The organism is Limnohabitans sp., assembly GCF_017848645.1.
GTDB lineage: Bacteria > Pseudomonadota > Gammaproteobacteria > Burkholderiales > Burkholderiaceae_C > Limnohabitans_A.
The window spans coordinates 1-44466 of the sequence record NZ_JAFEIF010000020.1; the positions used below are offsets into that span (position 1 = coordinate 1).

The 44466-nt window shown below is 62.3% G+C and carries 43 protein-coding genes; 29 read left to right on the plus strand and 14 right to left on the minus strand.

Annotation, left to right across the window (positions count from 1 at the left end):
* Nucleotides 1-366 precede the first annotated feature (366 nt).
* Nucleotides 367-1674 (plus strand): Y-family DNA polymerase, encoded by a 1308-nt coding sequence (locus tag QZ190_RS05120; RefSeq protein WP_291914294.1) that lies wholly within the window; start codon nucleotides 367-369, stop codon nucleotides 1672-1674.
* 36 nt (nucleotides 1675-1710) lie between these two features.
* Here QZ190_RS05120 and QZ190_RS05125 read toward each other — a convergent pair whose 3' ends face one another.
* A complete protein-coding gene (locus QZ190_RS05125; protein WP_291914296.1) occupies nucleotides 1711-2622 on the minus strand; it encodes a LysR substrate-binding domain-containing protein in 912 nt (303 codons plus the stop codon).
* 162 nt (nucleotides 2623-2784) lie between these two features.
* Between QZ190_RS05125 and QZ190_RS05130 the strand changes: the two genes are divergently transcribed.
* From QZ190_RS05130 to QZ190_RS05170, 9 genes are all read left to right on the plus strand, one after another.
* Nucleotides 2785-3813, plus strand: coding sequence for an amidohydrolase family protein (locus tag QZ190_RS05130; protein WP_291914396.1), 1029 nt, complete (start codon nucleotides 2785-2787; stop codon nucleotides 3811-3813).
* 29 nt (nucleotides 3814-3842) lie between these two features.
* Nucleotides 3843-4526 carry a 4-carboxy-4-hydroxy-2-oxoadipate aldolase/oxaloacetate decarboxylase gene (ligK, locus tag QZ190_RS05135; RefSeq protein ID WP_291914297.1) on the plus strand — a complete coding sequence of 228 codons (684 nt, stop codon included), beginning with the start codon at nucleotides 3843-3845 and terminating at the stop codon, nucleotides 4524-4526.
* A gap of 140 nt (nucleotides 4527-4666) precedes the next feature.
* A complete protein-coding gene (locus QZ190_RS05140; protein ID WP_291914300.1) occupies nucleotides 4667-5605 on the plus strand; it encodes an amidohydrolase family protein in 939 nt (312 codons plus the stop codon).
* Between the two features lie 2 nt (nucleotides 5606-5607).
* Entirely contained in the window at nucleotides 5608-6087 is a 480-nt protein-coding gene (gene ligA, locus QZ190_RS05145) for a protocatechuate 4,5-dioxygenase subunit alpha (protein ID WP_291914302.1), read from the plus strand.
* Between the two features lie 51 nt (nucleotides 6088-6138).
* Nucleotides 6139-7017 carry a class III extradiol dioxygenase subunit beta gene (locus QZ190_RS05150; protein WP_291914305.1) on the plus strand — a complete coding sequence of 293 codons (879 nt, stop codon included), beginning with the start codon at nucleotides 6139-6141 and terminating at the stop codon, nucleotides 7015-7017.
* 68 nt (nucleotides 7018-7085) lie between these two features.
* Entirely contained in the window at nucleotides 7086-8288 is a 1203-nt protein-coding gene (locus tag QZ190_RS05155; protein WP_291914308.1) for an ATP-binding protein, read from the plus strand.
* Nucleotides 8285-9541 (plus strand): pentapeptide repeat-containing protein, encoded by a 1257-nt coding sequence (locus tag QZ190_RS05160; RefSeq protein WP_291914311.1) that lies wholly within the window; start codon nucleotides 8285-8287, stop codon nucleotides 9539-9541. Before QZ190_RS05155 ends, QZ190_RS05160 begins: the two co-directional genes overlap by 4 nt.
* A 37-nt stretch (nucleotides 9542-9578) precedes the next feature.
* A complete protein-coding gene (locus tag QZ190_RS05165; protein ID WP_291914314.1) occupies nucleotides 9579-10532 on the plus strand; it encodes a Gfo/Idh/MocA family oxidoreductase in 954 nt (317 codons plus the stop codon).
* A 2-nt stretch (nucleotides 10533-10534) separates the two neighbouring features.
* A complete protein-coding gene (locus tag QZ190_RS05170) occupies nucleotides 10535-11725 on the plus strand; it encodes an MFS transporter (protein WP_291914317.1) in 1191 nt (396 codons plus the stop codon).
* Nucleotides 11726-11750: 25 nt separating this feature from the next.
* Here QZ190_RS05170 and QZ190_RS05175 read toward each other — a convergent pair whose 3' ends face one another.
* The 4 genes from QZ190_RS05175 to QZ190_RS05190 form a co-directional block, all read right to left on the minus strand.
* A complete protein-coding gene (locus QZ190_RS05175) occupies nucleotides 11751-12935 on the minus strand; it encodes a M20 family metallopeptidase (protein ID WP_291914319.1) in 1185 nt (394 codons plus the stop codon).
* Nucleotides 12932-14185 (minus strand): MFS transporter, encoded by a 1254-nt coding sequence (locus QZ190_RS05180; RefSeq protein ID WP_291914322.1) that lies wholly within the window; start codon nucleotides 14183-14185, stop codon nucleotides 12932-12934. The genes QZ190_RS05175 and QZ190_RS05180 overlap by 4 nt, the downstream gene beginning before the upstream one ends.
* Nucleotides 14166-15314, minus strand: a complete 1149-nt coding sequence (locus QZ190_RS05185) for an aminotransferase class V-fold PLP-dependent enzyme (protein WP_291914326.1) — start codon at nucleotides 15312-15314, stop codon at nucleotides 14166-14168. Before QZ190_RS05185 ends, QZ190_RS05180 begins: the two co-directional genes overlap by 20 nt.
* A gap of 63 nt (nucleotides 15315-15377) precedes the next feature.
* Nucleotides 15378-15668 (minus strand): helix-turn-helix domain-containing protein, encoded by a 291-nt coding sequence (locus QZ190_RS05190; RefSeq protein WP_291914328.1) that lies wholly within the window; start codon nucleotides 15666-15668, stop codon nucleotides 15378-15380.
* 186 nt (nucleotides 15669-15854) lie between these two features.
* Here QZ190_RS05190 and arsC point away from each other — a divergent pair, with 186 nt between their 5' ends.
* From arsC to QZ190_RS05210, 4 genes are all read left to right on the plus strand, one after another.
* Nucleotides 15855-16220, plus strand: coding sequence for an arsenate reductase (glutaredoxin) (gene arsC, locus QZ190_RS05195; RefSeq protein ID WP_291914331.1), 366 nt, complete (start codon nucleotides 15855-15857; stop codon nucleotides 16218-16220).
* A gap of 32 nt (nucleotides 16221-16252) precedes the next feature.
* Nucleotides 16253-17086, plus strand: a complete 834-nt coding sequence (gene aroE, locus QZ190_RS05200) for a shikimate dehydrogenase (protein WP_291914333.1) — start codon at nucleotides 16253-16255, stop codon at nucleotides 17084-17086.
* 190 nt (nucleotides 17087-17276) lie between these two features.
* Nucleotides 17277-18503: a DUF4382 domain-containing protein gene (locus QZ190_RS05205; RefSeq protein ID WP_291914336.1), complete on the plus strand. Its 1227-nt coding sequence runs from the start codon at nucleotides 17277-17279 to the stop codon at nucleotides 18501-18503.
* A 143-nt stretch (nucleotides 18504-18646) separates the two neighbouring features.
* Nucleotides 18647-18868 (plus strand): ATP-binding protein, encoded by a 222-nt coding sequence (locus QZ190_RS05210; RefSeq protein ID WP_291914338.1) that lies wholly within the window; start codon nucleotides 18647-18649, stop codon nucleotides 18866-18868.
* Between the two features lie 4 nt (nucleotides 18869-18872).
* Here QZ190_RS05210 and QZ190_RS05215 read toward each other — a convergent pair whose 3' ends face one another.
* Nucleotides 18873-19808, minus strand: a complete 936-nt coding sequence (locus tag QZ190_RS05215) for an NAD(P)-dependent oxidoreductase (RefSeq protein ID WP_367114226.1) — start codon at nucleotides 19806-19808, stop codon at nucleotides 18873-18875.
* Nucleotides 19809-19853: 45 nt separating this feature from the next.
* Here QZ190_RS05215 and QZ190_RS05220 point away from each other — a divergent pair, with 45 nt between their 5' ends.
* The 7 genes from QZ190_RS05220 to QZ190_RS05250 all read left to right on the plus strand — a co-directional run bounded on the left by QZ190_RS05220 (nucleotide 19854) and on the right by QZ190_RS05250 (nucleotide 26331).
* Nucleotides 19854-20537, plus strand: a complete 684-nt coding sequence (locus QZ190_RS05220; RefSeq protein ID WP_291914343.1) for a TetR/AcrR family transcriptional regulator — start codon at nucleotides 19854-19856, stop codon at nucleotides 20535-20537.
* Between the two features lie 100 nt (nucleotides 20538-20637).
* Complete coding sequence (locus QZ190_RS05225; protein WP_291914346.1) at nucleotides 20638-21171, plus strand: TRAP transporter small permease; 534 nt, start codon at nucleotides 20638-20640, stop codon at nucleotides 21169-21171.
* 19 nt (nucleotides 21172-21190) lie between these two features.
* Nucleotides 21191-22468, plus strand: a complete 1278-nt coding sequence (locus QZ190_RS05230) for a TRAP transporter large permease subunit (RefSeq protein WP_291914350.1) — start codon at nucleotides 21191-21193, stop codon at nucleotides 22466-22468.
* Between the two features lie 88 nt (nucleotides 22469-22556).
* Complete coding sequence (locus tag QZ190_RS05235) at nucleotides 22557-23552, plus strand: TRAP transporter substrate-binding protein (protein WP_090045707.1); 996 nt, start codon at nucleotides 22557-22559, stop codon at nucleotides 23550-23552.
* Nucleotides 23553-23703: 151 nt separating this feature from the next.
* A complete protein-coding gene (locus tag QZ190_RS05240; protein ID WP_291914355.1) occupies nucleotides 23704-24537 on the plus strand; it encodes a shikimate dehydrogenase in 834 nt (277 codons plus the stop codon).
* A 31-nt stretch (nucleotides 24538-24568) separates the two neighbouring features.
* The gene (locus QZ190_RS05245) at nucleotides 24569-25444 is read left to right on the plus strand and encodes a 4-hydroxyphenylpyruvate dioxygenase (RefSeq protein ID WP_291914357.1); all 876 of its coding nucleotides are present in this window, start codon (nucleotides 24569-24571) and stop codon (nucleotides 25442-25444) included.
* A gap of 8 nt (nucleotides 25445-25452) precedes the next feature.
* Entirely contained in the window at nucleotides 25453-26331 is an 879-nt protein-coding gene (locus tag QZ190_RS05250) for a TIM barrel protein (RefSeq protein ID WP_291914359.1), read from the plus strand.
* Between the two features lie 78 nt (nucleotides 26332-26409).
* On the opposite strand, the gene QZ190_RS05255 is transcribed toward QZ190_RS05250, so the two are convergent.
* A complete protein-coding gene (locus QZ190_RS05255; RefSeq protein WP_291914361.1) occupies nucleotides 26410-27057 on the minus strand; it encodes a phosphatase PAP2 family protein in 648 nt (215 codons plus the stop codon).
* A gap of 237 nt (nucleotides 27058-27294) precedes the next feature.
* Here QZ190_RS05255 and QZ190_RS05260 point away from each other — a divergent pair, with 237 nt between their 5' ends.
* From QZ190_RS05260 to QZ190_RS05270, 3 genes are all read left to right on the plus strand, one after another.
* Nucleotides 27295-27972, plus strand: a complete 678-nt coding sequence (locus tag QZ190_RS05260) for a response regulator (RefSeq protein ID WP_291914364.1) — start codon at nucleotides 27295-27297, stop codon at nucleotides 27970-27972.
* On the plus strand, nucleotides 27972-29447 hold the full coding sequence (locus tag QZ190_RS05265) for a histidine kinase dimerization/phospho-acceptor domain-containing protein (protein ID WP_291914367.1): 1476 nt from the start codon (nucleotides 27972-27974) through the stop codon (nucleotides 29445-29447). Before QZ190_RS05260 ends, QZ190_RS05265 begins: the two co-directional genes overlap by 1 nt.
* A 67-nt stretch (nucleotides 29448-29514) precedes the next feature.
* The gene (locus QZ190_RS05270) at nucleotides 29515-31221 is read left to right on the plus strand and encodes a phosphoethanolamine transferase (RefSeq protein ID WP_291914370.1); all 1707 of its coding nucleotides are present in this window, start codon (nucleotides 29515-29517) and stop codon (nucleotides 31219-31221) included.
* A gap of 3 nt (nucleotides 31222-31224) precedes the next feature.
* Here QZ190_RS05270 and QZ190_RS05275 read toward each other — a convergent pair whose 3' ends face one another.
* Entirely contained in the window at nucleotides 31225-31611 is a 387-nt protein-coding gene (locus QZ190_RS05275) for a diacylglycerol kinase (protein WP_291914372.1), read from the minus strand.
* A gap of 316 nt (nucleotides 31612-31927) precedes the next feature.
* On the opposite strand from QZ190_RS05275, the gene QZ190_RS05280 reads away from it, so the two are divergent.
* The 5 genes from QZ190_RS05280 to QZ190_RS05300 are packed head-to-tail and all read left to right on the plus strand — an operon-like array spanning nucleotide 31928 to nucleotide 37698.
* Nucleotides 31928-33208 (plus strand): extracellular solute-binding protein, encoded by a 1281-nt coding sequence (locus QZ190_RS05280; protein WP_291914398.1) that lies wholly within the window; start codon nucleotides 31928-31930, stop codon nucleotides 33206-33208.
* Nucleotides 33209-33229: 21 nt separating this feature from the next.
* Nucleotides 33230-34981: an iron ABC transporter permease gene (locus QZ190_RS05285; protein ID WP_291914375.1), complete on the plus strand. Its 1752-nt coding sequence runs from the start codon at nucleotides 33230-33232 to the stop codon at nucleotides 34979-34981.
* Nucleotides 34978-36075 carry an ABC transporter ATP-binding protein gene (locus QZ190_RS05290; protein ID WP_291914378.1) on the plus strand — a complete coding sequence of 366 codons (1098 nt, stop codon included), beginning with the start codon at nucleotides 34978-34980 and terminating at the stop codon, nucleotides 36073-36075. Before QZ190_RS05285 ends, QZ190_RS05290 begins: the two co-directional genes overlap by 4 nt.
* Nucleotides 36076-36096: 21 nt before the next feature.
* Nucleotides 36097-36975, plus strand: coding sequence for a LysR family transcriptional regulator (locus QZ190_RS05295; protein WP_291914381.1), 879 nt, complete (start codon nucleotides 36097-36099; stop codon nucleotides 36973-36975).
* Between the two features lie 27 nt (nucleotides 36976-37002).
* Nucleotides 37003-37698, plus strand: coding sequence for a phosphoglycolate phosphatase (locus QZ190_RS05300; protein ID WP_291914384.1), 696 nt, complete (start codon nucleotides 37003-37005; stop codon nucleotides 37696-37698).
* A gap of 17 nt (nucleotides 37699-37715) precedes the next feature.
* Here QZ190_RS05300 and QZ190_RS05305 read toward each other — a convergent pair whose 3' ends face one another.
* The 6 genes from QZ190_RS05305 to QZ190_RS05330 form a co-directional block, all read right to left on the minus strand.
* Nucleotides 37716-38684 (minus strand): type II secretion system F family protein, encoded by a 969-nt coding sequence (locus QZ190_RS05305; RefSeq protein ID WP_291914387.1) that lies wholly within the window; start codon nucleotides 38682-38684, stop codon nucleotides 37716-37718.
* Nucleotides 38685-38716: 32 nt separating this feature from the next.
* A complete protein-coding gene (locus QZ190_RS05310; protein ID WP_291914389.1) occupies nucleotides 38717-39700 on the minus strand; it encodes a type II secretion system F family protein in 984 nt (327 codons plus the stop codon).
* 3 nt (nucleotides 39701-39703) lie between these two features.
* Nucleotides 39704-41134, minus strand: a complete 1431-nt coding sequence (locus tag QZ190_RS05315) for a CpaF family protein (RefSeq protein ID WP_291914392.1) — start codon at nucleotides 41132-41134, stop codon at nucleotides 39704-39706.
* A 63-nt stretch (nucleotides 41135-41197) separates the two neighbouring features.
* Nucleotides 41198-42451 carry an AAA family ATPase gene (locus QZ190_RS05320; protein ID WP_291914393.1) on the minus strand — a complete coding sequence of 418 codons (1254 nt, stop codon included), beginning with the start codon at nucleotides 42449-42451 and terminating at the stop codon, nucleotides 41198-41200.
* A gap of 10 nt (nucleotides 42452-42461) precedes the next feature.
* Entirely contained in the window at nucleotides 42462-42926 is a 465-nt protein-coding gene (locus tag QZ190_RS05325) for a hypothetical protein (RefSeq protein ID WP_291914394.1), read from the minus strand.
* Nucleotides 42927-42943: 17 nt separating this feature from the next.
* Nucleotides 42944-44466: type II and III secretion system protein family protein (locus QZ190_RS05330; protein WP_367114227.1), on the minus strand; the 1523-nt coding region annotated here is incomplete at its 5' end.

The following is a 44466-nucleotide window of genomic DNA, read 5'->3' on the forward strand; positions in this document are numbered from 1 at the left end:
AGCGCCGCGCATGTCTGTTTGCTTTTTGTGATGCCTGAATTGTCGACTGCACAGCTGAATTGGCGCTTTCAGTGCGTCAGTATTTCAGCAGCCTGTTAATGCAACGTAGAACGCCAACCCAGTCCCAAAACCTGGTCCGCGTCCACACAGCTTTTTTGAAATTGTCGCAACAGCTTTGCGCCATAGGTTTTAGAACAACCCTGGTACCCGGCTCCTGCAACTCCCCACCCGCACCATCAGGCGCAGCAGGCTTGAAGCGTTCAACTATAACGGCGCAAATACCCCAAATTAGCTAAAAACCAGCTTCGCCCGTCCTCTCTTGATCGGCTGTTATACTGTTCATCCATACAGTATCCAGCGCCCCCCATGCTCGCCCTCATCGACGGCAACAACTTCTACGTCTCCTGCGAACGCGTCTTCCAGCCCTGGCTGCAAGGCCGGCCGGTGGTTGTGCTGTCCAACAACGACGGCTGCGCCATTGCCCGCAGTGACGAAGCCAAAGCCCTGGGCATCAAGATGGGCGCGCCTTACTTCCAGCTGCGCGAGCTCGAGCGCGACGCCGGCCTGATCGCCCTGTCGGCCAACTTCGCCCTCTATGGCGACATGAGCGACCGCATGATGAGCCTGGCCGCAGGCCTGGGCCACAACCAAGAGGTCTATTCCATCGACGAAAGCTTTGTCGACCTCAGCGGCATCCGTGGCGACCTGGTGCGCCGCGCCCGCACCATCCGCAAACGCATCCACCAATGGATCGGCATCCCGACCTGCATCGGCATCGGCCCCACCAAAACCCTCGCAAAATTAGCCAACGCCATCGCCAAAAGCGCCGAACGCAAACCCGGCAGCTACCCGGCCCAACACGCCCAAATCTGCCACCTGGGCGCATGCACCCCCGAAGAACTGCAGGCCCTGCTGCAGGCCACCGAAGTGGGCGACGTGTGGGGCGTGGGCCGCAAGATCGGGGCGCAACTGCGCGAAAACGGCATCCACACCGCGCTGGATCTGCAGCGCATGAGCCCGGCCGCCGCCAAAGCGGGCTGGTCGGTGGTGCTGGAAAAAACCGTGCGCGAACTGAACGGCACGCCCTGCATCGAGTTCGAAGACGAACCCCCGCCCAAACAACAAATCGCCTGCACCCGCAGCTTTGGCCACCCGGTGACCGAGCTGATCGAGCTGCAAGAAGCCATCACCGAATTTGCCTGCCGCGCCGCAGAAAAACTGCGCAAACAAGGCAGCCACACGGGCCAAATCATGGCTTTCATCCGCACCAGCCCCTTCCGGCAACAAGACCCGCAATACAGCCGCAGTGCCAGCATCCCCCTGCCCAGCCCCACCAGCGACAGCGCCCACATCACCCAGGCGGCCAACGCCATCGTCAAACGCCTGTACAAACCCGGCTTCAAATACGCGAAAGCAGGCGTGATGCTGATGGACCTGCAACCGGCCACCCGCGAACAGCTGACACTGGACTTTGACGACACCATGCCCGAAAACCGCGTGCGCCTGATGCTGGCCATGGACCAGCTGAACCAGCGGTATGGGCGAGGGACGTTGAAGCTGGCCAGTGCGGGCGCTCCGAAGGCGATGAAGTTGTGGGCGATGAAACAAGAGCGGATGACGCCTGCTTACACCACCGATTGGGCCAAGCTGCTGATGGTGGGCACGGACGCATGACCGTGCACAGGCTGGCCCTGTTGCTTTGCCCCTGCCTCAAGGCGGGCTGAGCCACTGCACGGCCATCTCGGTCAACAGGGCCAAGGTGGCTTGCTGGGTGAGGGTGCTGGGGCGTTGTGCGCTGATGGCGGTGGTCAGCTGGATGTGCAGGGCCGGTTGCTGTAGGGGCCGCACCGAAAACGCCGAAGGCCGCACCGAGCGCATGACGGCGTTGCGCGGCAAGATGGCGTAGCCCGCGCCGTCGGCCACCAAGTCGAGGATGGCGCTCACGCCGTCGATCTCCAGCGCAATGAGGGGGCGGCAGCCGATGGCGGCCATTTCAGACTCCACATGCATGCGGATCGCGTTGGGGCGCGTGGGGATGACCAAGGGCAGGGCAGCGACTTCTTGCAGGCGGATGGCGGGCGGGGGCGGGTCTTCTTGCAAGCCAGGCGGGCGCGGTTGCACCAGCAGCAATTCCTCTTGCACCAGCGGGGTGTGCTCGATGCCTGGCATGGGGCTGGGGTTGTAGAGCACGGCGATGTCCAGGCGGCCGTTTTGCAGGTTTTCCTGCATCGCGCTCGACAGGCCTTCGCTGATGGACAGTTGGGCCTCGGGCATCTTGGCGCGAAAGGCCCGGGTGAGTGGCACCGTCAACACCCGCGCCACGCTGGGCGGCAGGCCCAAAGCGACGCGGCCTGTGAGGCCCGTGCGCACCCGGCCCAGTTCTTCCCGCGCCCGCTCCACCTGGTGCAAGATGCCCCGGCCGTGCTCCAGCAGCAGCAGCCCGGCCTGGGTGGGGGTGGCGCCGCGCCCGTTGCGCACCAGCAGGTTTTGCCGCAGCTCGACTTCGAGCAGGCGCACCTGTCGGCTGAGCGCGGGTTGGGCCACGTTCAGGGCTTGGGCGGCCCGGGTGAAGCTGCCCAGTTCGGCCACGCGCACAAAGTATTCGAGCTGTTTGAGGTCCATGGTGGGGTATTGGTTAGGCTGATTTTGTCATACCCAGGGCTTGGTTATGCGAATTTGTTCTAACTGGTAGATGTGCCGAGGGCTGGCGTTGGCGGGGTGAACCTGCACAATCTGCGCAAACCCCTTGCCCCATCAGGACTGCCCATGAGCCAAACGAACCCCTTGATCATCGACGTGCACGGCCACTACACCACCGCCCCCAAGGCGCTGGAAGACTGGCGCAACAAGCAAATTGCAGGGATCAAAGACCCGGCGTCCATGCCCAAAGTCTCTGAGCTGAAGATCAGCGACGACGAACTGCGCGAGACGATTGAGACCAACCAGCTGGCCAAGATGAAAGAGCGCGGCTCGGACATCACCATCTTCAGCCCCCGCGCCAGCTTCATGGCGCACCACATTGGCGACTTCAACGTGTCGTCTACTTGGGCCGCGATTTGCAACGAGCTGTGCTACCGCGTGAGTCAACTCTTCCCCGACCACTTTGTGCCTGCGGCCATGCTGCCCCAGTCGCCCGGCGTGGACCCGGCCACTTGCATCCCTGAGTTGGTCAAGTGCGTCGAGCAATACGGCAACGTCGGCATCAACCTGAACCCCGATCCGTCGGGCGGCCACTGGACATCGCCACCCTTGAGCGACAAGGCCTGGTACCCCATTTACGAAAAGATGGTCGAGTACGACATCCCCGCGATGATCCATGTGAGCACCAGCTGCAATTCATGCTTCCACACCACCGGCGCGCACTATCTGAACGCGGACACCACCGCGTTCATGCAGTGCCTGACCAGCGATTTGTTCAAGGATTTCCCGACGCTGAAGTTCTTGATCCCGCACGGCGGCGGCGCGGTGCCTTACCACTGGGGCCGTTTCCGTGGCTTGGCGCAAGAGCTCAAAAAGCCTTTGCTGACAGAGCACCTGCTCAACAACATCTTCTTTGACACCTGCGTGTACCACCAGCCCGGCATCGATCTGCTCACCAAAGTCATTCCGGTCAAGAACATCTTGTTTGCGTCCGAAATGATTGGCGCGGTGCGCGGCATCGACCCCGAAACGGGCCACTACTTTGACGACACCAAGCGCTACGTGCAAGCCACGGCCAACCTGAACGACGAAGAGCGCTACATGGTCTATGAGGGCAATGCGCGCCGCGTGTTCAAGCGCTTGGACGATCAGTTGACCGCCAAAGGTCTGTGAGCCATTGATTCCAAATTCAGGAGAAAACCATGTACGAACTCGGCGTTGTTTACCGCAACATCACCCGCGCGGACCGCGCAGCCGCTGACGGCCTGGGCGCATTGGGCTCGGCCACGGTGCATGAGGCCATGGGCCGCGTGGGCCTCATGAAGCCTTACATGCGCCCCATCTACCCCGGCGCGCAGGTGTCGGGCACGGCCGTCACGGTGCTGCTGCACCCGGGCGACAACTGGATGATGCATGTGGTGGCCGAGCAGATTCAGCCCGGCGACATCGTGGTCGCGGCCATCACGGCCGATTGCACCGACGGTTATTTCGGTGACCTGCTGGCCACATCGTTTCAGGCCCGAGGTGCACGCGCTTTGATCATCGACGCCGGCGTGCGCGATGTGAAAGAGCTGCACAAGATGAACTTCCCGGTGTGGGGCAAAGCCATCAGCAGCAAGGGTTGCATCAAGGCCACCATCGGATCGGTGAACATCCCTGTGGTGTGCGCCGGCATGATCGTCCACCCCGGTGACGTGATCGTGGCCGACGACGACGGCGTGGTGTGTGTGCCCCAGGCGCTGGCCGCCAAAACGTTGGCTGCCGCGCAAGCGCGTGAAGCCAACGAAGGCGAAAAACGCGCCAAGCTCGCGTCGGGCGTGCTGGGCCTGGACATGTACAAGATGCGCGAGCCCTTGGCAGCGGCGGGCCTGAAGTACATCGATTGATTCCATCATTCGTGGGGGGGCGATACGCGGCTGCGGCCGTGCCGGGGCTCATCAGTCCTTCGGCCAGCAAATCGCCCCAACACGGCCACAGCCGCGCATCGCAGGAAGCGATGGCGTTTCGCATGAACAGGAGAAGACAAGTGAGCAAACCCACTACAGGTGATTTCACCAAAACCGCTGGCTGGCTGGACTGGTACACCGGGCCATCCAAGCCGCGTTTTCCATTGCCCGCAGGCGCGGTCGATGCGCATTGCCACGTGTTTGGCCCGGGCGCAGAGTTTCCTTACGCGCCCGAGCGCAAATACACGCCGTGTGATGCCAGCAAGCACCAGCTGTATGCGCTGCGTGACCACTTGGGCTTTGCGCGCAATGTGGTGGTGCAGGCCACCTGCCACGGCGCAGACAACCGCGCCCTGGTGGATGCACTGGTCCATTCAAACGGAATGGCGCGTGGTGTGGCCACGGTCAAACGCAGTGTGACCGACGAAAAAATTCAGGCCATGCACGACGCGGGTGTGCGCGGCGTGCGTTTCAACTTCGTCAAGCGTTTGGTGGACTTCACGCCCAAGGACGAGTTGATGGAGATCGCGGGCCGCATCCAGAAGTGGGGCTGGCATGTGGTCATCTACTTTGAGGCGGTGGACTTGCCCGAGCTGTGGGACTTTTTTACCGCGCTGCCGACCACCGTGGTGGTGGACCACATGGGCCGCCCCGATGTGTCCTTGCCCGTAGACGGCCCGCAGTTTGCGCTGTTCCAGAAGTTCATGCGCGAGCACAGCAATGTGTGGAGCAAAGTGTCTTGCCCTGAGCGTTTGTCGGTGACTGGCCCCAAGGCTTTGAACGGCGAGCAAAACGCGTACCAAGACGTGATCCCGTTTGCCCAACGCATCGTGCAGGAGTTCCCCGACCGCGTGCTCTGGGGCACCGATTGGCCACACCCCAACCTGAAAGACCACATGCCCGACGATGGCCTGCTGGTCGACTTCATCCCGCACATCGCGCCCACGGCCGAGTTGCAGCGCAAGCTGCTGGTGGACAACCCGATGCGGTTGTACTGGCCAGAAGAACTGAAAGGCTGAACATGGCACTCGATAAACCCTACAAAGACGTACCCGGCACCATCATTTTTGACGCCGAGCAATCGCGCAAAGGCTATTGGCTCAACCAGTTTTGCATGTCGCTCATGAAGGCCGAAAACCGCGAACGCTTCAAGGCCGACGAGCGTGCTTATCTGGATGAGTGGAAGATGACCGAAGAGCAAAAGCAGGCCGTGCTGGCGCGTGATCTGAACTGGTGCATGCGCACCGGCGGCAACATTTATTTCCTGGCCAAAATCGGCGCGACCGATGGCAAGAGCTTCCAGCAGATGGCGGGCTCCATGACCGGCATGACCGAAGAGGAATACCGCAACATGATGATCGCAGGCGGGCGCAGCATCGATGGCAACCGTTACGTCGGCGAAAACGGCAGCGCCCAAGCCCACAACCAGCCGCAAGGCGCAGCCGGGCAACAGTCCAGCGCAGCCGGGCAACAGTCCAGCGCAGCCGGGAAGAAAGTTTAATTGGGGTCCACCTTCAATTGGATCACCCCAATTCTTTTTAGAGAACAAGACATGGCCAAAATCACCGCATCCGTCTACACCTCGCATGTGCCCGCCATTGGCGCAGCCATGGACCTTGGCAAAACGCAGGAAGACTATTGGAAGCCCGTGTTCGCGGGTTACGACTTCTCCAAGCAATGGATGAAGGACAACAAACCGGACGTGATTTTTCTGGTGTTCAACGACCACGCCACGGCCTTCAGCTCCGACCTGATTCCCACGTTTGCCATTGGCACCGCAGCCGAGTACCAGCCCGCCGACGAAGGCTGGGGGCCACGCCCGGTGCCCGTGGTCAAAGGTCATCCCGAGTTGGCCTCACACATCGCGCAGTCTGTCATTCAGCAAGACTTTGACCTGACCATCGTCAACAAGATGGACGTGGACCACGGCCTCACGGTGCCTCTGTCGTTGATGTGCGGCCCGCTGGACCCGGTCAAAGACGCCTGGCCCTGCCCGGTGATCCCGTTCGCTGTGAACGTGGTGCAGTACCCCGTGCCCAGCGGTCAGCGCTGCTTCAACCTGGGACAAGCGATTCGCAAAGCGGTGGAGAGTTACGACGAAGACCTCAACGTGCACATCTGGGGCACAGGCGGCATGAGCCACCAACTCCAAGGCGCGCGTGCGGGCCTGATCAACCGCGAGTGGGACAACGCATGGCTGGACCAACTCATCAACGACCCGGCGGCTGCCGCTGCCACACCGCACATCCACTACGTGCGCGAAGCGGGCAGCGAAGGCATCGAGCTGGTCATGTGGCTGATCGCCCGTGGCGCGATGAGTGACATCGAGGACGGCCAGGCCACTGGCCCCGCGCCCAAGTTGCGTCACCGCTTCTACCATGTGCCTGCCAGCAACACGGCGGTCGGGCATGTGATTTTGGAAAATTCTTGAAGCACTTGAGGTTCAAGTGAGTGATTTTTATCCTTGCATTTTGATATTTGATGTAACAAAATACAATGATGATTGATCGCCTATTTAACCGTGAGTTGCAAGATCGCTTGGACTATTCGCCCGGTGTGGTCTTGCTGGGTGCGCGACAGGTGGGCAAATCCACTCTGGCGCGAGCGTGGGCTGCACAATCATCAAATGCGGTTTTTTTGGATTTGGAATTGCCTGAAGACCGGGCCAAGCTGGACCAGGCGAGTGCATTTTTTGCAGCGAATCGAAGCCGCTTGGTCGTGCTTGACGAAGTGCAAACCATGCCTGAGTTGTTTGTACAGCTTCGCCCCGAAATCGATGCTGACCGCAGGCCGGGACGCTTTTTGCTCTTGGGCTCAGCCAGCGGCGCGTTGTTGCGGCAATCGGCAGAATCATTGGCTGGGCGTGTGAGCTATTTCGAATTGCCGCCATTGTTATGGAACGAAGTACACACCGCCTCTGTCAGTCAAGACTCCACACAGCAGTTGTTGGCCCTGCAAGCGCATTGGCAGCGTGGCGGTATGCCCTTGAGCACAATGGCCAAAACCGATGCGCAATCACTGCGCTGGCGTAACGACTACTTGCAGTCCATCGTGCGGCGCGATTTACCCGCTTTGGGCATCACCATTCCGGGAGAAACGCTGTGGCGCTTCTTGCGCATGCTGGCGCACCAACATGGGCAATTGTTCAATGCGTCGAGCTTGGCCGTGGCCATGGGCGGTATCTCCCCCATCACAGTGGGTCGCTACCTCGATATTTTTTGCGATGCACTGATCGTGCGAAAAGTGGAGCCGTATTTCGTCAACTTGGGCAAACGCTTGGTCAAGTCGCCCAAAATTTATTTTCGCGACACGGGTTTGTTGCACGCCTTGCTGGGCATTGGCAATGCCGATGACTTGCAGGGGCACCCGATGTCGGGCTATTCGTGGGAAGGGCTGGTGGTGAATCACATCGCAGCCTTGTTGCCCTTGATGGCGGGCGGCAACGCCACGCTCAATTTCTACCGCACAGCAGCAGGCGCAGAAATGGACGCGGTGGTGGACACCGGCTCTGAACGCATCGGATTTGAAATCAAACTCTCTAACGCGCCGCGCGTGACCAAAGGTTTTTGGAACGCCTGCACCGATTTGCAACTGAGCCGCGCTTATGTGGTCGCCCCCGTCAGCTCATCCTGGCCCTTGGCCGACAACGCGCAAGTGATCCCGCTGTTGGATGTGGCACGGGTGTTGGGGGTGCAGACATGAGTGACCATCCTGACCTCGAAAAGCTCCCGCTGGAGATTGATGGCATTCCTGTGCGCGAAACCATCCGAGAGATTTTTCGCAACCCTGAGAATGGCACCCCGGACAACATCAGCAAGGCGGGGTGTTTGGCGTTGGCGTTGAAGAGCAATGAAGTGGGACGGTATGAGTTGAGGTACATGCATGTGGTTTGGAACGCTTGGCGTGAGCATTTTCCGACATCAAAGAGTGAGGATGTTTTAAAAGATTTTAATAATAAAGTGAATTTCGAATTTCATGATTTCAATCATGATTATTCTGTATTGGCTCCTACTTTATTCGATTGCTATTTATTCGGTGATATGCCATCTTTTTGGGGGGTAAATTTTGGTTTTGTGAATTTTAGAAAATCAAGTTTTGGTTTTAAATCTAGTTTTAATTTTTCAAAATTTCAAAAATCTGCATGCTTTGATGAGTCGAATTTTGGTGCTTTAACTTCATTTAATAATGCTGATTTTAATTCAAAATTATCATTTAAAAGATGTAAATTTTTTGGTGCAGTAGATTTTTCAATTAACGATAAAAATCATGAAAAATTCGGCGGTGCTATATCTTTTGATAATTCGGTTTTCAGTGGACCGGTTTCGTTCAATGGTAGAAAATTTGCAGATACAACCAGTTTTTTTAAATGCAATTTTGCAGAAGTGCCAACTTTTCACAGTTGCGAGTTAAATCAGGATACAAGCTTTGAAGGCTCAGTTTTTCCACCAGCCACAGGAAGCGAAGAAGCAGCCCGTGCTTATCGCACGCTCAAATTGGCTTTCAGCAAACAGCAAGCCATTCGAGAAGAGCAGCGGTTTTTTCGTTTGGAGATGGAAGAAGAAACGCTGCGTGAAACAGGCCTCAAGCGCTTGCTTTTTCAGGCGTACAAGACATTCAGCGATTACGGGTTCAGCATCACCCGCCCGCTGAAATACGGTGGCTTGGCCGTGTTGGTTCTCACAGCTCTTTATGGCCTGTTGTCTTGGCTGGGGCAGTGTGGCCTGAGCGTGCAGGCTTGCCACTTTGCTCCGCAATGGCTGGAATTTTCACTGTTGCAGACCTTGCCATTGCCTGGCTTGGACAAATTGAGTGAAGCCGCCAGCAAAGCGTTTTGGCCTCAAGGTGCCTGGTGGAGTTTCGGCTTGTCGGCGCTGGTCATCCTCCACAAAACCCTCAGCCTCGCAGTCCTGTTCCTCATCGGCCTGGCCCTGCGCAACCTCTTCAAACTCAAATGATTTTTCAACACTTTCGCATGTTCAAAAGGAAACACACATGAGCAAACCCATCAAAGTCGCTCTCGCAGGCGCAGGTGCCTTCGGCATCAAACACCTGGACGGCATCCAAAACATCGACGGCGTGGAAGTCGTCTCGCTGATCGGCCGCGAGTTCGCCAAAACCAAAGAGGTGGCGGACAAATACGGCATTGCCCATGTCACCACCGACCTGAGTGAATCGTTGGCGTTGAAAGAAGTCGATGCCGTCATCTTGTGCACGCCCACACAAATGCACGCCAGCCAGACGCTGGCTTGCCTGAAGGCGGGCAAGCATGTGCAGGTGGAAATTCCGCTGTGTGATGTGTACAAGGACGGCCAGGAAGTGCTGCGTGTGCAAAAGGAAACGGGCCTGGTGGCCATGGTGGGCCACACCCGGCGCTTTAACCCCAGCCACCAGTGGGTCAACCACAAGATCAAGGCGGGCGAGTTCAACATCCAGCAGATGGACGTGCAGACCTATTTCTTTCGCCGCACCAACATGAACGCGCTGGGCCAGGCCCGCAGCTGGACCGACCACCTGCTGTGGCACCACGCCGCGCACACGGTGGACCTGTTCGCCTACCAGTGCGGCAGCCCGATTGTCAAAGCCAACGCGGTGCAAGGCCCGATCCACCCGACGCTGGGCATCGCCATGGACATGAGCATCCAGCTCAAAGCCGCCAACGGTGCGATCTGCACTTTGTCACTCAGCTTCAACAACGACGGGCCTTTGGGCACTTACTTCCGCTACATCGGCGACACGGGCACCTACCTGGCGCGTTACGACGACCTGTTCACCGGCAAGGAGGAAAAGATCGATGTGTCGCAAGTGGCAGTGTCCATGAACGGCATCGAACTGCAAGACCGTGAATTCTTCGCCGCGATCCGCGAAGGCCGCGAGCCCAACAGTTCCATCGCGCAAGTGTTGCCTTGCTACCAGGTCCTGCACGACCTGGAGCAACAACTGGCCTGAACATGAGTACTTTGACACCCGCAGACGAACGCCAGCACCTGACGCTCTTGGGCCTGGCCGGTTTTGCCAGCATGGCCTCGATGCGCATTTGCGACCCGATGCTGGTGGTGCTGGGCCAGGAGTTCCAGGTCAGCACGGGCGATGCGTCGGCGGTGGTGTCGGTATTTGCCGTGGTGTACGGCGTTTTGCAGTTGTTTTACGGCCCCCTGGGTGAGCGCTTTGGCAAGCTGCGGGTGGTGTCGCTGGCGGTGTCGGCTTGTGCGGTGTTCAGCGCCATCACGGCGCTGTCTGTCAACCTGCCCATGCTGGTCATCATGCGCGGCTTCATGGGCGCGGCGGCGGCGGGCATCATCCCGCTGTCGATGGCTTGGGTGGGTGACCAAGTGCCTTATGAGCGCCGTCAGGAAACCCTGGCCAAGCTCATGAGCGCCACCGTGCTGGGCATGATGAGCGGGCTGTGGTTTGGTGGCTTTGCGGCTGACACGGTGGGCTGGCGCAGCGCTTTTGTGTTGCTGGCGGCCATGTTTGGTGTGGCCGCTGTGCTGCTGCTGCGCCGTTTGCGCCAGCAAGCCAAGCGACAGGCTCAGTCGGTGCCGGTGGCGACCCCGGGCTTGTGGGCGGCGTTTCGCCTGACGGGCCAGCTCTTGGGCACACCGCGCGTGCGCTGGATCTTGACCGTCACGGCGGCCGAGGGCGCATTGGTGTTCGGGGCCATGGCTTTCATGCCCACGCATTTGCACCAGCAGTTTGGTTTGAGCGTGGTGGCTGCCGGCTCGGTCATGATGCTGTATGGCGTGGGCGGTTTGCTCTACAGCCAGATGGCGCGCCGCTGGCTGGCCTGGCTGGGCGAGCGCGGTCTGGTGCGCACGGGGGCCGCTTTGGTGGTGGTGGGTTTGCTGGTGCTGGCCTGGGGCAGTGGGGTGTGGCTGGGCATGCTGGCTTGCCTGATGACGGGGCTGGGCTTTTACATGCTGCACAACACGCTGCAGGTGCAGGCCACCCAAATGGCCCCGGCCGCACGCGGCTCGGCCGTGACCTTGTTCGCTTGCTCGCTGTTTTTTGGCCAGTCCACCGGGGTGCTGCTCATGGCGCAAAGTGTGGACCTGGGTTGGCTGGCCTACGCCTTCACGGCAGCGGCCGTGGGCGTGTCGGGCCTGGGGGTGCTGGTCTACCGCCTGGTGGGGCGGCACTGAGCTTTTTCCCCTTGAGGGGAGCTTTTCAAGCCAGCTGCGCCAGACTGCGCAGAGAAAATTCGGCGTGCAAGGCCACGCCTCTGTGCAGGGCGCTTTCGTCGATGTTGAACTGCGGGTGGTGGTGCGCATGGCACGCGCCCAGGGCTTCGTTGCGCACGCCGACCAAGGCCATCAGGCCGGGGTACTTTTCCAGAAAGTCGCCAAAGTTTTCCGACACCATGAGCGACGGAAAGTCGATCACCGCCTCGGCCCCAAACAGGTCGCTGGCGCAATGCGCGGCCAAGGCGCTGCTGCGTGCTTCGTTGATCAGCATCGAGCCGCCCTTGCGGATGTTCAGCTGGGCCTGAGCTCTGAAGCTGGCGGCGGTGCTCTCCACCACGCGCCGTATGGCTTGGTGCAGGTGCTGCTGGTCGGCCAAGTGGGTGGTGCGCAAGGTACCGGCGAGCAAGGCTTGCGCAGGGATGACGTTGCCCGCAAAACCGCTTTGGAATTTGCCAAAGGTCAGGCTGGCCGCGTGCGCCGGGTTGATTTCGCGGGTCATCATCATGGCCAGGTTGTTCACCAAAGCCGCGCCTGCCGCAATCGGGTCCACGCCTTTGTGGGGTGAAGCGCCGTGGCAGCCCACGCCACTCAGCTCAATCTCCACCAGATCACAGGCGGCCATGCGTGGCCCGGCCTGCACGCTGATCTGGCCCGCCTCGATCTCGGACCACAGGTGAATGGCAAAGGCCCGCTGCACCGGAAACGCGGCCAGGTGGGCCAACAATTCGGCCGTGCCGCCGCCTTGCTCTTCGGCTTGCTGAAAGCACAGCTTCACGCTGCCTTGCAGTGAGCCCGAGAACTGCTGCAGCACCCGCGCTGCGCCCAGCAGCATGGCCACATGGCCGTCGTGGCCACAGGCGTGCATCACGCCGGGCACTTGCGAGCGGTAGGGCAAATGCTCGTTTTGCTCCTGGATGGGCAGGGCGTCCATGTCGGCCCGCAGCGCCACCATGGAGCGGCTGTGTTGGCCTGTGACCGTGGCCACCACGCCGTGTTCGCCCACGGCTTCCCAGGGCACGCCCATGGCGCTCAGTTCGGTCTTCACGCGCTCGGCCGTGGCCTGCTCGCGGTAAGACAACTCGGGCAATTGGTGCAGCTGTTGGCGCAGGCCCACCAGCCAGTCCTGGCAAGAACGGGCAGCTTCAAGGACGGGGTGGCTGGGGGTCATGGTGAGTGCTCCAAGTCAGGTTTCAACAAAGGCCGCATGGCCCACAGGCCCAGCACCGGGCCGGGGGCCAGCAGCCAAAGGGCCATGCTGCCCCACTGTTGCACGGCCCAGCCCAGCAGCAAGATGCTGAGCACGGTGATCAAAAAGCCCACGCCGTTTTGCAGCACCAAGGCGCTGCCCAGCCACTGCGGCGGCGCGTATTGCGACGACATGGCCGAAAACTGCGGCGAGTCGGCCACCACACAAATGCCCCAAAACAGCAAGGCCCCCAGCTGCACCAGCGGCCAGGTGTCGGGAATCAAGGGGTAGCCCAGGCACATCAGGCCCGATGCGGCCAAGGCCGTGGCCGCCACCCGCGCACTGCCCACGCGGCGGCTCCACATGCCGCCCAACACGCACCCGAAAAACCCTATGCCGATGGCCGCGAAACTCATCAGCGCCACCGACGGTGCCCAGCCGTAGCCACCGGCCACCAGCGAGCGGTGGATGGGCAGGCTGAGCCAAGGCAGCACGCTCCAGAACGCATACAGCTCCCACATGTGGCCAAAGTAGCCCAGCGCCGACGCGCGAAAGCCGCGCACCGCAATGACCTCGCGCAAGGCCTGGGTGTTCAGGCGAACAGGGGCAGGGGCTGGGGGTTGACTCGCAGATGCGGCCTGCTTGGGCGGCTGGCCCATCCAGCTCACCAGCGCCGCGCCCACCAAGGCCAGCACCGACGAGCCCAGCAGCACCTCGGGCCAGGGCCAGCTCTGGCCAAGAGCCCGCAAGCCGTGCGGCATGGCCGTGCCCAAGGTCAGCATGCCCACCAGCCAACCCAGCGCAGCGGCCGGTTTGCTGCCCACGCGCTGCACCAGCATCTTCATGCCCAGTGGGTAGATGCCCGCCAAGCACATACCCACGACAAAGCGCAGGCTCCAGAAAATACCGTAATCGGTGACGCCCCAGGTGACGGCGGCGTTGGCCAGCGCCCCGATTGCGCTGCACACCACAAAAATGCGCGTGGGGGCAAAGCGGTCGGCCGCGCCGCTGAAGGCAAAGGTCAGCGTGCCCGCAATGAAACCCAACTGGGTGGCGGCCAGCAGCCAGCCAAAAGAAGTTGCGCTCAGTTGCCAGGCCTGCATCAGGCTGTCGGCCACCCCGCTGGGGCTGAACCACAACGAGGTGCTCAGGCACTGGGCCAGAACAATGACGGCCACCGCCAGCGAGGGGCGGGGGCCAACTTGGGTGCGCTCAGGCGTTGGCGCGCTCAAGGGCTTGCGCCAGGTCGTCGATCAGGTCATCGGCATGCTCCAGGCCCACCGAGACACGCAGCAAGCCCTGCGGGGTCTTGCTCTCTGGCCCCTCGATCGAGGCGCGGTGCTCGATCAGGCTTTCCACGCCGCCCAGGCTGGTGGCGCGGGTGAAGATCTCCACATGCGCAGCCAGGGCCATGGCCGCGTCTTTGCCGCCTTTGACCTCGAACGACAGCATGCCGCCAAAGCCCGACATCTGCTTTTTGGCGATGGCGTGGAAGGCGTTGTTCTCCAGGCCCGGGTAGTGCACGGCGCTGACCTGCGGGTGCTCGCTCAGGAAACGGGCCACCTTGCCTGCGTTGGCGCAGTGCGCCTGCATGCGGTAGGGCAGGGTGGGCAAGCTGCGCATGACGAGCCAGCAGTCAAAAGGCGAGGGCACCGCGCCGCCAAACAACTGCGCGGTGCGCAAGGCGGCAAAGTGTGCATCGTCCTGGCGCGTGATGACCGCGCCGCCCAGCACATCGCTGCGTCCACCCAGGTATTTGGTCGTGGCGTGCATGACCATGTCGCAGCCCAAGTCGAGCGGGCGCTGCAAAACGGGCGAGGCAAAGGTGTTGTCGGCAATGGCGCGTGCACCGCCCGCGTGGGCGATCTCGACCACGGCGGCAATGTCCACGCACTGCATCAGGGGGTTGGAGGGGGTTTCGATCCAGACGATGCGGGTGTTGGGCTGCATGGCCGCACGCACCGCGTCCAGACGGGTCATGTCCACAAAGCTGGCGCTGACCTGCCACTTGGCAAACAGGTGCTTGAGCACATTGGCAGTGCCGTGGTAAATGTCGGACGGGGCCACCACATGGTCGCCCGGCTGCAGGCCCTGAAAGACGGCCGTGACACTGGCCAGGCCCGAGCCAAAAGCGGCTGCGCCTGCGCCGCCTTCAAGCGCCGAAAGGGCGGCTTCGAGGCCATTGCGGTTGGGGTTGTGGTTGCGCGAGTACAAATAGCCGTGGGGGTAACTGCCGTCCGGGTCGCGCTCAAAGGTGGTGGACAGGTGGATCGGATCGACCACGGCGCCGGTGGAAGGATCGATGCCGTGCCCTGCATGCACAGCCAAAGTTTCAAAACGCAGGGGTTTGTTTGATTTCATCCGCGAAAGTATAGCCACGGGGTTCAACGCGAAGGTCTGGAAGGCGACACCCTGTATGCGTTTTCAGGACATGGCGCGCAACACTTCAGGCCACTGCTGCGCCACTTTGATCAGGGTTTGCGCCGCCCCCGATGGCTGGCTGCGGCCCTGTTCCCAGTTTTGCAAAGTGCGCACCGACACCCCCATCAACTGCGCGAAGGCCGATTGCGTCAAACCCACTTTGGCCCGCGCCTCGGCAGCGGCCGACAGCGTGACCTGGTGCAACCGACCTTCGCCGCGCCGGGCTTGCTGGATGGAGGTGAGCACATCCTGCGCAAAGGCTTGCATTTCTGGGTCCATTTTCTTTTCAGGCATCGAAAGCCTCCTTCCATGTATTTTTTCGAAATGACCAGGGCATGTTGGCCCATTGGACTTGGGCTTTCATGACCGTGAACACGACTTCGCCATGCGCGTGCATGTGGGAAACGCGCGGTGGGGCGCGTCACAATCCGTGCTTTGCTTTTCACTTTAACAAGAAACAGGAACTGGATGCCTGCGGACATGACTGACATCACCCTCTACCACAACCCCCAATGCAGCACCTCACGCAAGGCGCTGGCCATGATCCGCGACAGCGGTTTCGAGCCCACCGTGATCGAGTACCTCAAAACTCCACCGGACCGCCACACCCTGCTGTCTTTGGTGGAGCGCATGGGCGGCAGCGTGCGAGATCTGCTGCGCGCCAAGGCATCCCCTTACAGCGAGTTGGGGCTGGCCGACCCGAAATGGACCGAGGAGCAGCTGCTGGAGTTCATTGGGCAGCACCCCGTCTTGATCGAACGCCCGATTGTGGCCAGTTCACGGGGCGTGCGCGTGTGCCGACCGCTGGAGAAGTTGTGGGATGTTTTGCCGCCATCGGGGCGATAAGATCAAACACTGATTGATTTGGAACCTACCGCATGACAGACCGTTACGCCGTGATTGGCAACCCCATTGCACAAAGCAAATCGCCCTTGATCCACAGCGCTTTTGCGCAGGTCACGGGGCAAGATATTGACTACGGTAAGTTGCTCGGCCCCTTGGGCGAATTTGCGGCCACGGTGGACGCGTTTCGGGCCTCGGGCGGGCGGGGCATGAACGTGACCGCGCCTTTCAAGCTCGACGCCTTTGCCTATGCCACCGACCTGGCGCCCAGCGCGCAGATGGCGGGGGCGGTGAACGCGATGAAGTTCGAGGGCGGCAAGGTTTACGCAGAAAACTTTGACGGCGTGGGCCTGGTGCGCGACTTGGTGCACAACCTGGCCTGTCCGCTCAAGGGGCGGCGCGTGTTGATTTTGGGGGCGGGCGGTGCCACGCGCGGGGCTTTGCTGCCCTTGCTGGCCGAGCAGCCTGCCGAGCTGGTGATCGTCAACCGCACGGTGGCCAAGGCGCAGGAGCTGGCGGCTTTGGCGAAGCAACACCAGACCGGCCAAGTGCCCGTGCAGGGGCTGGGCTATGCCGACTTGCAGGGGCAGACGTTTGACGTGGTGCTCAATGCCAGCTCGTCTAGCCTGAGCGCCGAGCTGCCGCCATTGCCTGCCAGCGTGTTTGCGCCCGGGTGCCTGGCCTACGACCTGACCTACGGCAAAGGCCTCACGCCGTTTTTGCAGCTGGCCCAGCAAGCGGGCGTGACGCAGCTGGCCGATGGCGTGGGCATGCTGGCCGAGCAAGCGGCCGAGGCCTTTGCCTGGTGGCGCGGTGTGCGGCCCGATACGGCGGCGGTGATTGCCAAGCTGACAGTGCCGCTGGTGTGAAGCCTTCACCCATGGTCAGCGCCTGACCTGGCCACCGCTGATATGCGGGTCGGCGCGGAGTTGGCCAGCACCCGCCCAAAATTGACCAACAGGCATATGGTCATGTGAAGGCCCATGCGCGACCATGGGGGCAGGTTCAGGCGTGCAGCCCAAACCACAACGGCCCCCATTTCCACGCTTGGAGAGCAGCATGCGCACACACATTTCACCCCCCTTGCCTCGTTGGGCAGCATGGACAGGCTTGGGCTTGCTGTTGGCAGGTTTGGCTGCTTGTGGGGGCGATGACGATCCGCCCGCCATGGGCACACTCCAGCTCGCCATGACCGATGCACCCGCCTGCGGCTATGACCATGTCTATGTCACCGTGAACAAAATCCGGGTCCACCAAAGCGCTGCGGCCGATGGCTCGGAGTTGCTGGGCTGGCGCGAGTTGAGCATCCCCGCGCAGCGCATCGATTTGCTCACGCTGACCAATGGCCAGCTGCTGGAGTTGGGCAGCCTGGCCTTGCCGGCGGGCACCTACCAGCAGGTGCGATTGATTCTGGCAGACAACCCCTCCAACCCGTCTTCCGCCAACCCACTGGCCAATGCGCTGGTGCTCTCGGGCAGCACGAACGAGGTGGCACTGAGCATCCCCAGCGCCCAGCGAAGCGGCTTCAAGCTCAAGGCCCTTTTTGAGGTGCAAAACGGTCAGGTGTCCGACATGGTGCTGGACTTTGACGCTTGCCGATCCATTGTGCGGGCGGGCGCTTCCGGGCGCTACAACCTCAAACCCGTGGTGGCGGTGATTCCGCGATTGGGCACGGCCATCGAAGGCTTTGTCGATCCGTCGATCGCGGCCAATGTGGTGGTGAGCACGCGCGACCCCGACAACAACCTGCGCGCCACGGTGCCCAACCCCACCACGGGCAAATTCACCTTGGCGTATTTGCCTGCCAACACCAACTACACCGTGGTGGTGTCCGGCCAGGACTTGACCACCGCCGCGATCACCAATGTGCCGGTGTCCCTGGCCACGGGCGTCACGGCGCTCAACACCGCGCAGACCGCGATCTTGCCTGCGGCTTCGGCCATGGCCTCGGTGGCGGGCGTGGTCACCAACACGGCCAATGACTTGCTGACCGAGGCCGTGGTGTCGGCCAGCCAAACCCTGAGCACAGGGCAGGTGCTGGCTGTGGCCTCGACCGGAGTTAACGTGGTCAATGCCGATTTCAGCCTGCGCCTGCCTTTGGCGGCGGCTGTGAAAGCGACTTATGTTCCGGGAGCAGCCTTGAGCTTCAGCACCGATGGCATGGTGGCCGGGCGCTACAACCTGAGCGGCACGGCCACCGGCTACACCACCCAAAGCACGGACCCGGTGCTCAACTTGGGGCTGGAGGGCAGCACCACGCTGAAGAATCTGGTGCTGACGCCTTGATCCTGTAGTCCAGCCTGAACCCTAAGCCTGTCCGTTCGGGCTGTGTTTGCCGCCTGACCAGGGCCGACCGCGTGTCGGCCTTGGTCGTTTCAAGGCAGGTGAAAATACCGCCGTGTTCACACCTTTGGTTTTTCGTCTGCTTCATGCTGCTGCCCCATATTGACACCGAGCGTTGCACCGGTTGCGGCTGGTGCGTGGCGGCGTGTCCGCCGCGTGTGCTGAGCCTGGAGGTGGTGGCTTGGCGCAAGCGTTCGGTGCTTCACGACGCGCCCGCCTGCACCGGCTGCAGCCTGTGCGAGCGGCGCTGCCCGTTTGGGGTGATCACGATGAACAAGTTACCCCTGCCTGCTTCGGGACAGGCTTGAGGCCTCAGGGGCTGGGCCGCTTGGCCAGCAGCGCGATCAGCTCGGGCACCAGTGCGTTGGGGTCGCCCTCGCGGCAGGCGGTCTCCAGGGTGGTTTTGACCGCTTGGGCCACGGTGTGGTCGGCGTGGGTGTCACTGGCCATCTGGTTGTAGTAGCTCAGGTCCTTGAGCGCATTGCTCATGGAAAAGCGCAGGCCCGAGGTGTCGCCAGAGAGGAGTGTGGGCTTGAGGCGATCGAGCGCCGCGCCCCAGCCGCCGCCTTTGCTGAGCACCTCGACAAAGGTGCTGGCGTCCACGCCGGCGCGCTGGGCGCAAGCCGCGGCCTCGGCCAGCAGCGTCACGGTGCCCAGCGACACGTAGTTGTGCAAGAGCTTCATGCGGTGCCCCGAGCCAATGGGCCCGGTGTGCACGATGTTTTCTGCAAAGCAGGCCAGGATGGGGCGGCAGCGCTCAAACAGCGCGGCATCACCACCGACCAGCAAATTCAAACGGCCTTCGGCAGCTTCCTTGGGCGTGCGGGTCATGGGCGAGTCGAGGAACTGCCCGCCCTGGGCCATGACCAAAGCCGCGACTTTTTCGGTGGAGGCGGGCACGGCCGTGGAGCAGTCGATCACGACGGTGCCGGGACGCAGGCCCTTCAAGACACCGTCGTCCCCGAGCAGCACCGCTTCGACCTGCGGCGTGCCCGTGACGCACAAGATGATGATGTCTGACAGCGCCGCCAAGGTCTGAGGCGTGCTGCACGTTTGTGCACCTGCGGCCATCAGGGTGTCCAGCGGCTGGTTGCCCGCGTGTTCGAGGACGGTGAGGTGGTTCCCGTGCTTGAGCAGGTTGCTCGCGATGCCGTGGCCCATCATGCCAATGCCGATCATGCCGATGTGGGTCATGCTTGTTCCTTTGTGTGAAGCGTCATGTGCCCACTTTAGCCGCGAACAGGCCACAAGGGCGTCACTTGTTGGTCAATCAGGCGCTCTATACTTCGACCGATGAACCAACCGGTACATTCTTCAGAGCAGCCGCTGAGCGCTTGCGGCGGGGCAGGCCGCACCAATGACCCGGCGCGCACCATGGCCGAGATCCTTGCCGTGGCCACGCACGAATTTGCCGACAAGGGGCTGAGCGGCGCGCGCATCGACGCCATTGCGGCGACCACGCGCACCAGCAAGCGCATGATCTATTACTACTTCGGCAGCAAGGACGGCTTGTACCTGGCGGTGCTCGAAGAGGCTTACCGGCGCATGCGGTCCATCGAATCCGATCTGCACCTGGACGACTTGCCGCCTGTGGACGCACTGCAAAAACTGGTGGAGTTCACTTACGACCACCACCGCGACAACGAAGACTTCATTCGTCTGGTGATGAACGAGAACATCCAGCGCGGCGACTATTTGCGGCAAAGCCAGAGCATTCAGGCACTCAACACCAACGCCATTGCCTCGGTGAAAGCGGTGTACGACCGGGGGGTGGCGCAAGGCGTGTTCCGCTCGGGGCTGGACCCGGTGGACATTCACTCGGCGATTTCGGCCTTCACGTTTTTCAACGTCTCCAACCGCCACACCTTTGGTCTGATTTTTCAGGACCGGGCCAGCCAGGACAAGGCCGATACCCTCAAGCGGGTGCATGTGGTCGAGTTGATCCTGCGCTTCGTCAGTCAATCCATTTCGGCATAACGGCCAGCTCCCGAATGCGGGCAGGGCCTAGGGTAAACACTTACCCCTGGAAAACTAACCAGTTCGTACATTATGGGCAAGTCCTTTGTGGAGATGTGTGTTGGTTCAAAAAATGATGGATGGGTTGTGCAAAGCCCTGAACCTGGTCATGGCCGTGTGCCTGGCCGTGATGGTGGTGCTGGTGTTTGGCAACGTGGTCATGCGCTACGGCTTCAACTCGGGCATCACCCTGTCTGAAGAGTTGTCGCGTTGGTTGTTTGTCTGGATGACCTTCATGGGCGCGATCGTGGCCTTGAAGGAGCACGGCCATTTGGGCACCGACATGCTGGTGGGCCAACTCGGCGCTGCCGGGAAAAAGTTTTGTTTGGCTTTGTCTTATGTGGCCATGCTGTTCATCTGCTGGCTGCTGTTCAAAGGGGCTTACCAGCAAACCGTGATCAACCTGGGCAGCACCAGCGCGGTGATGGAGGCGTCCATGGCCTGGGTGTACGCACCCGGTGTGGTGTTTGCGGTGTTGGGTGGCTTGATTTTGCTGACCGAACTGCTGCGATTGCTGACCGGGCGCATGCGCGACGAAGACCTGGTCATGGTCCAGGAATCCGAAGAGTCGCCCCACGGCGCTGACAAAACCTGAGCGCGGCGGAGACAACCACATGACGATCACCATTTTTGTTTTTTCTCTGCTGGGCGCGATGGCCATTGGCATCCCGATCGCTTTTTCTTTGCTGATCTGCGGTGTGGCCCTGATGTGGCACCTGGACATGTTCGATGCCCAGATCCTCGCGCAAAACCTGCTCGAGGGCTCGAACAGTTTCCCCCTGCTGGCCGTGCCGTTTTTCATGCTGGCGGGTGAGGTGATGAACGCGGGCGGCTTGTCGCGCCGCATCGTGAACTTTGCGATGGCTTGTGTGGGCCACATCAAAGGTGGCCTGGGTTACGTGACCATCATGGCGGCCGTGATCATGGCGGCCTTGTCGGGCTCTGCGGTGGCCGATGCGGCCGCCTTGTCGGCTTTGCTCTTGCCCATGATGGTGGCGGCTGGCCACGACCGGGCCCGCTCGGCGGGGCTGATCGCCTCGGCCGGCATCATCGCCCCGGTGATTCCACCCAGCATCGGCTTTGTGATCTTTGGCGTGGCGGGCAATGTGTCCATCTCCAAACTGTTCATGGCCGGCATCGTGCCGGGCATCATGCTGGGCGCATCGCTGTGGGTCACCTGGTGGTGGTTGGCGCGGCGCGAGCTGGTGCAGGTGCCGCCGCGCAAAACCCTGCGAGAAATTGGCGTGGCCATGCGTGAAGCCACATGGGCTTTGGTGATGCCGCTCATTGTGGTGTTTGGTCTGAAGTTTGGGGTCTTCACCCCGACCGAAGCGGCCGTGGTGGCGGCGGTTTACGCCTTGTTCATCTCTACTTTCGTTTACCGCGAGCTGGGCTTGAAGGACTTGTACCCCTTGTTTGTGAGTGCTGCCAAAACCAGCGCGGTCGTGATGTTTTTGGTGGCGGCCGCCATGGTCTCGGCCTGGCTCATCACGGTGGCCAATTTGCCCGCCCAGCTGATCGACATCCTGCAGCCCATGCTCGACAGCCCCCGTTTGCTCATGTTCACCATCATGGTAATCATCATCGTGGTGGGCACTGCACTCGACATGACGCCCACCATTTTGCTTTTGACCCCGGTGCTCATGCCGGTGGTCAAGGCGGCAGGCATCGACCCGATTTATTTCGGTGTGCTGTTCATCATCAACTGCGCCATTGGCCTGATCACACCGCCTGTGGGCACGGTGCTCAATGCCGTGGCAGGCGTTGGAAAAATCAGCATGGACGAGGTGACCCGGGGGGTCATGCCGTTCATGCTCGCCCAATTCACCATCATGTTCGCCATGGTGGCCTTCCCGGCTTTGGTGATGGTGCCCGCGCGTTGGTTTTATTGATTCCCGGGTGTGGTTGTCTGATCGGGTACGCCTGACAACCAGCCCTTTGATGCACAGCGTACGTCCTTCTTTTATCTGGAGACCCTTCATGAAACGTGTATTCATCAAGTCCTTGATCGCCACCGTGGCGCTGGCCGCCATGGGCGTGGCTTCGGCGCAAGACAGGACCATCAAGTTCGCCAACCAGAACGCGGCGGGACACCCCATCGTCCAGGGCATGGAGAAGTTCAAGGAGATCGTCGAGAAGCAGTCCGGCGGCAAACTCAAGGTCAACCTGTTCCCCGGTGGCGCTTTGGGCAGCGACCAGGCCAACGTCTCGGCCATTCAGGGCGGCACCTTGGAGATGGCCTCGATGAACTCGGGCATCTTTGCCTCGCAGGTCAAGGACTTTGCCGTGTTTGACTTCCCCTTCCTGTTCGCCAGCGGCCAGGAAGCCGATGTGGTGGTGGACGGTGCCTTTGGCAAAAAGATGCACGCCAAGCTGGAAGAAAAAGGCCTGGTCGGTCTGGGCTACTACGAACTGGGCTTTCGCAACCTGACCAACGGCCGCCGCGCCATCAACAAGGTCTCGGACATCGAAGGCCTCAAGCTGCGCGTGATTCCCAACCCGATCAACGTGGACTGGGTCAAGGCCCTGGGTGCCAACCCAACACCTCTGCCATTCCCTGAGCTGTACGCAGCCCTGGAACAAAAGGCGGTGGACGGCCAGGAAAACCCGGTGGCCACCATCAACGGCGCCAAGTTGTACGAAGTGCAAAAGCACCTGACCCTGACCGGTCACCAGTACAACCCACAGTCGATTGTGATCAGCAAAAAGTTTTGGGACACCCTGTCGGCCGCTGACAAGAAAATTCTGAGCGACGCCGCTGCCGAGTCGTCCAAGTTCCAGCGTGCCCAGGCCCGTGCCCAGGAAGCGAGCTTGCTCGAGAACCTGAAAAAAGGCGGCATGCAAGTGACCACCTTGCCCGCAGCCGAAGTGGCCATCTTGCGCGAGAAGATGAAGCCCGTGATTGCCAAGCACGGCGAGCCGATTGCGGCCACCGTGGCCGAGCTGCAAGCCGAGCTGGCCAAGCTGCGCAAGTAAGCCCTGTGGCCACAGCACGCGCCGTGACCCTGGTTTGAGATGAGCCCGCTGCAGCCTGGTGCTGCAGCGGCTCAGGCCCCGCCTGCAGGGGGCATTTCCTGATTTCTTCAGCCCACATGCTTGAAAGATGCGGGCCTCTTTCTATCAGCCCATGATCAACGGCCACACCGAACTCATCGCGCACATCGGCTACCCCACGCACACCTTCAAGTCACCGATGATTTACAACCCGTACTTTGAGGAGGCGGGTATCAACGCGGTGGTGGTGCCCATGGGCTGCAAAGCCGAGAACTACCCGGTTTTCCTCCGGTCGGTGTTCAGCCTCGACAACATCCGGGGCGCGCTGATCACCATGCCGCACAAGGTCAGCACTGTGGGTTTGCTCGACGAAGTCACCGCCACCGTGCGCGTGGCGGGGGCTTGCAACGCGGTCAAGCGCCTGCCCGATGGCCGCTTGGTGGGCGACATGTTTGACGGTGCCGGTTTTGTGCGCGGCGTGCAGCGCAAGGGTTTTGACCTAACGGGCAAACGCGTGCTCGTCGTCGGTACAGGCGGTGTGGGTTGCGCGATTGCCGCCTCGCTGGCGGGCGCAGGCATTGCAGCCATCAGCCTGTTCGACGTGAACAGCGCGGGTTGCGAGGCCTTGGCCCAACGATTGAAAACGAATTACACCCAAATCGACGTCCATACGGGCTCGAACGATCCGATCGATCACGACCTCGTCGTCAACGCTACGCCCTTAGGTATGAACGAGGGCGACCCGTTGCCCCTAGATGTTTCGCGGCTGTCGCCCAAGACCTTTGTGGGCGAGGTGGTCATGAAGGCCGAGACCACCGCGTTTTTGGCCGCAGCCCAAGCACGCGGTTGCCGCACACAGGTGGGCACGGATATGTTGTATGAACAGATCCCGGCTTATCTGGAATATTTCGGTTTGCCCTCCACCACGGCAGAAGTCTTGCGCCGTGGTGCCATGCTGAGCTACTAAGCCCAACGAATTCCCCTCACGGAGTGAACAGATGACCATGAACAAAGTGGACCGCGAAGCCGTGCCGGACATGCCCAACCGATTGGGCATTGCCGGCATTGAATTCATCGAATACGCCACCAGCCGACCGCAGGCCTTGGGTCAGGTGCTCGAAAACATGGGCTTTCGCCCCGTGGCGCGTCACCGCTCGCGTGAGGTGACGCTCTACCGCCAGGGCGGCATGAACCTGGTGGTGAACGCCAACCCAGACGACGCCCGCGTGAGCAACACCGTGGACGGCCAGCCGGTCATCTCGGCCGTGGCCTTTCGGGCGCAGGACGCACTGAAGGCACACACCCGCTGCATTGATTTGGGTGCATGGAACGTGGACAGCCACGCGCAGGCCATGGAGCTGCACATTCCCGCCATCCACGGCCCGGGCGGCAGCCGATTTTACTTTGTGGACCGTTGGAAAGAGTTCTCGATCTACGACATCGACTTCAAGCCCATCCCCACCGTGGACCCCAACCCACCTGCGCTGGCTGGAATGAGTTACTTTGGGGTGGTGCAGTACATCGGCGCGGCCCGCAGCGCCGAATGGCAAACCTATTACGAACACATGTTCGACTTCAGCACCATTTCCGATGAAGAGCGATTTGGCATCTTGCCTAAAGGCAAGCTCATGAAAAGCCCTTGCGGCGGTTTCTTGTGGCAATTGGTCGAGCCCGAGCCCTGGATGGACGGCGACGACAGCCCAGAGCGCTTGCAGCGTATTGGTTTTGGCGTGCCCGATGTGGGGCAAGCCGTGGCTGCGCTCAAGGCCCGTGGTGTGGAGTTTGTCGAGTCCGCCCGCTTGCACCCTGAAGACCGGGGCGCACTGACACGCGCCACGCTGGGTTCGGTGGCTTTTGAACTCGTTCACCAATGAGGCCGCACATGAGCTTGCTGGATGGCTATGGCATGGACACCATCACCATGGCCGGCACCCTGGAGGCCAAGTTGGCCGCGATGAAGGGCGCTGGTTTTTCGCAGGTGATGCTGATGGCCCGCGATCTGGTCACGCACCCCGGTGGCGTGAAAGCGGCGGTGGAGGCTGTGCGCCAAAGTGGCTTGCGGCCCACAGGCTTTCAGGTGTTGCGCGACTTTGAAGGCTTGTCGGGTCATCTGCACAGCTACAAGATCGACATGGCCAAGGCCATGCTCAAGATGTGCGCGGCCACCGGCAGCCAGGTGTTGCTCGCTTGCTCGTCCACCTCGCGCCATGCGACGCAAGACCTCGACGCCATCGCCGCCGACCTGAAAAAACTCGCCATGCTGGCCGTGCCCTTGGGCATCAAGATCGCTTACGAAGCCCTGTCCTGGGGCCGCACCGTCAATGAATTCACCACCAGCTGGGACGTGGTCTGCCGCGCCGACTGCCCCAATTTGGGTCTGGGCATCGATTCGTTTCACATCTTTGCTGCCAAAACCGAGCTGGACGCCATCGAAGCGCTGGACCCTGACAAGATTTTTCTGGTTCAGTTGTCAGACTTCATGTGGCAAGAGACCCCCACCTTTGAAGAGCGCATGACCACGGCCCGCACCTTCCGAGTGTTCCCGGGCGAAGGTGTCCACAGCGCGCAACTGGCCGATCTGGTGTTGCGTCTTGACCGCCTGGGCTACCGGGGCGACTACAGCTTCGAGGTCTTCAACGACGACTACCAACAACTGCCGCTGGAGACCGTGGCCGAACGCGCCCGGCGCAGCGCCACCTGGTTGCACCAGGACGTGCTGCACAAAGCCGCGCCGCTGCCGGCTTGGGTGCGCAGGGCTTGAAGTATCAGTGACCAGTCGGGATGGGCCGATCCTGCTGTGGCTGACCGCTGCCTGCTGAGCGTCAAACGTTCTTTGTGCTCAGCAGTCGCGCAGTGACCAGGATCGATAAGCCGTAAAAAAGCGTTGATTGACCCAGGCCACTGCTGCGCAAATCAAGGCTGTCCAAGCCGTATGGCTGGGGTAGTGGGCGCCTCGCAGGGTTTGGATGGCACCCAGAACCAAGCCCATCAGCAAGACAGCCGCCAGGAGTTTTTGTCCTGTTCGCCGCTCATGGCGCTGGGTGGAGGCCAGCCACGGCAGGCTCAGGGCCACGAATGCCAAAGCGCTGGAGGCATGCCCGCCCGGAAAGCAATGGCCACTGCCGCCATCGGTGACACCCCAAGCCCAGTGCGAGACATGGTTGGCGATGCCTCCAAATGCCCGCAGCTCCCATGGGCAGCTGGTCAAGCTCACGCGTTTGAGGGCGGTGACCGCCAGCAAGCTCAGACTGATGCCTACGACGATTTCTAGCCGCTGCATGCGCGGCATCTGGCGCCAGATGCCCATGGGTCGGATCGCCATCCACACGATGCCAAGGTACAGCAACACGGCAAGCCGTTTGGTGCCGTCATGTCCAATGCTGCTGAGCCACCAGTGGTCGCGCAGCACAAACCCCTGCGCACCCCCCAGCCAAGCCATCACGCGGATGTCCGCCCCTGAGGCATCCCAGGTCAGGGTCAGAGCCACGCCCGCGAGCCACAGCCACAGTCCGAGTGATGCTGACCCAAACCGGTTTTGCATCCTCTTGTGTGGCAGGGCAGTATTTTCAATCTTGTCGTGGGCCATGAGGGTCATGGCGGGCATTAAAGAGCCGCCGCATTAAGGCTGCCTTAATTGGGCCCTGGCACGATGCCAACCATGGACACCACACCTGACACAATCGAGCTTCAACAAATGACCACTCACGCCAATGGGACTGGGACGATGCGGGTATTGATTGTGGAAGACGACGCGGGCATTGCCACGGGCCTGGCCGCGACCCTGCGGGCCAGCGGCTACGCGGTGGATGTGACGTCCACGCTGGCACTGGCCTCTGCGGCGCTGCGCGTGGAGCCTTTTGATTTGGTGCTGCTGGACCTGAGCCTGCCCGACGGCGATGGGCTGGACTGGCTGCGCCAGGTGCGACGCTCGGGCAGCGTCATGCCCGTGCTGATCATGACCGCCCGCGATGCCTTGCCCGACCGGGTGGCCGGACTGGACGAGGGGGCCGACGACTATGTGGTCAAGCCCTTCGAGCCCGAAGAGTTGCTGGCCCGCATGCGCGTGGCCTTGCGCCGCAGCGAAGGCCGCGCCTCGCCGCTGCTGCGCCACGGTGATCTGGTGGTCGACCCGGCCGCCCACACCGTGGTGCGCAACGGCGAGCCCGTGACGCTGCGGGCCAAGGAATTTGCCTTGCTGCTGGCGCTGCTGCGCGGCAGCGGGCAGGTGTTGTCGCGCCAGCGGCTGGAGCAAGCGCTGTATGGCTTTGACGAAGTGCTGGACAGCAATGCCTTGGAGGTGCACATGCACCACCTGCGCCGCAAATTGGGCGACGGCCTGGTCAAGACGGTGCGCGGCGTGGGCTACTTTGTGCCGGTGCCAGAACCCCAAGGGAGGGCTTGATGGGCCAAGCCACAAGTGCGCAGGCCAATCCTGGCCAGGCCCAAGACCGCTCTCTGTGGCGTTACCTGTGGGCCTGGGCGCTGGGGGCGGTGGTGGCCCTGTGGCTGTTGTTGGCCGGGCTGGCCTATTCCACGGGCTACCACGAGGCCGAAGAAATCAGCGACGGTCTGCTGGTGTCGGCTGCGAAATTGCTGCTCAGCCAGCCGCTGGATCAGCCCCCAAGTGAGGCGCTCAAGCCGCCCTTGTCGGCGCCCGGTGCGCCAAAGCCGCCAGTGGCCCATCCCGCAGCGCTGCCTGCGGCCCTGAGCCAGCACCCGCCCAACGCCTACGCGCCAGAATTTCATGTGGTGGTCTGGCAGGACGAGCGCCTGGTCTGGGACTCGCACGGCGTGCACGCCCAATTGCCACCGCGCTTGGCGCTGGGCCACCAGACGCTGAGCCTGACGCTGCAGGGCGTCTCGCAGGATTGGCGGGTGTATGTCGCAGAGTCGGCCGGCTCAGTCCCGTTGCGCCGCGTGGCGGTTTTTCTGGACCCGGCGCGCCGTGATGCGCTGGCCGCTGATATTTCCGAGCACATCCTGCTGCCTGCGCTGGTGTTTTTGCCTTTGGTGGCGCTGATGCTGGCCTCGGCCATTCGGCGCGGCCTGCTGCCCTTGCAGCGCTTGTCGGGCAAGATCGCTGCGCTTGATGTCGATGCTGGCCAAACCCTGGTGCCGCAGCAGCCTTACCGGGAGCTGGGCGTGACGGTGCAGTCCATCAACGCTTTGGTGCTGCGCCTGCAGGCCCAGATTGGCCGGGAGAGGCGCTTTGCCGCCGACGTGGCCCACGAGCTGCGCACCCCCCTGACAGCGCTGGTGCTGCAGGCCCGGCGTGCGCGCAACGGGGGCGGGCCTGCCGAACAAGCCCAGGCTTTGCAGGCGGTGGAGCAGGGCGCTTTGCGTGCGGGGCGCATCTTGACGCAGCTGCTGGACCTGGCGCGGGCCCAAAGCCTGACGGGTGACCAGTCCGAGCCCGTGAACCTGTGCGCTTTGGCGTTGCGCGTGGTGTCTGAGCATGCGGCGCTGGCCCACGAGCTGGGCCAAGACATCGCGCTCGAAGCGCCCGAGTCATTGGTGCTGCCCGGGCAGGCCACCTTGCTGGAGCTGGCCTTGCGCAACCTGGTGGACAACGCCTTGCGCCACAACCCGACGGGCACTTACGTCGAGGTGCGCGTGGCCCGCGATGCCTCAGGCCAGGTGACGCTGTCGGTCAGCGACGACGGCGGTGACTTGAGCGCTGTGCGCACCTCGGGCTCTGAAACGGCACCCGACACGGGCACAAGCTCCAACACGGGCCTGGGCATTGGCCTCACTTTGGCCGAGCGCATCGCCCAAAGCCAGGGCGCGCAGCTGGTGCGCGATGGCGGCGCTGCACCTTTTGGCAAGCGTTTCGCCTTGGTCTGGCCCGCTACTGGCCAGCCATCAGGCCAAGCTTAATGTTGCGGTAAGACTGGGTTTTCATAATGATGGTAGTTGCTTTGCCATTCGTTCCCATGTCTTGCCCATGACCTCCACCTCCTCTGATCTAGCCCCTGCTGTTGCCTTGCTTCGCCGCCCTTGGCACCCCTTGAGCCTTTTGCTGGTGCTGGCCGTGTGGCTGAGCACGCTGGGCAATTTGCCCCTGTGGCGGGCGATGTGGGCCTTGACCGACACCCATGGGCTGCGGACCTGGTTGGGCCTGGTGGGCATGTGTTTGATCGTGCTGTCGGCCACCACGGTGCTGCTCAGTCTGCTGGTCTGGCCCCGTTGGCTCAAGCCTGCAGGCGTGATGCTGCTCATGGTGGCCGCGGCCAACAGTTATTTCATGTTCACGTATGGCGTTGTCATCGACCCCACCATGATGGCCAACACCGTTCAAACGGATGTGCGCGAGGTGCGCGATTTGCTGTCCTGGTCCATGCTGGTGGTGCTGGCGCTGGGCGTGGTCCTGCCCGGCTGGTGGTGGTGGCGTCAGCCCGTCCAGAAGCTGCCTGTCCGGCGCTTGTTGGGGCGTCAATTGGGCTTGGCCGCTTTGGGCACTCTGCTCATGTTGGTGGTGATCTGGGCCTCGTTTCAGGATTTGGCCTCCACCATGCGCAACCAAAAATCCATGCGCTACATGCTCAACCCCTTCAACACCCTGTATGCCAGCGCACGCTTGGTGATCGGGCAGACCGCGCAGGCCCGCATGCCTTTGCAGACCATCGGGGAAGACGCCGTGTTGGTGCGTGCACCGGGTTCATCGCAACAGCCGCCGCTGATCGTGCTGGTCGTGGGCGAAACTGTGCGTGCGGCCAACTTCGGTCTGGCCGGTTATGCGCGTGACACCACACCGCAATTGCGCCAACTGCAGGGCAGCGGTGAGCTGGCCTACTTTGCCGATGTGAGCTCCTGCGGCACCAACACCCAGGTCTCGGTACCCTGCATGTTTTCTCACATGGGGCGAGAGGCTTATGCCAAAAACGACACCCCTTACGAAAACCTGTTGGACGTGCTTCAGCGCGCCGGCATGCAGGTGCTGTGGCTGGACAACCAGTCTGGCTGCAAAGGGGTGTGCGACCGTGTGCCAAATTCCAACACCGTGGCCAGCACCCTGGACTTGAAAGACCCGGCGCTGTGCCCAGATGGCGAATGCTTTGACGAGATCATGCTGCGCGTCTTGCCCGAGCGCTTGGCTGAGCTGGACAAAGCGCGCGGCTCAGGGCCAGCTGCTGCAGGCACGGTGGTCGTTTTGCACCAGATGGGCAACCACGGCCCGGCCTATTTCAAGCGCACACCAGCCGACATGAAGGTCTACCAGCCCGAATGCCGCAGCAAAGTCCTGCAAGACTGCCCGGCTCAAGAGATCGTCAACGCCTACGACAATGCCGTGCGCTACACCGACCACTTGCTGTCGCAAACCGTGCGTTGGCTCAAAAGCCAACCGCGCCCAACGGCCATGCTTTACGTTTCAGACCATGGCGAATCGCTGGGCGAAAAAGGCCTTTACCTGCACGGCATGCCCTACATGATGGCCCCCAAAGAGCAAACCCATGTGCCCATGGTGATGTGGCTGTCCAAGCCCCTGCAGTCACAGCTGGGTTGGGACGGCGCTTGCTGGCAAAAACAAGCCTCCGAATCGATCTCGCACGACAATCTGTTTCATTCGGTCCTGACGCTGGCGCAGGTCAAGACCCGGTGGCAAAAGCCCGAGCTGGATGTGTTTGCGGCCTGCGCCTCGCGCAGGCCCTAAACCTCAGGCTACCCACCAACGCCACAGCGCCGTCAGCCATACCCCGCCGCACAGCAGCAAGCTGAGCAACACGGCCGCGCTGGCCGTGTCTTTGGCCCGCTTGGACTGCGCATGCCACTCGGGGCCCATGCGGTCAATGGCGGCTTCCACGGCGGTGTTGAGCAGCTCCACCACCAGCACCGCCACCACCACGCCCACGAGCAGCACCACCTCGGCCCAGCTTTGGCCCAGCCACCAGGCCCCGGGCAAAATCAGTACCGCCAAAATGGCCTCTTGCCGAAAAGCCGGCTCGTGCCAACCGGCCCGCAAACCTTCGATGGAATAAAAAAACGCGTGCCAGACGCGGGACAGGCCTTGTCGTTTGGGCTGTACGGAGGTGTTGTCGTTCATGTGCGGGGCAGTATGGGATTGGATCTTGCAGCTTAAGGGCGAGATGTTAACGGGGCCTTATCGCCCTAACCTGGCACGCCAACCGGAACGGCTGTCGCTGCTCATCCGCTCTGTGCAGCGCTGGGTCCATGCTGGTTTACCCGGGTGTTTGGGCGCGTGCTGTTGATGCGCCACATCATCAAACATGATTGGCTGTCTGCGGCGCTTGGCATTAGCATGGCAAGCTGACGGAAAAACAAATGGAGACCCACGTATGAAAAAACCTTTGATTCGCCAAGCGGTGGCTGCCGCGGCATGGGTGCTGGCGGGCTGGGGCATGCAAGCGGCCCAGGCCGGCACGGTGACGGTGGTCACCTCTTTTCCCAAAGAGCTGACACAGGCCTACAAAGCCGCCTTTGAAAAAGCCAACCCCGAGATCAAGATCGAGATCCTGAACAAGAACACCGTGCAGGGCATTGCCTACGTCCGCGAGCTGCCTGTGGGACAGCGCCCGGATGTGTTCTGGGCCTCTGCACCAGATGCCTTTGAAGTGCTCTCGGGCCTCAAACTGCTCGAACCCATTGGCGATCTGGCCAACAAGGCCGCGCCCGCCAAAGTCGGTGCTTATCCCATCAACGCGCCAGACAACCTGTACCTGGGCCAAGCCCTGGCCGGTTATGGCCTGATGTGGAACACCCGCTACATGGCCGCCAACAAGGTGCCCGCGCCCAAACAATGGGCCGATTTGATCAAGCCCGTGTACTTTGGCCATGTGGCCATGAGTTCACCGTCGCGCTCGGGCACCACGCACCTCACGGTCGAGACCTTGCTGCAAGGCGAGGGCTGGGACAAAGGCTGGAGCCAGTTGCTGCAAATTTCGGGGAACAGCGCGGCCATCACCGAGCGCAGTTTTGGTGTGCCCGATGGCGTCAACAACGGGCAGTTCGGCATTGGCCTGGTGATCGACTTTTTTGGCCTGGCGGGCAAGTACTCGGGCTTTCCAGTCGAATTTGTGTACCCCGATGTGACGGCCGTGGTGCCCGCCAACATCGCCTTGGTCAGCGGTGGCAAAAACACCGCCGAGGCCCGCAAGTTCATCAGCTACACCGTGTCTCAGCAAGGCCAGGAGCTGCTCTACAACCCCAAGATCTCGCGCCTGCCCATCTTGCCGCCTGAAGCCATGGGCGGCAAAACCCCGGCGGGCTACCCCAACCCGTTCGAGATCGCCAAGCGGGCCAAAGTGCAGTTCAACTCCGACCTGTCCGAGACCCGTTACAACGTGGTCTCGGCCCTGTTTGACCAGACCATCACCTTCCGCCTGAAAGAGCTGCAAGCGGCCACCAAGGCCATCCATGCCGCCGAGGCTGCACTGGCCAAAAAGCCCAACGCCAATGCGGCTGGCCTGATCAAGCAGGCCCGGGATGCGGCCTTCAGCCCGGTGGTGAACGCGCAAAAAGCCACGGACAAGGAGTTTCTGGCGCTGTTTGCGGCCAACAAAAAGGACGCCGCCGTCAGCAAAAGCGTGACCGGTCTGGAAAACCACTGGAACAACAGTGCCCGCCAGAACTACGAACGCGCCCGCAGCTTGGCCGAGCAAGCGCTGGCCGCCCTCAAGTAATCGCCACAAAGGACCTACGCCATGGCGAATGATGGACATGCGGCCCTGCAGCCGCAGGGGGCGCTGCAGTCTGCAGGCATCTGGGCCGACGTGCGCCCAGGCGTCTGGCTCGCAGGGGGGCTGGTGTTGGCCTTCTTGCTGTTGTTTTTTGTGCTGCCTGTGGCACGGGTCTTTGTCACCGCTTTTCTGGACGGTGACAACAGCCTGACCCTGGGGCATTTCGGGGCCTTCTTCGCGCAGGACCTGATGCGCGAATCGTTTTTCAACAGCCTCTATGTGGCCGTCATGTCGGCCATTTTTGCGGCCCTGATTGCGGTGCCGCTGGCCTACTTTACGGTGCGCTTTGACTTTCGCGGGGCCATCCTCATCCAGACCCTGGGCGTTTTGCCCCTGATCATGCCGCCCTTTGTGGGCGCGGTGGCGCTGCAGCTGATCTTTGGCCGCTCGGGCACGCTCAACCTCCTGCTCAACGACTGGTTCGGCTTCACGCTGCCCATCATGGAGGGGCTCAACGGCGTGATTTTTGTCGAGGCGATTCACTACTTCCCCTTTATCCTCATGAACCTCACGGTGGCCCTGCGCAACATCGACGGGGCCATGGAAGAGGCCGCCATGAACCTGGGCTGCAAGGGCTGGCGCTTGTTTTGGCGGGTGATTTTTCCGCTGGGCCTGCCCGGTTTTGTGGCCGGGGCTTCGCTGGTTTTCGTTAAAGTGTTTGACGACCTGGGCACGCCGCTGGTCATGGGGCAGACCAACATGCTCGCACCGCAGGCCTATTTGCGCATCACGCAAGTGGGGCTGGAAGACCCCATGGGCTACGTGATCAGCGTGATCATGATCGTGTTTTCCATCGCCGCCATGGTGATCTCGGCCCGCTCACTCAAGGGGCGCGATTTCTCCACCCTGCAAAAGGGCGGTGCCAGCATCCAGCGCCGCCGCCTGTCGACCATCGAGGGCGCCATGGCCTACCTGTGGATCGGCGTGATCTTGCTGATCACCTTGTCGCCGCACATCGGGGTGCTGTTGCTGTCGTTTGCCCAGGTCTGGAGCTTCTCGCCACTGCCCGACGCCTACACCCTGGAGCACTACACCACGGTGTTCCAGGACTCCAGCGGCATGATTCGCAACACCCTGATTTATTGCGGCCTGGCTGCCGGGCTGGATGTGCTGCTGGGCGTGACCATTGCTTACCTGATTTTGCGCACCCGTTTGCCCGCCCGCCAGTGGCTGGACTGGATTGCCACGGCTTCTCTGGCGGTGCCCGGCATCGTGCTGGCCATCGGTTTCTTGCGCCTGTTCAAGGGCGTGACCGTGCCCGGCACCGATGTGCTGCTGACCAGCACCTGGCTGGCCATCATGCTGGCCTATGCCGTGCGGCGGCTGCCCTATGCACTGCGCAGCTGCATGGCCGCTTTGCAGCAAGTGCACATCTCGCTGGAAGAGGCTGCCGAGAGCCTGGGGGCCACGAAAATGCGCAGCATCCGCCGGGTGCTGGTGCCGCTCATGACGGGCGGCATCCTGGCCGGCTTTGTCACCAGCTTCATCACGGCGGCCGTGGAGCTGTCGGCCACCATCATGCTGGTGTCGGCCGACTCGCAAGCGCCCATGAGCTACGGCATTTACCTGTACATGCAAAGTGTGGCCGGTCGCGGGCCGGGCGCGGCCCTGGGCGTTTTGGCCATCTTGGTCGTTGCCGTGGGCACGTATTTGTCGCATGTGGTGGTCGAGCGCACGTCATCGCGCCTGGCCCCCAGCAAGGAGCATTCATCATGAAAAAAGTCAGCGTCCAGTGCCGCAACATCCGCTTGTCCTATGGCAGCACCGAGGTCCTCAAAAACGTCAACCTCGACATCGAGCCCGGTGAATTCTTTGCGCTTCTGGGGCCATCGGGTTCGGGCAAAAGCACCTTGCTGCGCCTGATTGCGGGCTTCAACCGGCACCAGCACGGCGAGTTGCTGGTCGATGGCCGCGACATCAGCCGCCAAGAGCCCTGGGACCGCAACATCGGCATGGTGTTCCAGAGTTACGCGCTCTGGCCTCACCTGTCGGTGTGGGACAACGTGGCCTTTGGCCTGGTCGAGCGCAAGGTCGACAAAGCCACCCTGAAGGCCAAAGTGGGCGCAGCCCTGGAGCTGGTGGGCCTGTCGGCCTATGGCGAGCGTCGCCCCAACCAACTCTCGGGTGGGCAGCAGCAGCGCGTGGCGCTGGCGCGCACCATCGTCATCGAGCCGCAGGTCCTGCTGCTCGACGAACCCCTGTCCAACCTGGACAAGACCTTGCGTGTGCAAATGCGCCAGGAGCTGCTGGCCCTGCAGCGGCGGCTGGGCATCACCACCATCTTCGTCACGCACGACCAGGAAGAGGCCATGACCACCGCCGACCGCATGGCCGTGCTCGAGCAGGGCGTGGTGCAGCAAGTGGGCGCACCCGCCACGCTCTACGACTACCCGGTCAACGCCTTTGTGGCCAACTTTGTGGGCACCATGAACACCCTCGAAGGCCAGGTGCGCAGCCGCCACGGCGACAGCCTGGTGCTCGATGTGCCCGGCGTGGGCGACCTGAGCATTCCCCTGCAGCCCGACATGCTGCGCGCCAGTGCCGACCAGCAGCGCCTGCAGCTGAGCTTTCGGCCCCACACCCTCAAGGTGGACGTGGCCGACGCGGCACCCGACGCGCGTTACATCTGGATGCCCGGCACCGTGGAGGCCAGCGAATTCATGGGCGAATTCACCCGCTACCGCGTGCGCGTGGGCACCCAATCGCTGTCGGTGGACCAACCGCATTACGCGGGTCTGTCCAAATTTGCCGCGGGCGGCGCAGTGAACCTGGGCCTGGAGCCCTCGCAAATGCGCCTGTTTGCGGCCTGAGCCTGAACCAGGAGGCCCTGCGTGGAACTGCACCAGATACGCGCTTTTGTGACCGTGGCCCGTTTGGGCCACCTGACCAAGGCTGCGCAGGTGTTGTGCGTCACACAGCCTGCCGTGACCGCCCAGGTCAAGGCCCTGGAGTCCAGCTTGGGCGTGGCCCTGTTTGAGCGCAGCAGCGGCCGCATGAGCCTCACCCGCGAAGGCGAAGCCCTGCTGCCCAAAGCCGAAAGCGTACTCAGCGCATCGGGCCAACTGCAAGGCGCAGCGCGGCAAATGCAAGGCCAGGTCAGCGGCCAGATCGAGCTGGGCGTGCCCGGCGAGCAGCCAGGCTTTTTGCGGCTGGGGGAGTTGTCGGCCGCGGTGCAGCGCGATTTGCCCTTGGTGGAGCTGCACATCCGCACCCACGCCTCGGGCAGCATGCTTGACCGCTTGCGCGGCGGCGCACTCACCGCCGCACTGGTCATTGCCAGCCACCCGCCACGCGACTTGCATTGGCAGTCGCTGCGCTCGGTGCGCTACCGCGTGGTGGTGCCCACCCGCTTGTGCGCCCAGATGCAGCGCGGCGGCTGGAAAACCCTGGCCGCCTTGCCCTGGATGGACGGCCCGCTCGACTCGCCCAGCCACCTGATGCTGCGCCAGCTGTTTGAGCAACAAGGCCTGGCCCCCAACGTCGCCTTGCGCACCGAAGACACCGCCGCCCTCGACACACTGGTCGCCAGTGGCGCGGGCTGCGCCTTGCTGCGCGAAGAGCTGGCGCTGCCTGGCGTCGAGCGCGGCGAATGGATGGTCTGGGGCCATGCCCAGGTCGATGCACAACTTTTCTTTTGCACCGCCATCGAAAGCGTGAGCGACCCTCTGGTCGTGGCACTGACTTCGGTGGTGGTTTCCAATTGGGCCTGAACGCCCGCCAAAACCTGAAAACCTCTCATGAAATCACTCCAACTGCAAGCCGTCATGATCGACCTGGACGGCACCATGGTCGACACCATTGGCGACTTTGAAGTGGCCCTGAACCGGGCCTTGACCGACCTGCAAGTGCCCCCCGCCAGCCGCGCCCTCATTGAGCGCTCTATCGGCAAAGGCTCGGAGCACCTGATCCGCACCGTGCTGGCCCACCAGCTGGCGCAAGCTGGCGTGCCCGGTGACGCCCGCGAAGTGGAGGCGCTGTTCAACCCCGTGTGGACCCGCTACGAACACCATTACCTGGACATCAACGGCGAGTTTTCTGAAGTCTTTCCGGGGGTGATGGAGGGCCTGGCGCAGCTCAAGGCCATGGGCCTGCCCCTGGCGTGCCTGACCAACAAGCCTTTGTCTTTTACGCAGCCCCTGATGGCCGCCAAAGGGCTTGCACCTTACTTTGCGCAGGTGTTTGGCGGCGACAGTTTCGAGCGCAAAAAACCCGACCCCTTGCCGCTGCTCAAAACCTGCGAGGCCCTGCAAAGCAGCCCGGCCCGCACCCTCATGGTGGGCGACTCCAGCAACGATGCTCAAGCGGCCAACGCGGCCGGCTGCCCCGTGGTGCTGATGACCTACGGCTACAACCACGGCGAGCCCATTCGCAACACCCCGGCACGGGCCTGGCTGGACTCGATGACGCAGCTGGGGGACTTGCTTCAGGGCTGAGTCAAGCGCTTGGCCCCTCACCCCACCTTCACAAACTCGCGCGCCAGTGTCACCACCACCGGGCCCAGCAGCACGGTCAGCAGCGACGGGAAGACGCAAAAGATCAGGGGAAAGAGAAGTTTGACAGGGAGTTTGGCGGCGGCTTCTTCAGCGCGCTGGCGGCGTTGTGTGCGCAAGGCGTCGGCATACACCGTGAGCGACTCTGACACGCTGGTTCCAAAGCGGTCGGCCTGGATGAGCATGGAAACCAGGGCATCGATGTCTTTGAGGCCAACGCGCTGAGACAGGTTGCGCAGCGCTTCGGCCCGTGATGAGCCTGCACGCAAAGCCAGCCCGGTGAGGGCGAATTCTTCCGACAACACGGGGCGGGCGAAGCGCATTTCGCGGCCCACACGTTCGATGGCCGCGTCCAGCCCCAGACCGGCCTGCACGCACAGGCGCAACAAGTCCAGTGCGTCCGGAAAGGCGTTCAGCAGCTCCAGTTGTCGGCGCTGGACGCGCAGCTTGAGCACGACATCGGGCAAGTAGTAGCCCACCCCAGCGGCAGCAACAACGAGGGCCATGCGCAGCATGCTGTTGGCGGGCCAGCTTTGGGCATTGAGCACACTCCACGCCAAGGTGGGCAGCAGCAGGGTGAGCAGGGTTTTGCTGATGAAATAAATCTGCAATGCCACGGGCGAGCGCCAGCCCGCATGCCCAAAGCGCAGGCGCAGCGAGGAAGGGGTGTCGCCTTCGCCACCCGACAGGCCCGCTGTCCAGGGGCCCAGCCACAACAGGGCCGACAACAGGCGGGCTTGGGCCCGTTGCCAAGCGCTGGCTTGCGCAGCATCTCCTGGGCCGAAGTTGGGGTTTTGGGTGTTGAGGCGGGTCAGGCGTGTCAAGCGTTCGCGCCCGGGGTCGGGCAGCCAGCGGCTGAGCACGGCCAGGCTCAGCGTCAGGACCAGGGCGAACACAAGTGCTGCAAAAATCAGGGTGGCAGAGGTCATGGGGTGCGCAGGGCTTGGGGTTTGGAGAAATGTCAAACGCGGATCTGAATCAGTCGCCACATCCACAGAATGCCAATGGCCATCAGGGTCAGCGAGGTGTACACCAGCTGCAAGCCCATGGGGTCGGTCCACAGGCGCGAGATGAAGCCGGGATTGAGCAGGCCCATGAGGGCGGCCAGTGCAAAGGGCAGCAGTGACAAGATGATGGCCGAGATACGCCCTTCGGCTGAGAGTACGCGCACGATGCCCGCGATTTTTTGGCGTTCACGGATCAGGTATGCGGTGTTTTTCAGGATCTCAGCCAGGTTACCGCCGGTCTCGCTTTGGATGATGACGGCCACCACAAAGTAGCGCACATCGTCGCTGGCCACCCGCAAGGCCAGCCCTTGCAGCGCCTGGGCAGCGCTGATGCCGAAGTTGATTTCTTCAAACACCGTCCGCAGCTCGTGCGACAGGGGTGGGGGGGCGTCTTTGGCCGCTACTTGCAGGGCGCTGGTGAAGGCGTGCCCAGCTTGCATGGAGCGGGCCATCAGGTCCAGCGCGTCGGGCAGGGCCTGACTGATCAGGGCCATGCGATGGGTGCGGCGGTGTTGCAAGAAGGCGATCAAAAGCAAAGGCCCCAGCGTTGCTACCACCAGGCTCAGCAGCACCGGCCAGTGCAGGCTGGCACCCAGCGCCAAGGCCAACAACACCAGGACTGCGGCCAGTGACAAGGCCTGCGCCAGGCTGAGCGCCAGACCTGTTTGCAGCAAAAAATGGTCGAATTGTGTTGCACCAGGCACGGTCTGTAGCCCACGCTCTGCCCATTCCCACTGGCTCAGCAATCGCTTGGGGCGCAGTTTGAGTGTGGGCTCGGCCTCGTCGCTGGGGCCATTGAGTGTGGCCGCTTGCAGCCTTTGCGCCAGGGCTTTTTGGCGGGGGTCCAGGTGTTGCCGCCACAGTCCGTACAGGCCCCACACCAAGGCGCTGATGCTCAGGGCCGCCAGCACGGCAATGGTCCAAAAAGGTGTGTTCATGGCTCAGCTCCAGCGCTGGGTGGGTTCGAACAGGTTGTCGCTGAGCACGATGCCGCGTGTGACCAGGCGTTGCATGAATTTCGGGCGGATGCCTGTGGCCACAAAATGGCCCTGCACGCCACCGTCGGGGTTCAGGCCGGTTTGCTCGAACCTGAAAATTTCTTGCATGCTGATGACGTCGCCCTCGATGCCGGTGATCTCTTGCAGGCTGGTGATCTTGCGTTGCCCGTCCGACAGGCGTGAGACCTGGATGACCACCGACAGGGCGGCGGCAATTTGCTGGCGCAAGGCACGCGACTCGGCTTTGAGTCCGGCCATGCCCAGCATGTGCTCGAGCCGGGTGAGCGCGTCACGCGGGGAGTTGGCGTGGATGGTGGTCATGGAGCCGTCGTGACCCGTGTTCATGGCCTGCAGCATGTCCAGCACTTCGCCACCGCGTACCTCGCCCATGATGATGCGGTCGGGCCGCATGCGCAGGCTGTTGCGCAGCAGGTCGCGCTGCGAGATTTCGCCCTTGCCTTCGATGTTGGGTGGGCGTGTTTCCATGCGCACCACATGGGGCTGCTGCAGTTGCAACTCGGCCGCGTCTTCGATGGTGATGATGCGCTCGTCCCCAGGGATGCTGGCCGACATGACGTTGAGCAGTGTGGTCTTGCCGCTGCCCGTGCCGCCCGAGACGAGCACGTTCAGGCGAGCCCGCACCACGCCGTTGATCAACTCGGCCATGCCTGCGGTGAGGGTGTTCATGCTGATGAGGTCATGCACGCTGAAGGGCACCACCGCAAAGCGCCGGATTGACAGCAAGGGCCCGTCCATGGCCAGGGGCGCGATGACCGCGTTCACACGCGAACCGTCGGGCAGCCGTGCGTCGACCATGGGGCTCATCTCGTCCACGCGCCGCCCGATGCGTGAGACGATGCGGTCGATCACCCGCAGCAGGTGGGCGTCGTTGTCAAACTGCACATCGGTGTGCTCAATCTTGCCGCGCCGCTCGGCGTAGACCTGAAACGGCCCGTTGACCAGGATGTCCGAGACGGTGGGGTCGGACAGCAGGGACTCGATGGGGCCCAGGCCGAGCATTTCGTCCTGAATGGACTGGATGATGAGGCGGCGCTCGGTTTCATTGAGCGCCAGTTTGTGTGTGGCGATCAGCTCTTCGGTCAGGGTCTTCAGTTCAGTGCGCAGGCGATCGGGGGGCATGCTCTCCATGCGCTGCCAGTCCATGAGCGCCAGGATTTCCTGGTGGATGCGGGTCTTGATGTCATCCAGGCGCACCCCAGGTGTTTTGGGATATGGGGCTGAGGCTGCAGGCGAGACGGGCGCGGGCGCCAGGGGGCGGGTCTCGGGCGCGTGGGTGGGTTTCAAGAGTGCAGAGCCCAGCAGCGCGCTCGCATGACTGGCGTTTTCAAATTGGTAGCGCAGGTTCGGGTTCAAACATCTCTCCTGTGGGGCAACAACGCGAGGTTTGGGGCGGACGCTTCAGTTGGCTCAATCGGTTCAGGCGGTCTGGCCGATCCAGCGCTGCATCCAGTGGCGATGTTTATGGGGTGAACTCTCCAGCAGTGAGCCTGTGGCCTCACGCAGGGCGTGGATCACGGCGTTGTGGTCGTTCACCACCGACAGGGGCTGGCCGATGTGCAGGGACTCGTCCACCCACTCCGGTCCGCTGGGGATGCTTTGCTGCACCTTCAAGCCGACCGCTTTTTCCAGCTCCGGCAGGCTGACCCAGCCTCGGGGTTTGTAGCGGTTGACCAGCAAGCGAAGCTTGGTTTCGTTCAGGCCCAAGGCCCGCATCATGTTGACCAGACGCTGGGCGTCGCGCACATCCGGGGTCTGGCTTTGCATCACGATGTAGACCACGTCGGCCATGTCCAGCACTTTGAGCGTCAAGGCGTTCAGGTTGCGCGGCAGGTCCACCACCACGTGCTCATGCATGCTGCGCACCAAGGTGAGGACCTTCTCGATGTCTTGGGGGCTGATGGTCATGGCGTTTTCCAGCGAGTGGGGCGCGGCCAGCAGGTTCAGCTGGGGTGTGACGGGGTGCAGGCAGCTGGCCAGCAGCTGTACATCGAGCCGGTCAATTTGCCGCGTCAAGTCGCCCAAGCTGTGTTTATTGGCCCCACTGCCCAGGTAAAAAGAGGCGTCGCCGCACTGCAGGTCGAGGTCGACAAAAGCGCATTTTTTTCGGAATTCACTGGCCATGATGTGGGCCATGTTGGCCGCTACAAAGCTGGTGCCGTTGCCCCCTTTGCACCCTATGAAGGCGACCAGTCGTCCAGGGCGTTCTTGCCCCTTGGGGGCGGTGGAGGCAGCTGCTGTGTTCGCGGCCCCCATGGCGCTGCCCAGGCTTGTTTGGGCCAAGGCGCGATCGCTCCAGCGCTGCAGGGTCTGGGCCAGCTCGGCTGGATTGAGCGGCAGCGGCAAGACTTCGCGCACGCCCGCACGCATGGCCCGCGTCAGCAGGGCTTTGCTGTTGTCTTCGCTCAGCAACAGCACGTTCAATTGGGGACGCTGGCGCAACCAGCCATCGAGAACCACCAGATCATCGTTGGCCGTGCTCTGCTGGCTGATGGGGCTGTCCACCAGCACGATGGTGCCCGGGGGCGCATCGTCCAGGGCCTGAAGTGATGTGAGCAAGTTGCTGGCTGGGGTGCGCATTTGGGCGCTGTCCAGGGGCAAGGCGTTTTGTTGCAAGCTGCTGCGCAGCAAGGCCAGCAAGGTTTCGTTGGAGGCAATCACATGGATGGACATGGTAGAACTTTCAGGGCACGCGCACGGCGCCCAAACCAATGTTGAAGACGGGAGCTGGTGCAGGTGGGGCCTGGAAACTTTGCTGGTAAAGCATCGTGGCGGCCATGGCCGAAACGCCATCGGTGTCGGGGGAGGTAGACAGCCTGTCGTGGGCTGTGGAGGCGGCGTGCTGGCCCGCACCATGACCCGTGCCAGAGCCCATGCTGTGGCCCATGCCGGAGTGCATTCCCTGGCCCATGCCACCGCCTGGGCGCATGTGGGGGTTGGGGCAGTGGGGTCCGGGCCTTTCGGGCGAACAGTGCGAAGCCATGGGTGCTTGTGCACTGGGCGCCAACAGGCTTTGCTGGGCCTGGGCGCGTTGCACTGCCAGGCCAAAGTGTTGATCTACCAAGGTGGGTGGGGTGTCGCAGGCGGCCAAGGCCAGGCACAGGCCGACGATGCTCAAGCAGCGAAGGGGCGGGGGCATGAAGTTCATGGCGGTGTTCTCCGAGCTCAAGAGGTGGAAGAGGGTGTCGCTTCAGGAATGGGTGCTTCTTCGAGCGCCGCATCGAGTGGTGGGGTGGTGGACGTCTGCGCTGATGGATCAGCTGAAGGGGCAGGTGGGGCTTCGGCTGCTGGCTTGGGTGTTGGCTCTGGCCGGGTTTCGGGCCGAGGCGCTGGCTGTGCAGGGCTGGCGGGCGCAGGCATCTGCTCGGGCGGTGTGCCTTCGAGCTGGCCGTTCCAGAAATACTCGCTGCGGGTGGGCGGGATGTAGCTGTCGGTGGGCAGCGCGTAGTCGGGTGGCAACACGCGCGCCAGGCGCGGGGTCACCACAAACAACAGCTCGGACTTGTCGGTCTGGAAAGCGGTGCTGCGAAACAGCGCCCCCAGGATGGGCAGCTCGCCCAAAATCGGGAAGGCCTTGATGGTCTGGGTGACGTTGCTTTTGACCAGGCCGCCGATGGCAAAGCTTTCGCCATCGCGCAGTTGCACCGTGGTGGAGGCACGGCGCGTGGTGATGCTGGGCAGCAAGCTGCTTTGACCCCCCAAGCCTTTGACAGTGGTACCCACTTGCGACAGCTCCGAGACCTCGGGGGTCACGCGCAGGTTGATCAGCCCGTCTTCGAGCACGGTGGGCAAAAAGCGCAGGCCCACGCCAAACTCTTTTTCTTCCAGTGTGATGGTGGTGCCACCGTTGGCGTTGGTCTGGGGCACGGGAATATAGATCTTGCCGCCGGCCAGGAACGATCCCTCTTGCCCGCTCACGGCGGTGATGGTGGGTTCGGCCAGCACCTTGACCAGGCCTTTTTTCATCTCTGCGGTCAGCGTGATGGTGCTCAGGCCATTGGCGCGTGCGGCCGTGAGGGCGGTGGAGCCGGCGCTGAGCAATTGCGACAGCAGGTTGACCGAGGTGTTGCCGATGGTGCGGGTCAGGTTCATGTCCACGCCCAGCTCGTCGAGCAGGGTTTTGGAGACCTCGGCCACTTTGACTTCGAGCATGACTTGCTGCGTGCCGTGCACGCGCAGCAGGTTGATGACTTTTTTGTTGCCGTTGAAGGCCTCGGTCAGGGCCATGAGGCGCTGCACCTTCATGCCGTCGCTCACGCGCCCGCTCAGCACCAAGGTGTCGGCCACGCTGTCCACGCGCAGGTTTTCGGCGCTGGGCACGTACTCGCGCAGCTTGGCGTGCAGGCTGTCGGTGTCGGCCCCCACGCTGATGTCGCGCAAGGTGGTGCTGCCCTGGGCGGTCCAGACCAGCAAGTTGGTATGGCCGGATTTTTTGCCCAGCAGGTAAATCTCTCGCGGGTTGATCAGCACCACGTCGGCCACGTCGGGGTTGCCCACAGACAGGCGCTCGGCGTTTTCGGACAACTGCAGCAGCATGGACTTGCCCGCTGTCAGGCGCAGGGGTGGGGCCATGAGCACAGGGCCTTGCGTTTGAACTTCCGGCTTGCTCGACGATTTGGCTGCGTTGCGGGTGTCGGCCTTGGCGGGGCTGCTTTTGGTGGCCGATGTGGGGGTTGACTGCAGGGGGG

Excerpts from the sequence above, each read along its gene's own strand:
- QZ190_RS05120 (WP_291914294.1), top strand. The coding sequence starts at position 367 with ATGCTCGCCCTCATCGACGGCAACAACTTCTACGTCTCCTGCGAACGC.
- QZ190_RS05125 (WP_291914296.1), bottom strand. The coding sequence starts at position 2,622 with ATGGACCTCAAACAGCTCGAATACTTTGTGCGCGTGGCCGAACTGGGC.
- ligK (WP_291914297.1), top strand. The coding sequence starts at position 3,843 with ATGTACGAACTCGGCGTTGTTTACCGCAACATCACCCGCGCGGACCGC.
- ligA (WP_291914302.1), top strand. The coding sequence starts at position 5,608 with ATGGCACTCGATAAACCCTACAAAGACGTACCCGGCACCATCATTTTT.
- QZ190_RS05150 (WP_291914305.1), top strand. The coding sequence starts at position 6,139 with ATGGCCAAAATCACCGCATCCGTCTACACCTCGCATGTGCCCGCCATT.
- QZ190_RS05155 (WP_291914308.1), top strand. The coding sequence starts at position 7,086 with ATGATTGATCGCCTATTTAACCGTGAGTTGCAAGATCGCTTGGACTAT.
- QZ190_RS05160 (WP_291914311.1), top strand. The coding sequence starts at position 8,285 with ATGAGTGACCATCCTGACCTCGAAAAGCTCCCGCTGGAGATTGATGGC.
- QZ190_RS05165 (WP_291914314.1), top strand. The coding sequence starts at position 9,579 with ATGAGCAAACCCATCAAAGTCGCTCTCGCAGGCGCAGGTGCCTTCGGC.
- QZ190_RS05170 (WP_291914317.1), top strand. The coding sequence starts at position 10,535 with ATGAGTACTTTGACACCCGCAGACGAACGCCAGCACCTGACGCTCTTG.
- QZ190_RS05175 (WP_291914319.1), bottom strand. The coding sequence starts at position 12,935 with ATGACCCCCAGCCACCCCGTCCTTGAAGCTGCCCGTTCTTGCCAGGAC.
- QZ190_RS05185 (WP_291914326.1), bottom strand. The coding sequence starts at position 15,314 with ATGAAATCAAACAAACCCCTGCGTTTTGAAACTTTGGCTGTGCATGCA.
- QZ190_RS05190 (WP_291914328.1), bottom strand. The coding sequence starts at position 15,668 with ATGCCTGAAAAGAAAATGGACCCAGAAATGCAAGCCTTTGCGCAGGAT.
- arsC (WP_291914331.1), top strand. The coding sequence starts at position 15,855 with ATGACTGACATCACCCTCTACCACAACCCCCAATGCAGCACCTCACGC.
- aroE (WP_291914333.1), top strand. The coding sequence starts at position 16,253 with ATGACAGACCGTTACGCCGTGATTGGCAACCCCATTGCACAAAGCAAA.
- QZ190_RS05205 (WP_291914336.1), top strand. The coding sequence starts at position 17,277 with ATGCGCACACACATTTCACCCCCCTTGCCTCGTTGGGCAGCATGGACA.
- QZ190_RS05210 (WP_291914338.1), top strand. The coding sequence starts at position 18,647 with ATGCTGCTGCCCCATATTGACACCGAGCGTTGCACCGGTTGCGGCTGG.
- QZ190_RS05220 (WP_291914343.1), top strand. The coding sequence starts at position 19,854 with ATGAACCAACCGGTACATTCTTCAGAGCAGCCGCTGAGCGCTTGCGGC.
- QZ190_RS05230 (WP_291914350.1), top strand. The coding sequence starts at position 21,191 with ATGACGATCACCATTTTTGTTTTTTCTCTGCTGGGCGCGATGGCCATT.
- QZ190_RS05235 (WP_090045707.1), top strand. The coding sequence starts at position 22,557 with ATGAAACGTGTATTCATCAAGTCCTTGATCGCCACCGTGGCGCTGGCC.
- QZ190_RS05240 (WP_291914355.1), top strand. The coding sequence starts at position 23,704 with ATGATCAACGGCCACACCGAACTCATCGCGCACATCGGCTACCCCACG.
- QZ190_RS05245 (WP_291914357.1), top strand. The coding sequence starts at position 24,569 with ATGACCATGAACAAAGTGGACCGCGAAGCCGTGCCGGACATGCCCAAC.
- QZ190_RS05250 (WP_291914359.1), top strand. The coding sequence starts at position 25,453 with ATGAGCTTGCTGGATGGCTATGGCATGGACACCATCACCATGGCCGGC.
- QZ190_RS05260 (WP_291914364.1), top strand. The coding sequence starts at position 27,295 with ATGCGGGTATTGATTGTGGAAGACGACGCGGGCATTGCCACGGGCCTG.
- QZ190_RS05265 (WP_291914367.1), top strand. The coding sequence starts at position 27,972 with ATGGGCCAAGCCACAAGTGCGCAGGCCAATCCTGGCCAGGCCCAAGAC.
- QZ190_RS05270 (WP_291914370.1), top strand. The coding sequence starts at position 29,515 with ATGACCTCCACCTCCTCTGATCTAGCCCCTGCTGTTGCCTTGCTTCGC.
- QZ190_RS05275 (WP_291914372.1), bottom strand. The coding sequence starts at position 31,611 with ATGAACGACAACACCTCCGTACAGCCCAAACGACAAGGCCTGTCCCGC.
- QZ190_RS05280 (WP_291914398.1), top strand. The coding sequence starts at position 31,928 with ATGCAAGCGGCCCAGGCCGGCACGGTGACGGTGGTCACCTCTTTTCCC.
- QZ190_RS05285 (WP_291914375.1), top strand. The coding sequence starts at position 33,230 with ATGGCGAATGATGGACATGCGGCCCTGCAGCCGCAGGGGGCGCTGCAG.
- QZ190_RS05290 (WP_291914378.1), top strand. The coding sequence starts at position 34,978 with ATGAAAAAAGTCAGCGTCCAGTGCCGCAACATCCGCTTGTCCTATGGC.
- QZ190_RS05300 (WP_291914384.1), top strand. The coding sequence starts at position 37,003 with ATGAAATCACTCCAACTGCAAGCCGTCATGATCGACCTGGACGGCACC.
- QZ190_RS05305 (WP_291914387.1), bottom strand. The coding sequence starts at position 38,684 with ATGACCTCTGCCACCCTGATTTTTGCAGCACTTGTGTTCGCCCTGGTC.
- QZ190_RS05310 (WP_291914389.1), bottom strand. The coding sequence starts at position 39,700 with ATGAACACACCTTTTTGGACCATTGCCGTGCTGGCGGCCCTGAGCATC.
- QZ190_RS05320 (WP_291914393.1), bottom strand. The coding sequence starts at position 42,451 with ATGTCCATCCATGTGATTGCCTCCAACGAAACCTTGCTGGCCTTGCTG.
- QZ190_RS05325 (WP_291914394.1), bottom strand. The coding sequence starts at position 42,926 with ATGAACTTCATGCCCCCGCCCCTTCGCTGCTTGAGCATCGTCGGCCTG.